Origin of the sequence: Sedimenticola sp. (genome assembly GCF_050289425.1) — a bacterium.
Lineage (GTDB): Bacteria > Pseudomonadota > Gammaproteobacteria > Chromatiales > Chromatiaceae > Sedimenticola.
The window spans coordinates 57,672-115,342 of record NZ_JBNKFS010000007.1 but is presented as its reverse complement, the minus strand read 5'-3'; the positions used below and the strand labels follow the sequence as shown (position 1 = coordinate 115,342).

At 54.5% G+C, this 57,671-nt stretch carries 52 protein-coding genes and 1 other RNA gene (2 of these 53 cut by a window edge); 21 read left to right on the top strand and 32 right to left on the bottom strand.

Annotated features, from left to right (window positions below; all coding sequences use genetic code 11):
- The 12 genes from recB to hrcA form a co-directional block, all read right to left on the bottom strand.
- A protein-coding gene (gene recB / locus ACQY5R_RS06885) for an exodeoxyribonuclease V subunit beta (protein ID WP_428606180.1) crosses the window boundary here: on the bottom strand, positions 1–2,645 show its 5' portion. It extends 949 nt beyond the left edge of the window; the window shows 2,645 of its 3,594 coding nt (coding positions 1–2,645); it begins with the start codon at positions 2,643–2,645; its stop codon lies beyond the left edge, outside the window.
- 1 nt (position 2,646) lies between these two features.
- The gene (recC, locus tag ACQY5R_RS06880; RefSeq protein ID WP_428606179.1) at positions 2,647–5,859 is read right to left on the bottom strand and encodes an exodeoxyribonuclease V subunit gamma; all 3,213 of its coding nucleotides are present in this window, start codon (positions 5,857–5,859) and stop codon (positions 2,647–2,649) included.
- A 161-nt stretch (positions 5,860–6,020) separates the two neighbouring features.
- Entirely contained in the window at positions 6,021–6,740 is a 720-nt protein-coding gene (gene pyrF, locus ACQY5R_RS06875; RefSeq protein WP_428606177.1) for an orotidine-5'-phosphate decarboxylase, read from the bottom strand.
- 54 nt (positions 6,741–6,794) lie between these two features.
- On the bottom strand, positions 6,795–7,958 hold the full coding sequence (gene lapB / locus ACQY5R_RS06870) for a lipopolysaccharide assembly protein LapB (RefSeq protein WP_428606175.1): 1,164 nt from the start codon (positions 7,956–7,958) through the stop codon (positions 6,795–6,797).
- 80 nt (positions 7,959–8,038) lie between these two features.
- Positions 8,039–8,326, bottom strand: a complete 288-nt coding sequence (locus ACQY5R_RS06865) for a LapA family protein (RefSeq protein WP_428606173.1) — start codon at positions 8,324–8,326, stop codon at positions 8,039–8,041.
- 352 nt (positions 8,327–8,678) lie between these two features.
- On the bottom strand, positions 8,679–9,833 hold the full coding sequence (locus tag ACQY5R_RS06860) for a flagellar hook-length control protein FliK (protein WP_428606172.1): 1,155 nt from the start codon (positions 9,831–9,833) through the stop codon (positions 8,679–8,681).
- A gap of 86 nt (positions 9,834–9,919) precedes the next feature.
- On the bottom strand, positions 9,920–10,162 hold the full coding sequence (locus tag ACQY5R_RS06855) for a hypothetical protein (protein WP_428606171.1): 243 nt from the start codon (positions 10,160–10,162) through the stop codon (positions 9,920–9,922).
- A gap of 448 nt (positions 10,163–10,610) precedes the next feature.
- A complete protein-coding gene (gene dapB, locus ACQY5R_RS06850) occupies positions 10,611–11,414 on the bottom strand; it encodes a 4-hydroxy-tetrahydrodipicolinate reductase (protein ID WP_428606169.1) in 804 nt (267 codons plus the stop codon).
- A 49-nt stretch (positions 11,415–11,463) separates the two neighbouring features.
- Positions 11,464–12,600, bottom strand: coding sequence for a molecular chaperone DnaJ (gene dnaJ, locus ACQY5R_RS06845; RefSeq protein WP_428606166.1), 1,137 nt, complete (start codon positions 12,598–12,600; stop codon positions 11,464–11,466).
- A gap of 120 nt (positions 12,601–12,720) precedes the next feature.
- The gene (dnaK, locus tag ACQY5R_RS06840; protein WP_428606163.1) at positions 12,721–14,658 is read right to left on the bottom strand and encodes a molecular chaperone DnaK; all 1,938 of its coding nucleotides are present in this window, start codon (positions 14,656–14,658) and stop codon (positions 12,721–12,723) included.
- A gap of 93 nt (positions 14,659–14,751) precedes the next feature.
- Positions 14,752–15,357 carry a nucleotide exchange factor GrpE gene (gene grpE, locus ACQY5R_RS06835; RefSeq protein WP_428606160.1) on the bottom strand — a complete coding sequence of 202 codons (606 nt, stop codon included), beginning with the start codon at positions 15,355–15,357 and terminating at the stop codon, positions 14,752–14,754.
- A 136-nt stretch (positions 15,358–15,493) separates the two neighbouring features.
- Positions 15,494–16,558 (bottom strand): heat-inducible transcriptional repressor HrcA, encoded by a 1,065-nt coding sequence (gene hrcA, locus ACQY5R_RS06830; protein WP_428606157.1) that lies wholly within the window; start codon positions 16,556–16,558, stop codon positions 15,494–15,496.
- Positions 16,559–16,786: 228 nt separating this feature from the next.
- Between hrcA and ACQY5R_RS06825 the strand changes: the two genes are divergently transcribed.
- The gene (locus ACQY5R_RS06825; protein WP_428606155.1) at positions 16,787–17,668 is read left to right on the top strand and encodes an NAD(+) kinase; all 882 of its coding nucleotides are present in this window, start codon (positions 16,787–16,789) and stop codon (positions 17,666–17,668) included.
- Positions 17,669–17,674: 6 nt separating this feature from the next.
- The gene (gene recN, locus ACQY5R_RS06820; RefSeq protein ID WP_428606152.1) at positions 17,675–19,360 is read left to right on the top strand and encodes a DNA repair protein RecN; all 1,686 of its coding nucleotides are present in this window, start codon (positions 17,675–17,677) and stop codon (positions 19,358–19,360) included.
- 11 nt (positions 19,361–19,371) lie between these two features.
- Here the strand turns inward: recN and fur are convergent, their stop codons facing one another.
- Entirely contained in the window at positions 19,372–19,800 is a 429-nt protein-coding gene (gene fur, locus ACQY5R_RS06815) for a ferric iron uptake transcriptional regulator (protein WP_428606149.1), read from the bottom strand.
- Positions 19,801–19,893: 93 nt separating this feature from the next.
- Here fur and ACQY5R_RS06810 point away from each other — a divergent pair, with 93 nt between their 5' ends.
- The gene (locus tag ACQY5R_RS06810) at positions 19,894–20,388 is read left to right on the top strand and encodes an outer membrane protein assembly factor BamE (protein ID WP_428606146.1); all 495 of its coding nucleotides are present in this window, start codon (positions 19,894–19,896) and stop codon (positions 20,386–20,388) included.
- Positions 20,389–20,435: 47 nt separating this feature from the next.
- Here the strand turns inward: ACQY5R_RS06810 and ACQY5R_RS06805 are convergent, their stop codons facing one another.
- The 3 genes from ACQY5R_RS06805 to ACQY5R_RS06795 are packed head-to-tail and all read right to left on the bottom strand — an operon-like array spanning position 20,436 to position 22,551.
- A complete protein-coding gene (locus ACQY5R_RS06805; RefSeq protein WP_428606144.1) occupies positions 20,436–20,762 on the bottom strand; it encodes an RnfH family protein in 327 nt (108 codons plus the stop codon).
- Positions 20,740–21,177: a type II toxin-antitoxin system RatA family toxin gene (locus ACQY5R_RS06800; RefSeq protein WP_428606142.1), complete on the bottom strand. Its 438-nt coding sequence runs from the start codon at positions 21,175–21,177 to the stop codon at positions 20,740–20,742. The genes ACQY5R_RS06805 and ACQY5R_RS06800 overlap by 23 nt, the downstream gene beginning before the upstream one ends.
- A complete protein-coding gene (locus tag ACQY5R_RS06795) occupies positions 21,178–22,551 on the bottom strand; it encodes a sodium-dependent transporter (RefSeq protein ID WP_428606140.1) in 1,374 nt (457 codons plus the stop codon).
- A gap of 200 nt (positions 22,552–22,751) precedes the next feature.
- Here ACQY5R_RS06795 and smpB point away from each other — a divergent pair, with 200 nt between their 5' ends.
- Complete coding sequence (gene smpB / locus ACQY5R_RS06790) at positions 22,752–23,234, top strand: SsrA-binding protein SmpB (protein WP_428606137.1); 483 nt, start codon at positions 22,752–22,754, stop codon at positions 23,232–23,234.
- Positions 23,235–23,336: 102 nt separating this feature from the next.
- Positions 23,337–23,713: a transfer-messenger RNA gene (gene ssrA, locus ACQY5R_RS06785) on the top strand.
- A 114-nt stretch (positions 23,714–23,827) separates the two neighbouring features.
- Here ssrA and ACQY5R_RS06780 read toward each other — a convergent pair.
- Positions 23,828–24,199 (bottom strand): hypothetical protein, encoded by a 372-nt coding sequence (locus ACQY5R_RS06780; RefSeq protein ID WP_428606135.1) that lies wholly within the window; start codon positions 24,197–24,199, stop codon positions 23,828–23,830.
- 430 nt (positions 24,200–24,629) lie between these two features.
- Here ACQY5R_RS06780 and ACQY5R_RS06775 point away from each other — a divergent pair, with 430 nt between their 5' ends.
- Together ACQY5R_RS06775 and ACQY5R_RS06770 are read left to right on the top strand one after the other, a co-directional pair.
- A complete protein-coding gene (locus ACQY5R_RS06775; RefSeq protein WP_428606132.1) occupies positions 24,630–26,108 on the top strand; it encodes a SulP family inorganic anion transporter in 1,479 nt (492 codons plus the stop codon).
- A gap of 15 nt (positions 26,109–26,123) precedes the next feature.
- Positions 26,124–26,966, top strand: a complete 843-nt coding sequence (locus ACQY5R_RS06770) for a universal stress protein (protein WP_428606130.1) — start codon at positions 26,124–26,126, stop codon at positions 26,964–26,966.
- 17 nt (positions 26,967–26,983) lie between these two features.
- Here the strand turns inward: ACQY5R_RS06770 and ACQY5R_RS06765 are convergent, their stop codons facing one another.
- Entirely contained in the window at positions 26,984–28,228 is a 1,245-nt protein-coding gene (locus ACQY5R_RS06765) for a MinD/ParA family protein (RefSeq protein WP_428606127.1), read from the bottom strand.
- A gap of 74 nt (positions 28,229–28,302) precedes the next feature.
- Here ACQY5R_RS06765 and ACQY5R_RS06760 point away from each other — a divergent pair, with 74 nt between their 5' ends.
- Both ACQY5R_RS06760 and ACQY5R_RS06755 read left to right on the top strand, forming a co-directional pair.
- Positions 28,303–30,429, top strand: coding sequence for an HDOD domain-containing protein (locus tag ACQY5R_RS06760; protein WP_428606125.1), 2,127 nt, complete (start codon positions 28,303–28,305; stop codon positions 30,427–30,429).
- A 15-nt stretch (positions 30,430–30,444) separates the two neighbouring features.
- Entirely contained in the window at positions 30,445–32,652 is a 2,208-nt protein-coding gene (locus tag ACQY5R_RS06755; RefSeq protein ID WP_428606122.1) for a putative bifunctional diguanylate cyclase/phosphodiesterase, read from the top strand.
- A gap of 32 nt (positions 32,653–32,684) precedes the next feature.
- Here the strand turns inward: ACQY5R_RS06755 and ACQY5R_RS06750 are convergent, their stop codons facing one another.
- On the bottom strand, positions 32,685–33,419 hold the full coding sequence (locus tag ACQY5R_RS06750; RefSeq protein WP_428606119.1) for a hypothetical protein: 735 nt from the start codon (positions 33,417–33,419) through the stop codon (positions 32,685–32,687).
- A gap of 222 nt (positions 33,420–33,641) precedes the next feature.
- Between ACQY5R_RS06750 and ACQY5R_RS06745 the strand changes: the two genes are divergently transcribed.
- The gene (locus ACQY5R_RS06745; protein WP_428606116.1) at positions 33,642–34,841 is read left to right on the top strand and encodes a YbfB/YjiJ family MFS transporter; all 1,200 of its coding nucleotides are present in this window, start codon (positions 33,642–33,644) and stop codon (positions 34,839–34,841) included.
- A gap of 214 nt (positions 34,842–35,055) precedes the next feature.
- Entirely contained in the window at positions 35,056–35,895 is an 840-nt protein-coding gene (locus tag ACQY5R_RS06740; RefSeq protein ID WP_428606113.1) for an HDOD domain-containing protein, read from the top strand.
- 41 nt (positions 35,896–35,936) lie between these two features.
- Here the strand turns inward: ACQY5R_RS06740 and ACQY5R_RS06735 are convergent, their stop codons facing one another.
- A complete protein-coding gene (locus ACQY5R_RS06735) occupies positions 35,937–38,009 on the bottom strand; it encodes a putative bifunctional diguanylate cyclase/phosphodiesterase (RefSeq protein WP_428606110.1) in 2,073 nt (690 codons plus the stop codon).
- Between the two features lie 343 nt (positions 38,010–38,352).
- Between ACQY5R_RS06735 and ACQY5R_RS06730 the strand changes: the two genes are divergently transcribed.
- From ACQY5R_RS06730 to ACQY5R_RS06710, 5 genes are all read left to right on the top strand, one after another.
- Positions 38,353–39,399: an AAA family ATPase gene (locus ACQY5R_RS06730; protein ID WP_428606107.1), complete on the top strand. Its 1,047-nt coding sequence runs from the start codon at positions 38,353–38,355 to the stop codon at positions 39,397–39,399.
- Between the two features lie 11 nt (positions 39,400–39,410).
- Positions 39,411–40,661 (top strand): vWA domain-containing protein, encoded by a 1,251-nt coding sequence (locus ACQY5R_RS06725; protein ID WP_428606104.1) that lies wholly within the window; start codon positions 39,411–39,413, stop codon positions 40,659–40,661.
- 9 nt (positions 40,662–40,670) lie between these two features.
- Complete coding sequence (locus tag ACQY5R_RS06720; protein ID WP_428606102.1) at positions 40,671–41,789, top strand: sulfur reduction protein DsrS; 1,119 nt, start codon at positions 40,671–40,673, stop codon at positions 41,787–41,789.
- A gap of 181 nt (positions 41,790–41,970) precedes the next feature.
- The gene (locus ACQY5R_RS06715; protein WP_428606099.1) at positions 41,971–42,324 is read left to right on the top strand and encodes a sulfur globule family protein; all 354 of its coding nucleotides are present in this window, start codon (positions 41,971–41,973) and stop codon (positions 42,322–42,324) included.
- 153 nt (positions 42,325–42,477) lie between these two features.
- Complete coding sequence (locus ACQY5R_RS06710; RefSeq protein WP_428606097.1) at positions 42,478–43,095, top strand: sulfur globule family protein; 618 nt, start codon at positions 42,478–42,480, stop codon at positions 43,093–43,095.
- A gap of 9 nt (positions 43,096–43,104) precedes the next feature.
- Here the strand turns inward: ACQY5R_RS06710 and ACQY5R_RS06705 are convergent, their stop codons facing one another.
- The 3 genes from ACQY5R_RS06705 to ACQY5R_RS06695 form a co-directional block, all read right to left on the bottom strand.
- On the bottom strand, positions 43,105–43,296 hold the full coding sequence (locus ACQY5R_RS06705; protein ID WP_428606095.1) for a hypothetical protein: 192 nt from the start codon (positions 43,294–43,296) through the stop codon (positions 43,105–43,107).
- Complete coding sequence (locus tag ACQY5R_RS06700; protein ID WP_428606093.1) at positions 43,293–43,922, bottom strand: hypothetical protein; 630 nt, start codon at positions 43,920–43,922, stop codon at positions 43,293–43,295. Before ACQY5R_RS06700 ends, ACQY5R_RS06705 begins: the two co-directional genes overlap by 4 nt.
- A 114-nt stretch (positions 43,923–44,036) precedes the next feature.
- Positions 44,037–44,354, bottom strand: coding sequence for a DUF1244 domain-containing protein (locus ACQY5R_RS06695; RefSeq protein ID WP_428606091.1), 318 nt, complete (start codon positions 44,352–44,354; stop codon positions 44,037–44,039).
- A 182-nt stretch (positions 44,355–44,536) separates the two neighbouring features.
- Between ACQY5R_RS06695 and ACQY5R_RS06690 the strand changes: the two genes are divergently transcribed.
- Positions 44,537–44,878, top strand: coding sequence for a hypothetical protein (locus ACQY5R_RS06690; protein WP_428606089.1), 342 nt, complete (start codon positions 44,537–44,539; stop codon positions 44,876–44,878).
- Here ACQY5R_RS06690 and ACQY5R_RS06685 read toward each other — a convergent pair.
- Together ACQY5R_RS06685 and ACQY5R_RS06680 are read right to left on the bottom strand one after the other, a co-directional pair.
- Positions 44,862–45,632 carry a phosphatase PAP2 family protein gene (locus tag ACQY5R_RS06685; protein WP_428606086.1) on the bottom strand — a complete coding sequence of 257 codons (771 nt, stop codon included), beginning with the start codon at positions 45,630–45,632 and terminating at the stop codon, positions 44,862–44,864. The two genes, ACQY5R_RS06690 and ACQY5R_RS06685, sit on opposite strands and share 17 nt — an antisense overlap.
- Complete coding sequence (locus tag ACQY5R_RS06680) at positions 45,632–47,551, bottom strand: LTA synthase family protein (protein ID WP_428606084.1); 1,920 nt, start codon at positions 47,549–47,551, stop codon at positions 45,632–45,634. Before ACQY5R_RS06680 ends, ACQY5R_RS06685 begins: the two co-directional genes overlap by 1 nt.
- A 130-nt stretch (positions 47,552–47,681) precedes the next feature.
- On the opposite strand from ACQY5R_RS06680, the gene ACQY5R_RS06675 reads away from it, so the two are divergent.
- Both ACQY5R_RS06675 and ACQY5R_RS06670 read left to right on the top strand, forming a co-directional pair.
- Positions 47,682–48,356 (top strand): response regulator, encoded by a 675-nt coding sequence (locus tag ACQY5R_RS06675; protein ID WP_428606081.1) that lies wholly within the window; start codon positions 47,682–47,684, stop codon positions 48,354–48,356.
- Positions 48,349–49,704, top strand: coding sequence for an ATP-binding protein (locus tag ACQY5R_RS06670; RefSeq protein ID WP_428606078.1), 1,356 nt, complete (start codon positions 48,349–48,351; stop codon positions 49,702–49,704). Before ACQY5R_RS06675 ends, ACQY5R_RS06670 begins: the two co-directional genes overlap by 8 nt.
- 62 nt (positions 49,705–49,766) lie before the next feature.
- Here ACQY5R_RS06670 and ACQY5R_RS06665 read toward each other — a convergent pair whose 3' ends face one another.
- Both ACQY5R_RS06665 and lysA read right to left on the bottom strand, forming a co-directional pair.
- Positions 49,767–51,716, bottom strand: coding sequence for a methyl-accepting chemotaxis protein (locus ACQY5R_RS06665; RefSeq protein ID WP_428606076.1), 1,950 nt, complete (start codon positions 51,714–51,716; stop codon positions 49,767–49,769).
- A gap of 196 nt (positions 51,717–51,912) precedes the next feature.
- Positions 51,913–53,166 (bottom strand): diaminopimelate decarboxylase, encoded by a 1,254-nt coding sequence (gene lysA / locus ACQY5R_RS06660; RefSeq protein WP_428606074.1) that lies wholly within the window; start codon positions 53,164–53,166, stop codon positions 51,913–51,915.
- A gap of 169 nt (positions 53,167–53,335) precedes the next feature.
- On the opposite strand from lysA, the gene ACQY5R_RS06655 reads away from it, so the two are divergent.
- The gene (locus tag ACQY5R_RS06655) at positions 53,336–53,752 is read left to right on the top strand and encodes an Lrp/AsnC family transcriptional regulator (protein ID WP_428606072.1); all 417 of its coding nucleotides are present in this window, start codon (positions 53,336–53,338) and stop codon (positions 53,750–53,752) included.
- Between the two features lie 156 nt (positions 53,753–53,908).
- Positions 53,909–54,163, top strand: coding sequence for a hypothetical protein (locus ACQY5R_RS06650; RefSeq protein ID WP_428606069.1), 255 nt, complete (start codon positions 53,909–53,911; stop codon positions 54,161–54,163).
- 249 nt (positions 54,164–54,412) lie between these two features.
- Here ACQY5R_RS06650 and ACQY5R_RS06645 read toward each other — a convergent pair whose 3' ends face one another.
- From ACQY5R_RS06645 to ACQY5R_RS06625, 5 genes are all read right to left on the bottom strand, one after another.
- A complete protein-coding gene (locus tag ACQY5R_RS06645; protein ID WP_428606066.1) occupies positions 54,413–55,051 on the bottom strand; it encodes a LysE family translocator in 639 nt (212 codons plus the stop codon).
- 101 nt (positions 55,052–55,152) lie between these two features.
- Complete coding sequence (locus ACQY5R_RS06640; protein WP_428606064.1) at positions 55,153–55,872, bottom strand: 16S rRNA (uracil(1498)-N(3))-methyltransferase; 720 nt, start codon at positions 55,870–55,872, stop codon at positions 55,153–55,155.
- Between the two features lie 3 nt (positions 55,873–55,875).
- The gene (locus ACQY5R_RS06635) at positions 55,876–56,655 is read right to left on the bottom strand and encodes an ABC transporter ATP-binding protein (RefSeq protein WP_428606062.1); all 780 of its coding nucleotides are present in this window, start codon (positions 56,653–56,655) and stop codon (positions 55,876–55,878) included.
- Positions 56,652–57,647 (bottom strand): FecCD family ABC transporter permease, encoded by a 996-nt coding sequence (locus tag ACQY5R_RS06630; RefSeq protein ID WP_428606059.1) that lies wholly within the window; start codon positions 57,645–57,647, stop codon positions 56,652–56,654. Before ACQY5R_RS06630 ends, ACQY5R_RS06635 begins: the two co-directional genes overlap by 4 nt.
- Positions 57,644–57,671: the end of an ABC transporter substrate-binding protein gene (locus ACQY5R_RS06625; protein WP_428606056.1), read on the bottom strand. It continues 797 nt past the right edge of the window; only the last 28 of its 825 coding nucleotides appear in the window; its start codon lies off the right edge, out of view; the stop codon is at positions 57,644–57,646. The genes ACQY5R_RS06630 and ACQY5R_RS06625 overlap by 4 nt, the downstream gene beginning before the upstream one ends.

The following is a 57,671-nucleotide window of genomic DNA, read 5'->3' as shown; positions in this document are numbered from 1 at the left end:
TGCATCGCCACCTCTTCCGCTGCCGTTTCACAGGGGGTAATACTGACCTCGCCGGACAACGCGGCGGACCACTGCTGCAGACGCGTGAGAATTTGCGCTTCATCCAACGAACGAAAATGGGCCGACAGCGCCTCGCTGGGGTGGTCGGATAGCGGTGGAGGTGGCGGATGCAACAGCCAGGCAAGGGGAGATTCCCCGGCGCCGTTGACATTGCCCCAGGTGATATAGCAGCGCTGTTGGGCCCGAGTCAGGGCCACGTAAAGCAGACGCATGCTCTCGGCCAGCATTTCGGTCTGGGATAACCGCCGGGCATGCGACCACTCGGTCGATCCGAGGTCCAGAACCGCCCTCTCCCGCTGAGCGGGGTCGTGAAACCGGCACGCCTCGCCGGCGCGGATAGCCCGCATCCCGCCATCCCAGACAAAGGGGTAAAAGACCACCGGATACTGCAATCCCTTGCTCTTGTGGATGGTAACGATCTGCACCAGATTGTCGTCGCTCTCCAGCCTCAGCTGACGCGTCTCATCCTCCGGCAGATCGCCCAGGCGTAACTGATCCAACCAGCCAATCAGGGACTCCAAACCGGCCCCGGTGTCACGCTCCTGTTGATGAATCAGCTCGCTCAGATGCAGGATATTGGTCATACGCCGTTCACCGTCAGGTAACGCCAACAACCGCTCTGTCACCCCATGCTCGCGCATCAGATGGCGGAACATGCGCATAAAGCCGTGGGACAACCAGAGTTGGCGGTAACCCTGGAACTGCTCCAGATAGCCGGCCAAGCGGGCCTCATCCTTGCCTAAACCGGCAATTTCGTCGCCGGAGACACCCAGCAGATCACTACCGAGGGCGGCGTAGACCAGCCCCTCCCGCTGCGGCTCCATCACCGCCCGCATCAACCACGCCAGTTCCGTCGCTTCACGGGTCTTGAACACATCCTGCTGGGCACGCTGGACGCTGTGAATACCCAGCCTGGACAAGGCATGGCGGATCAGCTCCCCTTGTCGATGGGTTCTTACCAGCACGGCGATATCCCCTCCAACCAGCGGACGCGAGTCGAGACGCACGCCCCCCGCCTGCCCCTGGCCGATCAGGCGGGCGATCTCCCGAACGGTCCAGTCAACCGCCAGTTGTGAAGCCTGCTCCTTACTCGGCTTGCCGGGGATAAAACCAATCCTGAAACAGGCCCCCTTTTCACCCGCCTCAGTAAGTTGCATCGGTAGGCGCTCGGCCGGGCGCGAGGGTTGAAAAGGTATCTGGGGAAACAGGAATCCCCCCTGGGGCTGATCGAACAAGTGATTGATCGTTTCGATCAAGGGTGGCACCGAACGCCAGTTCACATCCAGGGTATAACGTTTTGCGGCATCGGCGCTGGCCCGCAGATAGGCAAAGATATCGGCGCCGCGAAAACTGTAGATGGCCTGTTTCGGGTCGCCGACCAGAAACAGGATTCCGGGATGCTGTACAAACAGCCGGTGAAAAATCCCGTACTGGACCGGATCGGTATCCTGAAATTCGTCGATCAGAGCCGCACTATAGGTGTGGCGCACCTTCTCCACCAGCGCATCCCCGCGCTCCCCTTCCAGCGCCGACTGCAGGTTGAGCAGCAGATCGTCATAGGATTGAACACGCGTACGCTGCTTGCGAATCCGCAGCTGTTGATTGACGCTAGCGATCAATTCTCCAATCAGTGCGATACGGGCCTGTTCGTAACGCAGATCCAGCTGAGCCAGCGTCTCCAGCAGGGATTGGCAAACATCGAAGAAGCGGTGATCAGGAACGATACCCGACTTTTTCAGCGAATCCGCCAGTACCGAGCGGGAGAATTTTTCCAGTTCATTGAATCGCGGGCCGGGGACGGGCTGTAGGAAGAGATCCATGGCCAGCGCCCACTTTTCGATCGAGGCGGGACGATACTTGCTGCGATTGAGATCCGGACAATCCTTGAGCAGCGCAACAATCTCGGTTCGCTGTGATGACCAGAGTTGGCGTGCCGCCGTAAAGGCGCCGAGGAATTCGTTCTCCCGCTCCGCCAGATCGGCAGGTATAGCCTGTCCCCGCACCTCCAGATAGGGCTTATTGATCTGTCCGCGCAGACCCTGCGCCAGACTGTCCGGGTGGATGCCTTGATCGATCAGATAGCCGAGCAGACCGGGAGAGATATCCTGTATCCGCGCGCGCCAGAAATCATCCACCACCTCTTGCAGCAGGGGCCGCTCATCCAGCATCAGTTCTGTCTGAAATGGCATGCCGCTCTCAAAGGCATTTTCCGACAACAGCCGTTGACAAAAACCATGAATGGTAAAAATGGCGGCACGATCAAAACTGAGGATGGCGAGGGTCAAACGCTGCAAACGCAACGCAGCGGCTACCGGATCACACATCAGGGCGTCACGGAATTCATCTTGCCGGTCGCCCTCCACCGCACGCTTGAGGTCGACCAGGCGGGTACGGATACGCTGCCGCAATTCGGCCGTTGCCGCCTTGGTATAGGTGACGACCAGAATCTGCTCGACCGTCAGGCCCTGCTCCAGTATCAGGCGGATATAGAGGCCGGTGATGGTATAGGTCTTGCCCGTTCCGGCGCTGGCTTCGATCAGATTCATACCGCTTAGCGGTGTCTGAAACAGTGCGAGGCGCTGCATATCAGCTCACCTCCAGGACTGAGAGCAGTGGTGCAAAGACCCGCTCACTCAGGGATTCAAACTGTTCATCCAACACATCGGGATCGGGAAAAGCGAGCCGGTAGTAAGGGTTGTCATATTCGGCAAACCCCTGGTAGCCACCCAGCCACCGCTCACGGGCCCGTTTCAGGCAGTCGTCACGCGGTTTGCCCTCCCGCTGTGCGGTCGCATAACGGCGTGCGCTACGGACAAACAGCGGCAGTGGCTGCTGTAGCCCCTGCCAATAAAGCTCCATCAGCTCCGCCAATCGACTGCCGGCATCCTCCACCGGTTGCAGTGTCACCCATCCCTCGCCACTCAACCAACGGGTGACCGGCTCCACTCCTCCCCTGTCTGCCACATTTAACAGCAGATGCCTGATCCACAAGGACAACAGCTGGGTATCGGGTATTTTTTCCAGCGAGTAACCAATGAGGCCGACCGATGTGACGGATTCCAGGCGACCCATCAGACGCAGATTGCCGTGGGTAAAATCGATCGTCAGGGTTTGCGTCTCATCCGCTGGGTAGAGCGGTTGCAGCCGTTCTGCAAAACGTTGTGCCATCACTGCCAATTGTTCAAACCGGAGCGAACCGGCGGTACCGTGCGGCAGTTCACCACGAGCGCGTTCCACGGCCAGGCGTTGTGACGTGTCGCCGCCATTCATCGCGGCCGCGACCAAACGCTGGAACAGTCTGCTCCGTTGGAAATAGTCCAGCTCAAACGGGTCGCGACTCTCTATCGGCGCCTGATCGTAGGGGATGCCGATCCCCAATCGGGCCGACAACAGGTAGCGAACCGGGTTGTGGTAAAAACGGATCAGTTGTGACAACTCTATCTGCCGCCAGTGATCCTCGGGTTCCGTCAGCGGCTGCTGAATAAACCGCCCGGGGACGGAGTCCGGTCCCAACAGCGCCCTGGCCCCCCGGCAGTAGTGCTCTGCGTAGCTGATCAGCCCGGAATGTGCAGAGAAATAGCGCGGATTGAAGGCCTGCAGCGGATGCGGCACACAGAGTAGCGTGGAGGCAGGATGCCCCTCTTCCGTTTGGTAGTGATCATCCAGGTAGTCGATCACTTCACTCAGTAAAACCGAAGGGGGTTGGGGAGTGTTATCCCGGATATCCTGGGCAACATAGCTGAAATAGAGCTGATCACGGGCGGAGAGCAGTGTCTCCAGAAACAGGTAGCGGTCGTCCGCACGTCGCGACCGGTCTCCCAGCCGTCGATGAGTAGCGAGTAGATTGAAACCGACCGGACGTTTTTCCCGGGGGAAGCTACCGTCATTCATACCGATCATGGCGATCACTCTGAATGGCAGCGCCCGCATCGGCGTCAGGGCACAGAAGCTGACCCCTCCTCCGAGAAACCGGCCACCGGAGGGGGCGGCAAACTGATCCTGCAGCAGCGTGATCATCAACTCGCGCGAAATACTCCCGGCAAAACCGGCACTGGAAGCGGTCTCGGCGACACGGGCAATGCCGCTACGCAGTACCTGGACCAGCCGGGACTCCTCATCATCCGGAGCAAAAAAACGGTCGATCAATCGATTCAGCCGTGTCTCCCACACTGTCAACGAAGCGGCGGTCAAGAGAGTCGTTTCCAGATCAAACAGCGCTGTGACGAAACCGTACAGACCCGCCAGAATCTGCCCATCGCTCCCCTCAATATCGATGGCAGGAAGCAAATCCTGGAACAGTTGATCATCCCGGCCCGGTAGCGCGTAACCCAGCAGTAGGCGATCCAGTCCCTGTTGCCAGCTATTCTGCCCGGTCAGCGGCAACCCCAGTTCTCCACGCGACGCGGCATCACGTCCCCAGCGAATCGCCACCGTCTCCACCCAGTGACGGATACGCGGCAGATCGCCCGCGGTCAACCCGAAGCGGCGCTGCAGCAGCGGCTGTTCCAGTAGGGAGAGTATGTCGTTCACCGGGTAGCGTCCGCCCGGTTGGTTGAGCAGCTGCAGGAACAGCGAAACGATGGGGGTCTCGGCGATCCGGCTTCGATCGGACAGGGTGAAGGGTATATGAGTACGGCCGACCGACTCACCAAATACCGCCTCGATGTAGGGGGCATAGCTATCCATATCCGGCGTCATCACCAGGATATCGCTTGGCTGCAAGGTCGGGTCGGCGGCGAGGCGGGCTAGCAATTGATCATGCAACACCTCCACCTCCCGCATCGGACTGTGGCAGAGGTGGATCTGCAGCGAACGGTCTGCCGGATCAAAACTACGCCTGCCCGGTGCGTTCTCTTGATCGCAGGCATGCAGTATACCCCGCTGTATCTGCTGCAGCAGTTGCTCCCCATCCGGGTCGGCAAACAGCTCTGTTGCACCGGCATCGTAAGTTAACAGTGAGGAGAGAAAGTCACTCCCCTGCGCGCCCATGGAGGCCAGTAACGGATGACCCACATCCAGATACAGCGCCTGCTCAGCCGACTCGAGGGCACGCCTTTCCCGCTCGGCTTCGGAGACCAAATCCATCCAGTAGCCCTCTGTCGGATTTAACAGTAACAGGTGAATGTCGACCCAGCGGGCAGCTAAATGGAGGATTTGCAGATAACCGGGAGAGAGACTGTTCAGGGCAAACAGGCACACGCGCTCCGGCAATCGCTTCGGGTCAACCCGGGTAGCGTCAACGGATTGAGCCAAACGCTGCTGTAATGTCACCCAGTGGTCGGCAGACTGATCGGCCACCAGTTCACGCCACAGCGCCGCTTGCCAATAGTCTCCGGGGACCGCACTGCGCCCCTGCTGCCAGTTACCGATCCAGTCGGGACGGTAGACCAGATATTGATCAAAGCAGTTGGCCAGTTCCCCGGCAAGCTGAAAACGATTCAGCTCATCGTCACCATCAAGGTAGCGCTGTAACGGTTCGAACCCGCGGGTCGGCAGCGCTTTCCCCAGCCGTTCGAATAACCACCAATGCAGCAATTCCGGCTTAAAGCGATCGCTCTCCGGTACATCATCCAGCAGCCCACGCAGCAATTGCCAAATGAATCCGGCAGGCAGTGGAAAGCTCACATTGGCACAGATGGAGAGCCGCTCCGCCAACCGCAGCGCCAACCAGCGTCCCATTCCGGGATGCTGTACCACAATGGTCTCCGCCGCCAGTGGATCGGTAAGTGGATACGACAGGATACCGGCCAACTGATCGACCAACCGCTCCAATCTGTTGCTATGGTAAAGATGCAGCATGCGGGCGTCTTTTTACTATCCTTGGGACCCCTCAGGCTAACCGCTGATTATCAGGGGAGAAGCCGCACGGGGCCGGAAGTCTTCGGCTATCTGAGCGAATATTCACCAGCATGTTACCCCCGAACAGGCTCAATCCGGGAGCCTATCACCGTGGTGGCGTGTTAGGCGCCATTAAAACCGGCAATCTCCTGCTGGATACGATTGAGGCTCGCCTGGGGGTCGTCGGATGCGGTAATCGGCCTGCCAATCACCAACATATCGGCGCCATTTTGCAACGCGTCCAACGGGGTCATGACCCGTTTCTGATCATCCTGGGCGGCGCTGGCCGGACGCACGCCCGGCGTAACCAGGAGAAAATCCCGGTTGACCAGCGGTCGAACCTCCACGGCCTCGAGGGGTGAGCAAACGACCCCATCCAGTCCGCAGTCGGCAGTCAGGCGGGCTAGACGGATTACATTGTCGGCCGGCGCCCCGGCAAAACCAACCTCCGCAATATCTTTCTCACCCAGGCTGGTCAACACGGTTACGGCAATCAACAGCGGGCGATGAGATAAGGGTTCGAGACGTTCCCGTGCCGCTATCATCATCTTTCGTCCACCGGATGCATGTACATTCACCATCCAGACCCCCAGGTCCGCTGCCGCTTCGCAGGCCGCCGCCACCGTATTCGGGATGTCATGAAACTTCAGATCAAGAAACACATCAAAGCCTTTTCCCACCAGCTTCTCAACAAACGCTGGCCCAAGACGGGTAAACATCTCTTTACCCACCTTGAGCCGGCAGGAAGAGGGATCCAGGCCGGATACCAGGTCCAGTGCCGGCGCCGCGGCCGGGTAGTCAAGCGCGACGATAATGCGGGGATTCTTGGATACAGCGGTCATCTATTCTGCCTTATTGATTCTTGGTTCTGTTGGGGATTCAGGATAAGACAGAGCTTATACCTCATCCAATTCGTCACGTGGTTTGATACTGCTCCAGGCTTTACAGCTGGGACACTGCCAGTGCAAGGTCTTGGCTGTAAAACCACAGCTGATACACTGGTAGGCGGCGCGATTTTCGAGGATCTTATTGAGGATATGCTGCAATATCAGCAGACTCTCAAAGCCCTCGCTCATACCCTTTTTTAGTGAAAGAGTCACCATGCGATCCAGACCTTCCAGGTTGGGATGAGCATGGAGATAACCGGTTAAAAACTGGATCGCTGCCTCTTCGCCCTCATCTTCCTGAATAAAGTCGGTGAGTGCCAGGACACTGCTCACGGAGTGGTGTTTTTCATAGAGCTGGCGCAGATACCTGACCAATTCCGCCCGGTTTCCCATCTCCCGATAGCAATCGATAATCGCCGGCAAAACTTCTGAAATATAGGCCGGATCCTGTTTCTCCACCTGGCGCAGTATGCGGATGGCATTTTTTGCCGATCCGTCACTGGCTTCGATCTCACCCTGCAAGATTGTCGCCCTGACACAGCCCTCATCCGACAGTTGCGCTTTCTTGAGCAGTTGGGAAGCCTTGATCAGGTCTTTGCGGAATCGTGCCTCTTCAGCCAGCTCACAATAGTAGTGTGCGCACTCTTTGCGGCGTGACTTCCCGGTACGCTGCCCCAATCGCTTGGCAACCTGCAAACACTTGTCCCAATCCTTCTCCTGCTGATAGATGGTGAGCAGATTTTCCAGAGCCTGGGCCTGGAACATATTCATTTCGCCCAATTCGTTAAACAGGCTCTCGGCCCGGTCAAACAGACCGGCCTTCATATAGTCTTGACCCAGTTCCAACAGCGCCTGCGCACGTTGCTCCCGATTCAGCATCGGCCTGGCGATCAGGTTCTGGTGGATGCGGATGGCCCGATCGACCTCCCCGCGCCGCCTGAACAGATTACCGAGCGCCAGATGGGTTTCCACCGTATCGCTATCCACCTCAAGCATCTTGATAAAGACATCGATAGCTTTATCCGGTTGCTCATTTAGCAGATAGTTGAGACCGCTGAAATAACCTGGAGAGCGCTCGCTCACCGTCACCTCCTGGCGGGAGGTGTTTCGCTTGGCGGCCCACCATCCGGAGGCGGCCGCAACAGGCAGAAGTAACCAGAACAGTTCCATCATAGTGGCTTCAGCCGGTCACCTGTAATGAAGAAGGTATGCATGATAAATCGAACGGCAAGACTCCTTTCCGTGTCATCCTGTTAATTATCCTTAATGGGTATTGAACGCAGATTGTTCACCTCTTGGCGGGCCAGCCTTGCCTTGTGCCTAAGGCTCATGTTCTCCCGGCGCAACCGTAAAGAACCACTCAGTGTAGCCAGCACGCCCAGAATCGCTCCAACACCGACCGCGCCTACCAATATCACTGACAGAGGCAACTCCTGCACACCGAAATAGTAGTTGAGGCGTACAGTGTCGGCATTCATCACTGCAAAGGCAGCACCAATCATCATGATCAGTAGAATGAAAATCAGCTTTATGTATCGCACGGTCTCTTCTCTCCCTTCATCGGTAGGGTTTTGTTAGGGGGGTATAATAACCAAGAATCAGCGGGATACGTACCTGGAAATTGCCCACCCGGTGAATAATCGCGATACAGGTAATATCTCGGTAGCCATCCCTTTTTCCCATTACGTCGTCCACCGCACCAACAGGGTATCGACGGCAACAACCGAAACCAGGGCTAAGATATTGAAAAGTCAGGTCTGAACGGCATGTGCCGGAAGGAGGCATCCCAGCCCGAATGGAGCCATTTGCCAGGCAAATGGCAGCGTGAAAACGTCATATCAAGTCAATCGACCACAGCCGCGGGTATGGCACCCGACGGCTGTGCACGCGTGGCTAGGCATAATCATCAACCAACCCGGTTGATACCACGACACGGACTGACTCCATCTCCGAGAGCGTACTATCCGCCTCACCCCCATGCCAGCCACTGCCCGCAGACGACCCACCGCTGTCAGTTTGGCCAAACATATCTGCCGCACTTTTTTGTCCCCCGGTGTCCCGCTGCCCCACGTCGACATTGATCAATTGCATGTTGTTATCGGCAAACATTTCACGCAACCGGGGAATCGCCGACTCCAGTGCATCCTTGGCCGCCGCATTGTGTGCGACGAAACTGACACTGGTCTGATCATGCTGGAGAGAGACTTGAATATCGATAGGTCCCAGATGGCGGGGTGTAACCTGTAGGGAAGCCTGCTGCATCTGATTACCCACCATCCACATAATCCTGTTGCTAAGGACATTATCCCAACCCTTGTCACCAACCGGGATAGGGATGGAGAGCGGTGCCGCCCCTTCGGCACGCTGAGCTGACAACTGTTCAGCCCCCGCAAGCATCGTAGAAAACGGCGTGACCGTGACAGTTCCATTTCCCGGCGAAACATTTGCCGGCAACTCTCCGGCGGTCAATGCGGATTTATACAGACCCGCTTCGGCCGGCAGCTCGCCCTTTGCCAATAGCGAAACGGCTGGGTTATCCGTCGCCGGAATAAACGATCGTCCGGCAGTATCCGCCGAAGCGCCTCCCCCTTTCCCCTGATTTCCGGTCGCGTCCGTCGCAGCCCCTGCTGCCTGCCGCAGCAACATATTTTTCAAATCCGCGATAGTCAAAGCCACCCCGGCATTGGATTGTGACCCCAGGGTCGTACCAATTTCTTTTCCCTCTCCACCGGCTTCGATCTGCTGCAGCATCCACTTTAGCACTGAAGGATTCCCCAAGACCTCGGCAGCATCGGCAATATCTGCCGAAAGTGGCAAATCCTTGCCGCCGCTCAAGAGAGATTCCAGTTGCTTGAATTGGTCCGAAGGCAAGATATCTTTAAGCTGTGAAATAGCCTCCGGGTTCAACAGCTCGCTGGAAATTAATTCTTTAAAATCAATACCATCGGGACTCGCCTCACTGGTACCGGGCGAACCGGGACGACCTGTTGCCACCGTCGATGGCAGCACAGAGGAAATCAAATTGGCACCCGCTGACGCACTATTCATGCACCTCTCCCGGTCTTATGGCATGGACTGCTAAGAATAGAGCAGTAACTGTGCCAAACCGGGATTTGGCTTAGGGCACACGAGGACTACTCGAGGAAATCACGTGTCTCCGCCCGCCGCCACGCACCGGAGAGAACCCGCCACTCGCCCTCTTCGACGACCAACTCCAGCTCCAGTCGAATAAGGTCGGCGCGTAATGAGAGCAACTGTGAAGCGGCATCGACCGGCTCCCCCGCCACCGCGACAAACAGCGTCACCCGGGCACGCTCCTCTCCCGTCAACTCGATTGGACTCACCTGCATCAACAGATGGATGGATTGATGTGCCACAAAATATCCGGCCAGAAGACGCATGACTGCCTGTTTATCTTGACCGGCAGCATTGCTATAGATACTTGATAATAATGGCGAAACAGCAGAAATCGAGCGGGATTCAACGGCCGTCTCAGCGCGGTTCAGTAACTCCCGAATCTGTGCCTCTGGTGACATCTGGCGATCGCTACAGCCAGACAACAGCACAAGCCAGAGAGTCCCGAATAGGAGAAAACCTTTTAAGGGAGCCTTTATCATCCTTAATTAGTTGGGCAACGCCCCTCCATCGTACCGGGACCTAGATTTCGGTCGGACATAACCCCCGCCGAAACCATGTCGAGTCGCTATCTTGCCCCAATCCGGAAAACCGGTCGATGCCGGCTCCAGATCCTGGCGCCAGCCCAAATAAAGCTTTGACACCGTGGTGATTTCGCTGGTTCGAGCTCTTTGAATCGCCGCGAGTGGCTTAGCGCAGACCCAATACATCCTGCATATCAAAAAGGCCTTTATCACGCTGTATCAGCCAACCGGCACCACGCACAGCACCGTTGGCAAACGTCATGCGACTGGATGCTTTGTGGGTAATCTCAACCCGTTCACCCATGGCGGCAAACAGTACCGTATGATCACCTACCACGTCGCCGGCGCGAATGGTCTCAAAACCGATGGTCTTGCGGTCTCGCTCGCCGGTAATGCCTTCACGGCCGTACACCGCGCACGCTTTAAGATCACGGCCCAAGGCATCCGCCACCACCTCCCCCATCCGCAAGGCGGTACCGGAAGGCGCATCCACCTTGTGGCGATGATGGGCCTCGATCACCTCGATATCCACGTCATCACCCATCACCCGGGCAGCGAGATCGAGCAATTTAAAACAGAGATTGACGCCTACGCTCATATTGGGCGCCAGAATGAGGGCGATTTCCTCCGAGGCTGCCTGTAGCTCAGTTTTCTGGATTTCGGAAAATCCCGTGGTACCGATCACCATACGTTTTCCATGGCGACGACAGACCGCCAGGTGGCTGAGGGTCACTTGTGGGGCGGTAAAATCGATCACCACGTCAAAATCGTCCACCACCGCCTGCAAAGAATCCTGGATAGCGATACCGAGACGGCCTATACCCGCCAACTCGCCCGCATCGACGCCCACCAGCGAGCTACCGGGACGTTCGGTGGCGGCACCCAGCGTATAGCCTTCTGTTTCGGACACGGCCTGTATCAACGTCTTGCCCATACGTCCGGCGGCGCCCACCACTGCTATTCTGATCATCGCTGCTATTCCTGTTTGTGCTTTTTAATTGGAATTCCGCAAAGGAAGCTTAGAACCCCATACCCTCGAAAAACTTCTTCACACCGTCCATCCAGCCGGTGGAGTGGGGACTGTGTTTACTTCCCGCCCCCTTCATGCTTTCCTCGAGTTGACGAAGCAGCTCTTTCTGATGATCGGTGAGATTGACCGGCGTCTCGACCATCACCTTGCAGAGCAAGTCACCCACCGGACCGCCGCGAACCGGTTTAACCCCTTTGCCACGCATGCGAAACATCTTGCCCGATTGGGTACCGGCTGGAATCTTCAGTACCACTTTGCCGTCCAAAGTCGGCACTTCCAGTTCGCCACCCAGGGCGGCACTGACAAAACTGATGGGCACCTCACAGAACAGATGGTTCTCTTCACGGGTAAAGATCTCATGTGGCTTGACCGAGATCTGTACATACAGATCTCCGGCGGGGCCACCGCTCTCTCCCGCTTCACCTTCACCGGAGAGCCGGATACGGTCGCCACTGTCAACACCAGGCGGTACTTTAACCGAAAGGGTTTTATGCTCCTGGATGCGACCGGCACCATGACAGGCCGGACAAGGTGATTCGATAACCGACCCTTTGCCCCGACAGGTCGGACAAGTCTGCTGCACGGAGAAAAAGCCCTGCTGCATACGTACCTGGCCATGTCCGGCACAGGTGGTGCAGGTCTTGGGCTTGGTTCCTTTTTTGGCACCACTGCCGTTACAGGGGTTGCACTTCACCATAGTGGGAACACGGATCTTGACCGTTGTGCCGGCTACCGCGTCCTCCAGCGAGAGCTGCAGGTTATAGCGGAGATCGGCACCTCGATGCACACGCGAGCCGCCGCCACCGCGGCCGCCGAAGATATCCCCAAATACATCGCCAAAGATGTCACTGAAGTTACCGCCGGCACCGTGCCCATATCCCCCGCCCATGGAGTTATCCACGCCGGCATGCCCAAACTGGTCATAGGCGGCACGCTTTTGGGCGTCGGACAACACCTCATACGCCTCTTTCGCCTCTTTGAACCTTTTTTCGGAATCCGCTGACTGATCACCCGCATTACGATCCGGGTGATGCTTCATGGCGAGTCGCCGATAAGCCTTTTTGATATCGGCTTCACTGGCGTTCTTGCTGACACCTAAAACTTCGTAAAAGTCACGCTTCGACATATTCGATCTACTTTTGTAAACCGCCAAAGCGCGAGGGCATGCAGGGACCTTCCAGTCCCTCCATGCCAACGCGCCTCAGCTATCAATTATCAGACGGAGAATCCGTCACGCTCTATTCGGTTATTTGTCCTCTTTGACCTCTTCAAACTCAGCGTCAACGACATCGTCGTCCTTGCCGGCCGACTGGGCACCCGCCTCCGCAGACCCGGATGCCGCGGCGGCGGCCTCATCACCCCCCTTCTGGGCGTAGAGCCGCTCCGCCATCTTGGCTGAAGCCTCGGTCAGGGTCTTGGTCTTAGCTTCGATGGCCTCCTTGTCATCGCCCTTGATCGCCTCTTCCAGATCCTTGATTGCGGCTTCGATGGAATCTTTTTCACCGGCCTCAAGCTTATCTTCGCCCAGTTCTTCCATCGATTTCTTGATGGCGTGAATCATGTTATCGGCCTGGTTACGTGCCTGGACCAGTTCATTGAATTTGCGATCTTCCTCGGCGTGCGCCTCGGCATCCTTGATCATGCGATCGACTTCATCATCGCTCAGACCGGAAGAGGCCTTGATGATGATGGACTGCTCCTTGCCGGTCGCCTTGTCCTTGGCGGATACGTTGAGGATACCGTTGGCGTCGATATCGAAGCTCACTTCGATCTGTGGCATGCCCCGGGGTGCCGGTGGAATATCAGTCAGATCGAAACGCCCCAAAGATTTATTGGCGCTAGCCTGCTCCCGCTCGCCCTGCAACACATGTACGGTAACGGCTGTCTGGTTGTCGTCGGCTGTCGAGAATACCTGACTGGCGTTGGTCGGGATAGTGGTGTTCTTCTCGATCAGCTTGGTCATCACGCCACCCATGGTCTCGATACCCAGCGACAGCGGGGTGACGTCGAGCAACAGCACGTCCTTGACCTCGCCGCCGAGCACGCCGCCCTGAATGGCTGCGCCGATAGCAACAGCCTCATCCGGATTCACATCCCGACGCGGTGTTTTACCGAAAAACTCTTCTACCGTCGCCTGTACCTTGGGCATACGGGTCTGGCCGCCGACCAGGATCACTTCATCGATCTCAGAGGCACTCAACCCGGCATCATTCAACGCGGTACGACAGGGTGCGATCGTGCGACTGACCAGATCATCCACCAACGCTTCCAGCTTGGAACGGGTCAGTTTGATGTTCAAGTGCTTCGGTCCGCTGGCATCGGCAGTGATGTAGGGCAGATTGATATCGGTCTGCTGACCGCTGGAGAGTTCGATCTTGGCCTTTTCAGCACCCTCTTTCAGGCGCTGCAGCGCCAGTGGGTCGTTACGCAGATCGAAACCCTGCTCTTTCTTAAAGGTTTCCACCAGATAATCGATGATACGCAGGTCGAAATCTTCACCGCCCAGGAAGGTATCACCGTTAGTAGAGAGCACCTCAAACTGGTGCTCGCCATCGATTTCGGCAATTTCGATGATGGAGATATCGAAGGTACCGCCACCCAGGTCGAATACGGCCAGTTTTTGATCGCCACGTTTCTTGTCCATACCGTAGGCCAGTGCGGCGGCGGTCGGCTCGTTGATGATTCGTTTGACATCAAGGCCGGCAATACGACCGGCATCCTTGGTCGCTTGGCGTTGTGAATCGTTGAAATAGGCCGGCACGGTCACCACCGCCTCGGTCACCTCTTCGCCCAGGTAATCCTCGGCGGTCTTCTTCATCTTTTGCAGAATTTTGGCCGAGATTTCCGGAGCGGCCATCTTCTTGCCGTTTGCCTCAACCCAGGCGTCTCCGTTATCGGCCTTGACGATCTTGTAAGGAACCATCTCAATATCGCGCTGGACCACATCGTCCTCAAAGCGACGACCGATCAAACGCTTGATCGCAAACAGGGTGTTCTGGGGATTGGTCACCGCCTGTCTTTTTGCGGACTGGCCGACCAGCACCTCGCCTTCACTGTTGAAGGCCACGATGGAGGGGGTTGTGCGATCGCCTTCACTGTTCTCGATAACACGGGCGCCGTCGCCATCCATCACTGCCACGCAGGAGTTGGTTGTGCCCAGATCGATTCCGATGATCTTTCCCATTGTTTGATCTCTCCGGTTAACTGTCTGTTAAGTTAAAAAATGTTTGTTTTCTGGATGTTATTCCAGATGGGGATAACCCCTCAATTTTCAAGGTCAGGCCTGTTCATCCACCTGGCCGGGTTCGGCCTGAGAGACCATCACCATAGCCGGGCGCACCAGACGGCCGTTCAGGGTGTAGCCCTTCTGCACCACTACCACTACGGTATTTGGCGGCACATCGCTACGCGGTTGCATGCTCATCGCCTGATGCAATTCCGGGTCGAAAGGTTGACCCTCGGGGTTGATCTGGACCACATTGAATTTCTCCATCACATCGGAGAGCAGTTTCAGGGTAAGGGTCGTACCTTCACGCAGATGGTCAATCGTCGCATTCTCATCACTGGTGGCGGCCAACCCCATCTCCATGCTGTCGCGTACCGGCAGCAGCTCATTGACGAAGCGCTCCAGGGCATATTTGTGCGCATTTTCCAGCTCACGCTCCTGCCTTTTGCGCAGGTTATCCATCTGCGCCTGGGTACGCACCAGTTGATCCCAGTGCTCATCCGCCTTGGCACGGGCATCTTCCAGCAGCAAGGTCAACTCTTCAGGGGTCTGCGTCTCGGCTGCAGACGGCTCCTGGCTCGCCTCCACCTCAGCACCGCTCTCGGCAGTCTCATCAATCACCACCTGATCGCCGACCTGTTCCTGATCTTTGCTCATCCTGTTTCCTCTAACCTGTTGAAGTCTTCTAATAAACACAAACAGCTCGCCAAGATCGACGACCTGATTGAAAGGGGATCCTGATAATCCCCACAACTTGGGGATGGTTAAGTCTGTTTCAAGCCAATACGGCCAATTATTTCTCTTTTCTGCTCTGCATGGCGGTACTCAGCAGCTTGGCCGTGATATCTACAATAGGTATCACCCGGTCATAGGCCATGCGGGTCGGTCCCACCACACCCAGAACACCGGCCACCTTGCTATCCACCTGATAGGGCGCAGTAACCAGGCTGCATTGGTCCAGCGGTTTGTATCCCGACTCTTCTCCGATAAACAACTGCACACCCTCTGCCAACATGGAACCATCGAGCAGATGCAGAATTTCATTCTTCTCTGTAAAGGAATCAAACAGCTCACGCAGTTTGTTCATCTGGGAAAAGTCGTTGAAGTCCATCAGATTGGTTTGGCCGGCCATCACGTAGTCATCACCACCGATCTCCGGATCAATCACCTGCTCGGCCATCTCCAGGGCCTGTGCCATGATCTGATTCATATCTTTTCGAGCCTGCTCCATCTCCCGCACTAGACGCTGGTGCATATCTTCAATAGAGAGCCCCGAGTAATGCTGATTCAGCATATTGGCAAACTGGACTAACTGGGACGCCGTATAGGTCTTGCGGACCTCGATTACCCGGTTATGTACCTCACCCTCGGTTGTGACCAGGATGGTCAACAGCCGTTTACTGGAGAGCGGTAGAAATTCAATCTGCCTGAAAGTCAGCTGTTTACGCCGGGGAATCATCACCAAGCCGGCCATATGGGTGAGACGTGAGAGCAGTTTCGAGGCGGATTCGACCAAAATCTTGGGATCTGTGGATGAATAGAGCCCGGTCTCGAGCTGCTTTATTTTCCCCGCCTCCAGCGGCTTCAGTGTGACCAGGGTATCGACAAACATGCGGTACCCGGAGGCGGTCGGAATCCTGCCGGCCGAAGTATGGGGAGAGGAGACCAGACCCAGATCCTCAAGATCCGCCATGACATTGCGGATGGTGGCGGGACTCAGATCCAACCCGGAGTCGCGGGATAGGGTACGGGAACCTACCGGCTCGCCATCCTGGATATAACGTTCGATCAAGACTTTCAGCAAATGCTGGGCACGTTCGTTTACCGACAGCTCATTTGACACCTTTTTAATTGTCACATCCAACCTCTGTTATACCCACGCAACAAATTCCAAGATGCAGCCGATAACCATTTGTTAGCACTCCTATACCATGAGTGCTAAGCCTGGATTATCATTTTCAGGTCTGGCAGTGTCAAGGAAGGATCTGTCCCGGAGAAAGCATACGCAACCTGTTGGCTGGTTACTGACGCCATGATAAGTTTGATGTCTCACACCACTTGTCAGGATAAAAAGACGAAAACGCCCATGCCACAGACATTTCAAACGGTCGGACTGATCGGAAAACACGGGGATGTCTCGCCACGCGAGACCATACTCGAACTGGGGCGTTTTCTGCTGGAGCGGGGCCACCGGGTACTTCTGGAAGAGAGTACCGCCAACCGTACACCGAATCACAAGATGATTGCCGCTTCACTGGATGACCTGGGAGCCGAATCCGACCTGGCGATCGTCGTGGGTGGCGACGGCACACTACTGCATACCGCACGTAGCCTGGCCGATTACGACGTACCGCTGTTGGGTATCAACCTTGGACGCCTCGGCTTCCTGGCCGACATCTCCCCCCATGAGATGCTAACTACACTGGAACAGATCTTTTCCGGGGAATACCGGGAAGAGTCACGTTTCCTGCTCAATGCCGAGATCGATGGCGTACACCATACCGCCTTCAATGACGTGGTCGTGCACAAGTGGAATATCGCCCGCATGATCGAGTTCGAGACCTACATCGATGGCAGTTTCGTCAATGTCCAACGCTCGGACGGCATCATCGTTTCCACACCCACCGGCTCTACCGCCTACGCCCTATCGGGTGGCGGCCCGCTACTGCACACTGACCTCAATGCCACCCTGCTGGTACCGATCTGTCCGCACACCCTGAGTAACCGCCCGATTGTGGTGGACGGCGACAGCGAGATCGAAATCGTGGTCTGCGATCCGGCTGAAAATACCCATCTGCGCGTTACCTGCGACGGGCAAACCAGCCTGCCGTTGCAGGGAGACCGGGTCACCATACGCAAACACGACCACCCGGTGCGGCTTATTCACCCGGTAAACCACGATCACTTCTACATCTTGAGAACCAAACTCGGCTGGAGTGAGCACAATACCCTTGCAAAGGATAAGTAGTCCTCAATGCTGCAGCAGATAAATATCAAAGATTTGGCTATTGTCAGCACCCTGGAGATCGAACTGCGTCCCGGTATGACTGTCCTGACCGGAGAAACCGGTGCCGGCAAATCGATCCTGGTGGATGCATTGGGACTGGTGTTGGGCGACCGCGCCGATACCGGAATGATCCGCAATGAGTGTGAGCGGGCGGAGATCACCGCCATGTTTGACACCCAAGCGTTGCCCCACGTCAACCAATGGCTACAGGAAAACGCACTGGATACCGACGGCCAATGCATAATCCGTCGGGTACTGATGCGCAACGGCAACTCCCGTGCCTTCATCAATGGCTCCCCCGCCCCGCTTAAATCCTTGCAGGAGTTGGGCGAACAGCTGGTGGACATCCATGGCCAACACGCCCATCAATCCCTGCTGCGACGTCACCATCAGCGACAACTGCTGGATGAGTTCGCCGGCAACGGCGTGCTTTGCCGGGAAACGGCAGAACGGTTCCAGGCATGGCGGGAGGCTGAGCAGCAGTTGGCAACGCTGCAGACCAGCGCTGAAGAGCGGCATGCCCGAATCGATCTACTGCGCTACCAGATCAACGAACTCACCACCCTGAATCTGGCTGAAGGCGAGTGGGAGGCACTGCTCCAAGAGCAGGGTCTGTTAAGCAATGCTGACAATATCATTGAGCGCTGCAATACCACCCTCGGCTTCCTGGACGACGAAGAGGATGCCGCCCTCTCCCGTATCAATCGGGCTCACCAGACACTGCTTGACCTGGCCGAGATCGACTCGGGATTAAAGAACGCCTGTGAACTGCTGGATAGCGCCGCTATTCAGATCAGCGAAGCACTCTCTTCACTTCGGCACTATGCCGACAATTTGGAGCTCGATCCGGCCCGCCTGGCACATCTGGACCAAAGGATGCAGGAGATCCACGATCTGGCGCGAAAATATCGCTGCCAACCAGAAGAGATCACGCCACTGCTGGCACAGCTGCAACAGGAACTGGACCAGTTGGACAGTGCCGACAGCCACTTGGCGGAACTGCAGCAGCAGGTGGAAAATCTCTGGGCCGCTTACCTGAGCGGCGCCCTCGATCTGAGCCAATCACGCCGACTAGCCGCACAGCGGTTGGGGAAGCAGGTCTCACAGGGCATGCATACGCTCGGTATGCCAAATGGAGTGCTGGAAGTGAATGTGAGCCAAGCGGATACAGCCGGAGATGACAAACAGAACGCCTCCGCTCACGGCCTGGATCAGATAGAATTTCTCGTCAGCACCAACCCCGGGCACCCCCCAAAACCGCTTATCAAGGTGGCGTCCGGGGGGGAGTTGTCACGCATCAGTCTGGCAATCCAGGTAGCCACCGCCAGTTGTACCCAGGTGCCCACCCTGATCTTCGACGAAGTGGACGTGGGAATCGGCGGCGGGACCGCGGAAATTGTCGGCCGTTTGCTACGCCAGATCAGCGCCACCCAGCAGATACTCTGCGTCACCCACCTGCCTCAAGTAGCGTCACAGGGCCACCACCACTTGCGGGTTGAAAAAGGATCCGACGGAGAGGAGACCCACACCACCCTTGGCAGGTTGGAGGGGACCTCCCGGGTCAATGAAATCGCCCGCATGCTGGGTGGAGTAGAAATTACGGCACACACCCTGAACCACGCAAAAGAGATGGTGGAGCGAACGCAGGGATAACCTGAAATCAGCTACTTACTCTTCTTGCAATCGCAGTTTTTGTCCAGACATTTACCGTAGATCACCAGCTCATGCTCGCTGATCTGAAAGCCCAGTTCATCCGCGATCATTTGCTGGCGCTTTTCGATCGTCTCATCGACAAACTCCTTTACCCTGCCACAGGTCACACAGACGATGTGGTCATGGTGTTTGCCTTTGCTTAGCTCAAAAACCGAATAACCATCTTCAAAATGGTGCTTTTCTACCAATCCGGCCGCCTCAAACTGGGTGAGTACCCGATAGACGGTTGCCAACCCGATATCTTCATCAGCGGCCAGCAGCATCTTGTAGACATCTTCGGCGCTCACATGCCGTTCAGGGCTCTTCTCCAGCAGTTCAAGAATCTTCACCCGGGGCGCCGTCACCTTAAGACCCGCCTTTCTTATATCCTGATCTTCCAAAACAAGTTACCTCAGGTGTTTTCAAGCCGTGATTCAGGTATCATTCCGGCCATCTTCGAACTAGACAGTTCCATTACTAACCGGAAAGAGTGAATGCAAAAGCTTCTCATCTATTGGGTGTGCGGTGCAAGTCTACTGGCCAGCGGCTGCTCCACCGTCAAGGACGTGAGTGACGCTATCCCTAATGCGCTGAATCGCCTGCCACTGGTCCACCGCCCCGACGTTCAACAGGGCAACGTGGTCAATCAGGAAGCGATCAATAAACTCAAGCCGGGCATGTCGAAGAGCCAAGTCAGCTACCTGTTGGGAACACCGATGCTGGTGGACGTATTTCACCAGGACAGGTGGGATTATCTCTACAGGATGAAACCGGGTAACAAGGAGGCCAGCCAGGAACGGGTTGCCCTCTATTTCTCCGATGATCGACTGATCAGAATTGAAGGCGACTACCGCCCTCAGCCGACCGCCGAGATACCCGAAACCAAAGCCGAAGATGAGACCATTATCTCGGTACCGGACTATACCGGCGACCGCAAAGGCATTTTCACCCGCGCCTTGGAATCGGTGGGCATCAAATCGGACGAATAATCAGCACGGCAGTGGTTTGCGGGTTGCGCCGCACCGGCCCATCGGGCTTAGCTCTCGCCGCCGCCCTTCTTCAACTGCTTGCCTTCGGCGGCCCGTTTCTTACGGGCCTCTTTGGGATCAGCAATGAGTGGGCGGTAGATCTCCACCCTATCCCCCGGGTGCAACGGCGCATCGCCCTTGGCCGCCTTGCCAAATACACCGTATTTGGCACTGGCCGGATCAATCTCGGGAAACCGCTCCGCTATCCGAGAGCGCTCGACCACCTGTTGAACAGTCATCCCCGGCTCCGCGGTGACGGTCAAGATCACCTGCTCTTCCGGTTTCGCATAAGCGACTTCTATATCAAAGTGTTCACTTGGCACGGGATACCTCATCTGCCCTTTTGCAGAATGCATCGACTAATGTGTTGGCAATCTGACTAAAAACCGCGCCAAATGCCGAATTGATAAGCTTTCCTGAAAATTCGAAATCCAGCTCCAGTTCCACTTTACAAGCATCCTCCCGTAACGCGGTAAACCGCCATTCGCCATGCAGGCGCTTGAACGGACCCTGTTGCAGACTGATCACGATCCGCTCATAAGGAAACAGCCGGTTACAGGTAGAAAATGTCTGACTGATGCCGATTCGCGACACTTCAAGCTGGCCGCATAACTCATCCTCATCGCGGGAAAGCAATTTGGTGGATTTACACCAGGGCAAAAATTGAGGGTAAGACTCCACATCATTGATCAGCTCAAACATCTCGGCAGCCGAATGGGCTACCAGAGCACTCTTCTGGACGACTGGCAACTATAAAACTCCTATCACCTGCAAGAAAACCAACACCATGGCCGCAGGCACAACATAACGAATAACAAAATACCAAAGCTTGAATCCGACACCGGGCAGACCGCCGAGTTCATCCTCCACGGATTCCCGGACCATCACCCAACCGACAAACAATGCCATGAATAACCCACCCAGGGGCAATATGATACTCGAAGTGAGGATATCCAGCACATCAAACAGGCCATGCCGCTTGGGTACACCGATAAAGTTGAAACTGAATGACCAGTTACTGAACGAGAGGATAGTCACCACGCCCAGCAGCCAAGCGACTATACCGGTCCAGATCGAGGCACGGATCCGCTCAATCTCACGATTCTCTACCAGCCACGCCACCAGCGGCTCAATCAACGCTATCGCCGAAGTCCAGGCGGCAAACACCAACAATAAGAAGAAAAGACTCCCGAAGAATACTCCCCCCGGCATCTGTCCAAATGCGATCGGCAGAGTCTGGAACACCAAGCCCGGGCCATCACCTGCCGCCAGGTTATTGGCAAATACGACAGGAAAGACGGCCAATCCCGCCAGCAAAGCCACCAGCGTATCCAACACGGCCACCACTATCGACGCCTTGGCGATGGAGACACCGTTGGGCAGATAGGAGCCGTATGCCACCATAGCCCCCATACCCAGGCTCAAGGTAAAGAAGGCGTGTCCCATCGCCGTCCACACCGCCGCGGGGGTCAGCTTGCTGAAATCGCTGTGAAACAGATAGTCGACAGCCTGATCAAGATCCCCGTAGCGAGCAGCATGGACAACCAAAACCAGCAACAGAAAGAAAAGCATCGGGACCAGAATCTTTACCACTTTCTCCAGGCCGTTTCTGATCCCACGCGAAACGACCTTGATGGTCATCACCATAAAAATGGTATGCCATGCCAACAACCGCTCGGGGTCTGTCACCAACTGCGTAAAGATGCTGCTCGCCCCTTCAGCCGTTACCCGCACGAACACACCGGTCACCATACGCATCAGATACGCCAGGATCCAGCCGGCAATCACACTGTAGTAAGAAAGGATGACCAAACCGGCCAACATGCCGGCCCATCCCAGCAGGCGCCATTGGGTACTGGCTCCGGCCTCGATTGCCAATGTCTGCAGGCTGTTGACCGGGCTCTGCCGACCACGTCGACCGATAAGCACTTCTGCCATCATGATCGGGATTGTTATCAACCCGATACAGAGCAGGTATACCAGGACAAACGCTCCACCGCCGTTTTCGCCGGTCAGATAGGGGAATTTCCAAATATTTCCCAGCCCCACAGCCGCGCCGGTCGCCGCCAGAATAAACATTAGACGCGATGACCACTGACCATGTATGGAAATACGCTTGGACAAGGAGTGAATCCTCCGCACGTTCGTTGACTGACCGACTGCCTGCTCACACCCTGTCCCGGGACAAGGAGTCGGCATTTTCTGCGAATTCCCCGATCAGCACAAGTTCACCCCGTTCCAGCCGGATCCCCAAGTACGGTGGAAGCACCCTTGCGTAACTTCGGGCTAGCCTACGCCCCACCCTGTCACATACAATTCGCCGCATGGCGAAAAAATCGAAAAAACAGTCGGGTCAGGGGAGTGCCACTATTGCCCTGAACAAGAAGGCACGACACGAGTACTTCATTGAAGAGCGCTACGAAGCCGGCGTCTCACTACAAGGGTGGGAAGTCAAAAGTCTGCGTGAGGGCCGGGTACAACTCACCGACAGCTATGTATTTATCAGAAATGGCGAAGCGTCGCTGATCGGCACCAACATCACCCCGCTGCTCAGCGCTTCAACCCATATCAAGCCGGAGCCGATGCGTTCCCGCAAACTGCTGCTGCACCGGCAAGAGCTGGACAAACTGATCGGTATGGTAGAGCGCAAGGGTTACACCCTGGTACCCATCGCCCTGTACTGGAAGAAGGGCAAGGTCAAACTGGAAGTAGGCCTGGCCAAGGGCAAACAACTGCACGACAAGCGGGAAACCGAAAAGAACCGGGACTGGGATCGGGATAAACAGCGCATCCTCAAAGCCCACTAAGGTAACGTGCAGACTGGCGCTCCATTGAAATCCCCCGCTTCACCCCAATATCACAGGACAAGGAACCAACAGAGCCTGTATACTGTCTGTTGGGTTTACCCAGGGGGCGACATGGCTTCGACGTGGGTGATGAAACCTGAGGTGCATGCCGAGGATACAGACAGCCTCGTAAATAAGTCTGTAACACTATAGTTGCCAACGACGACAACTACGCTCTCGCCGCTTAATAACCGGTAGAAGCCGTCTGACTGGAGCCGTGCTTGTGCGTCCAGAGTCCTTCGGGACATTTCAGGCGTCATAGCTCACAAGATCGCGATAATGTACGTCCGGGACGGCATCGCTAAAACTTAACCGGAATCGCCGTCTACACGCCCTGTTTGCCGGGCAGTGGCCGGTTAAACATAATCGGCAAAACTAAGCATGTAGAGCCAAAGGCGGAGTGCTTGCGGACGCGGGTTCGATTCCCGCCGCCTCCACCAAACCAAAAGGGTCGCCAAACGGCGACCCTTTTCTACTTTCAAAGTAGCCGCCACGAGACTCCGCCCGACCACACTCTAAGTGAAGACCAGGCAATTATACGGCACCCGCCTTCCCTATATGTCGGTACGACAGAAAGAAGGTTCACCCGGCTTGATCATCAACGGCGCCGTAAGTGGCGCCCCATTGGTCTGACAGACATTGACATCCACGCGAAAACCACCGGGATGTACCACACCGCCCGGTTGCATACTTTTGCAGGTAAAACCGGTGGCGCAATCGGGCCAGCTACCTGCGCCCGGATTGTAATGCTCAATCGGAGAGTTGCAACAGCACCCGGCGCCACTGCAATTGGGAATCGTTGCCGTGGTGGTGGGCCGCGTATGAAAACAGCCGCTCAAGGCGATCATCATCAAGGCTCCTGCGCCCCACTGCAATCCGCGTCTACCGCTAAATCCACTCTCCGTGCGATCACTTTCTGCAAGCATCTTCCTTCCTCCTTTTAGTCGACATCCTGCTTATTTTGGCCGGTACGCACTTCGTCACTACCAGCCGCTGGTTCTGTTGACGGAAAAGACAGGTTATCGATAACTATAGCGCTTATTGACAGACAGGTTCATTCCATACGCGTATCCCCGCATGCACCTCCCCCGGAACTGTGGTAGCATCGCGCCCCTTCAGTTACCCAGAGCCATCTGCAGGATCACAAATCAGTTCGCGAATACGGGACCATTCCGTCAACCTCGCCCTTCGTCGTAGGGTACGTTGCCCCCCACCAGTTGATTTTAAAACCCGCTGATACGCCCACTTAATGGCGACATAGCGTCGTCTTAAGCGCTTTGATTTGCGCCATGGATTAGACATAAGCAACAGGTGCCGCTCACCGAATTCAGTTATTCGCAGTTTTGGAAGTTCTTTATGGTTGTATCGCTTAGAAACAGTTGGTTCAGTAACATTCGTGGCGACCTGCTGGCCGGCCTGGTGGTGGCCCTGGCCCTGATCCCGGAAGCCATCGCTTTCTCTATCATCGCGGGTGTCGACCCCAAAGTTGGGCTGTATGCCTCCTTCTGTATCGCCGTGGTGATCGCTTTTGTCGGTGGCCGACCCGGCATGATCTCCGCCGCCACAGGCGCCATGGCCCTACTGATGGTGACACTGGTCAGAGAACACGGTTTAGAATACCTGCTGGCTGCCACCCTGTTGACTGGAATGCTACAGATCGGCGCCGGCTATCTACGGTTGGGCTCGTTGATGCGTTTTGTCTCGCGTTCGGTGGTGACCGGCTTTGTCAACGCCCTGGCGATCCTTATCTTCATGGCCCAACTGCCGGAGTTGACCGATGTCTCCTGGCACGTCTACGCCATGACGGCCGGAGGACTCATCATCATCTACCTATTCCCCTATCTCACACGCGCCATCCCTTCACCGCTGGTCACGATCGTTTTGTTGACGGCCGTCGCCATCGGGCTGGACTTGGACATCCGCACCGTGGGCGACATGGGCGAATTGCCCGATACCCTGCCGGTCTTTTTGTGGCCGACTGTCCCCCTCAATCTCGAGACCCTGGGTATCATCTTCCCCTACTCCCTCTCCCTGGCCGTGGTTGGCCTGTTGGAATCACTGATGACCGCTACCATCATCGATGACCTGACCGATACCGGTAGCGACAAGAACCGGGAGTGCAAAGGTCAAGGAGTGGCCAATATTGCCGCGGGGTTGCTTGGTGGAATGGCCGGTTGTGCCATGATCGGCCAGTCGGTGATCAACGTAAAATCGGGTGGCCGTTCAAGGCTCTCAACCTTGACCGCTGGAGCGGTCCTGCTGCTGTTGGTGATATTCCTGGGCGACTGGGTGGCACGCATTCCGATGGCGGCACTGGTGGCAGTCATGATCATGGTCTCGATCGGTACCTTCAGTTGGGAATCACTGCGCAATCTGAAGAAACATCCGCTGAGCACCAATATCGTCATGACCTGCACCGTATTGGTGGTGGTGATCACCCACAACTTGGCCTATGGCGTATTCGTCGGAGTTTTGTTGGCAGCCCTGTTCTTTGCCAACAAAGTCGCCCGATTCAAGCATGTGCGGACTGACCTAAGCCAAGACGGGACACAACGTACCTATCGGGTGGTCGGCCAGGTATTCTTCGCCTCAGCCGAAAAGTTCGTGGAATTTTTCGACTTCAAGGAAGTGGTGGATAAAGTGGTTATCGATCTGTATCAGGCACACTTCTGGGATATCACAGCGGTAGCGGCACTGGACAAAGTGGTACTTAAGTTCCGTCGAGAGGGAACAGCCGTGGAACTAATCGGGCTCAATGAGGCGAGCGCCACGGTGGTGGACCGTTTCGCCGTGCATGACCACGCGGCCGCCGTCGAAAAACTGTTGAGCCACTGAGTAAGGAGCAGAACCATGACCCAAGTGATCGCCTGTATCGATGGCACAGATGTCTCCCCGGCGGTTTGTGATTATGCCGCCTGGGCCAGTCTGCGCCTCACTGCGCCACTAGAATTTCTCCACGTTCTGGACAAGTCGGAGTATCCGACGGAAAGCAATCTGAGTGGCAATATCGGCCTGGGCAGTCGGGAATCTCTGTTGGACGAGCTGGCCGCTCTGGATGAGCAACGCGGAAAACTGGCCCTGGAGCAGGGAAAACTGATGCTGGATGCGGCCAGACAACGCGCTATCTCTCAAGGTATCGAAAATCCCGGTAGCAGACAGCGCCACGGTAACCTGGTGGAGACGCTCACCGAGATGGAGAGAGATATTCGCTTACTGGTACTGGGTAAACACGGATCCCATTTGAGTCAACACATCGGCAGCCGCCTGGAGAACGTAGTACGCACGCTGCATCGCCCAATCCTTATTACCACTGCCCGGTTCAAAACCCCGGAACGGTTCATGCTCGCTTTCGATGGCAGCGCCACTACCCGAAAAGGCGTGGAGATGATTGCCAGCAGTCCGCTGCTGCGCGACCTTCCCGGTCACCTGGTCATGGTCGCCACCGACTCCGCCGCGAACCGCGAGCAACTCAGCGGGTCACAGGCAACCCTCAAGCAGGCGGGTTTCGATATAACGACCGCCCTCGTCGAGGGAGACGTTGAATCGGTACTCTGCGACTACCGTTCCCGTCATGCCATTGACCTTTTAATCATGGGTGCCTACGGCCATTCGGTGATCCGCCGTTTTCTGGTGGGTAGCACCACTACCAGCTTGATCCGCAACGCTTCGGTGCCGATCCTGCTGCTCCGGTAGCAGAGAAGGCTGTCGCCCTACCCACTCTCAATCCGGGCCAGGAGGTCAGCGAACTGAACAGCAGCATAATAGGGGCTCTCAGCCAGCGGCCCTTCAAAATGCTGCCGTGAAGGCTTGACTGGCTCTATCCGGGCAGGCGATGGCGTCACCTTAGATTCACCGACAGCGGCGGCCACCGAAAGGGCTGGTTCGGTCTCGGGCAGCAGGTCCTTCTCGTCCGCCTGGTGAGTCACCGTCCATTCGGACACAGCGCGACGAATAAATGCGCTGGCCTCATCTTTATCCAGGTCCCGTAACCGGTCCAGTACCTGCTGCTGCCAATCTACATTCTGTGCTGTCGAGTCGACACTTGCCTCTTCCACTCCTTCCGGTGACAGCTCGATACCGAAGGGTTGGTTCATCTCCCGTAGATAGTCACTGAAGCTCTCGGCATCGCTTCGTTGGTTCTGCAGCAAGCGGATCAACCGTTCCGAAATCACCCGAATGCAACGACTAGCCAGGCACTCCGGTTTCGTCAGCATCACCGGCTGCTGCTTCCTCACCGAGGCCGGCACATGCTGATCCTGCAGCACATATCCGAGATACCCGACCTGTAGTTGCAGATACTGTTCCACGGCCTGCTTAAAGCGTTTGAAGGCGGAACGCGCGGCGTGCAGATCGGAGGCCATGTTGACCACGACATAGACCAGGCCACTCAAGCCATACCGCCTGGCCACCTTCAGGAATGAAAAAGCATCTGTTAGTGAAGTGGGTTCCGGCGTAATGACCAACACCGGACACGCCGCAGCCAGGAAGAAACTCAGCTGACCGGAACCGACTCCAGCCGCGGAATCCACCAGGATTACGTCGCTTTGCCTTTCGATATCCCGCAATCCATCAAGCAGGCGGGTCTGTTGGCTGGGCTCCAGTTCAAGAAAATCGGCCATTCCACTGGCGGCGGGGACGATCTGCAGCCGTTCAGACACCGGCAACAGAATCTCGTTCAGACGCTTTTCCCCTCTGACACATTCGTGCAGGGTATATTGTGGGGTTATACCAAACAGGATGTTGATATTGGCCAGATTGGTATCCGCGTCAAACAGGCAGACCTGTTGATTCATCTGGCCTAGCGCGACGCCTAGATTGGCGGAGAGGGTGCTTTTTCCGACCCCACCTTTACCGCTCGCAATGACAACCATTCTGTTAATCGCGTCACAGTTTCGGCGTTTTTTCCCCTCTGTTTCGCCAAAGGTGTCGTCGATGGTTGCTTTTGTCGTTCTCATTTGTCCAAATATTGTACAGAATTCCTTTCTATCTCATTGACTTATAGCTAATAATTGGTGCAGGATGTCATCATATGAACGAGGCACCACTTGTCAGCATTGAAAAACTCAACCTGGGCAGACTCCCCTCTGTCCCACAGGTATTGCTCAGATTAATCGAAGCCTGCCATCAAGTCGACGTCAGTTTTCAAGATCTGGCGGAAATCATTAAGCAGGATGTCGGCCTAACCGCCAAGATTACTGCCGTTTGCAACTCCCCCGCCTATGCCCAGTGGAATGATGACCGGGACTTCAACCGTCTGCTGGTGGTGCTGGGACTGAACAATATTAAGACCATTGCCATCAACGCGGCAGTACACCAGTTCTTTTCGCAGTTTAATGTTAAGGCTGGACAAGGCCTGGGCGCCATCTGGTACAAATCACTCTGGTGTGCCCACGCCGCTCGATCCCTGGCCACACTGACCGGTTATGAATTCCCGGACGAAGCTTATCTGGCGGGTCTGTTACACAAGTTGGGGCAACTGGTATTCCTCAACAAACAGCCGGAAAGCTACGGCGAAGAGTTGCTTAAACCTCACTCCGATATCGAATTGATCAAATTCGAACGTGAGTTGTTCGGCGCGGCCTATCATGAAGTCAGTGCACTGATGGTACGGGAGTGGGATCTGCAATCTTTTCTCAGTGACGCCCTACTCTATCAAAACGAACCCGCCGATCGGCTGCTGGAAGCGCCACGTCTGGTCCGATTGACCAATTTCACCCATAAGCTGAGTGACCCCGGCTTTGATATCAACACCCTGTATACCGAAGCAGACATGCTTTTTGGGCTGACGCCATCCGTTGTCGACAACCTGAAGCAAGATATCGAACAGCAGGTTGAAAAAGCTGCCGACGGACTGGGGATACGGCTTGAGAAAGGTCCTTCCGGGCACATTGAGGTCCAGGTAGAAACGGAAGAAGTGCGGCTGGAACTGGCACGCCGGGTGCGTGAATTCGCTCTGCTCGGTGGTGTAAATCTGGATCCTGGTAGTGAAAAGGATCTGCAGGAGTTCCTAAAGTCAGTGCTATCCGAATTGAATATTCTGTTTGGTATGGACCGCAGCATTCTGTTTCTTGCCGACAGCGATAACAAACAGCTACAGGGCGTGGTTGGCCATGCTGTCAATAACACACGTATAGCCGAATTCAACATACCGATAATCGAGGGCCGCAGTTTGATTGCCCAGGCACTGATCGAAGGAACGGTCCAGGGTCCGTATAAACCACTCGACGCCAATCCGGCTTCATTAATCGATCAGCAACTCTGCCGCACACTGGAGCGAAGTAGCATTCTTTGTGTTCCACTGATCACGGGAACCAACCGGATCGGCGTCATCGTGGCAGGGTTGCATGACGCGGATCAGGAACATCAGACGCACAATTTGAGCTTTCTACCTGTGTTTGCTGGTATCGCTGCTCAGAGCATCCATACCCAGCGCGATAGGGAGAGTAAAACCGAGGAGTTACTCGAGAACACACGCCAGTGGCACCAGCGCGAAGCCCGTAGCATTGTTCATGAGATCAATAATCCGCTGGGTATTATCAATAACTACCTACACGTGCTCTCTGCCAAATTCAGTGAAGACTCCTCACTGTCCGATCATCTAAAAATCATTAAAGAAGAGATCCAGCGGGTCGGTGATATCGCGTTGCGATTACGTGATATCGGAGACCCGCAGCATATCGCCTGCTACTCTGTAGATATCAACGAAGTAATCCGTGATTTGATGGAGATCTTTCAGGCCTCTTACTTCAAATCCCACGGCATTACCGAACATGTAGAGCTGGAGAAAAAGCTGCCCGCGATCCAGGTCAGCCGGGCAAGCTTGAAACAGATAATCACCAATTTGGTAAAAAATGCCGTCGAGGCCATGACCGACGGGGGCGATTTGTGGATTCAAACTCGCGACCATATCAACATCGGCGGGCGTGAATACATCGAGTTGAGTATCGCAGACAATGGACCCGGCATTCCGGCCGAGGTCATGGGTAAGCTTTTTACCCCGCAGAAAAGTACAAAAGGCAACAACCACTCAGGTTTAGGATTGACCATTGTAAACAACCTCATTGATGAGCTGAAAGGGAGTATTAGCTGTAGAGGTCGCTCGGGAGGTGGAACCGAATTTCTCATCCATCTTCCTCGTCACTTAGGGGACGAATAATTAGGGGAAGGCACAATGATGAAGTCCACGGAGTCCTGGTTGGGGAGCGATTTTTTGCCCCAGCTGCCCGGCAACAAGGATAGAACGGCCAAACCAGTCAAAACCGAAGCAGCCAGAATCCTGGTTGTGGATGATGAAGTGCGCATGCGTGAAAGCGTACGTGACCTTCTGCAGGCCTATGGACACTCAAGCATCGTCGCCGCCAATGGTCACATTGCGCTGGATATCTTGCGCGAAAAATCGATTGAGCTGATTCTTCTCGACCTGAATATGCCGGAAATATCCGGTATGGAATTTCTTGATCTGCTAAAAGAGGAATTCCCGGATATCGATGTGGTTATCGTCAGTGGCGAAGCCACTTTCACCAACGCCACCGAAGCCCTGCGGCACGGCGTCAGCGATTTTCTTCGTAAACCCTATAACCCGGTTGAACTCCTCGGGATTATCGAAAATGTCCTAAAAAAGCGCCATCTGGAACGCGAATTCAAACAGGTACATCAACGTCTCGAAGCATCAGAATACCGATATCGGTTTATTGTCGACAACTCTCCCGACATTATCTACATGCTCGACGAAGCGGGTTACTTCTGTTTTGTTAATGATCGAATCAGTCAGCTACTTGATTACAAAAAAGACGATCTGATTGGACACCACTACTCCGAAGTGGTCCATGAAGAAGATCTGGAAAAGGCCAAATACGCCTTTGCTGAACGCCGTACCGGTGATCGGGCCAGTCGCAATGTGGAGTTCAGATTGCGTTGTAAGGACAACACGCAACCTAGCCGTTATTTTGAAACCCGCTCGGTTTCTATTGAGTTGAATTCCATGGGAATCTACCGCGAAGCCGGCAGCAGTGAAAAATGCTATGTCGGAACCTATGGCGTGGCTCGGGATATCAGCGAGCGCAAGCGAGCGGAAGAGATTATCAATTTCCAGCTCTATCATGACCTATTGACTCAACTTCCCAACCGGGCACTACTGCGCGATCGTCTCGGGCTGGCTATCTCCCAGGCTAAACGAAGCGGCAATCAATTGGCGCTGATGTATCTGGACATGGACCGATTCAAGGTGATCAACGACTCCCTTGGGCACGTGGCCGGCGACCAGCTGTTGCAGACCGTGGCTAACCGGCTGAGAAATTGCCTCAGAGACAGTGACACGCTTGCCCGAGTAGGCGGCGACGAATTCAATCTACTGGTTCCGGAAGTGACGGGTCGTGTCGATGCCATCCGCTTGGTGGAGAAAGTGCTTGCCAACCTGAAGGCCCCTATTTTTATTGATGGCGTGGAAGTATTCGTCAGCTTCAGCATCGGTATTGCACTGTTTCCCGATGATGGTGAAACCATGGATGCCTTGATCAAGCATGCCGATATCGCCATGTACCACGTAAAACGACACGGCAAGGATGGCTACGAATTTTTCTCAAACAACATGAAAGGTACGGCAGATCAACACCTTTCCCTGGATGCAGGATTGCGCCGAGCGATCGATGAAGAGCAGTTGCAGGTCTATTTCCAACCGCAAATCAATCTTCAATCCGGCATGGTTTCCGGCATGGAAGCGCTGCTGCGCTGGAAACATCCGGAAGCCGGCAACATCAGCCCCACCGAGTTTATCCCTGTCGCCGAGGAGAACGGCCTTATCAACGAAATCGGCTTATGGGTTCTGGATGCCGGCTGTGCAGAACTTAGCAAATGGCGTAAAGCTGGCCACAACCAGTTAAAGCTGGCGGTCAATGTCTCTTCAAAACAGTTGGCACAAAGCGATTTTGAACATCAGGTGTTCAATATACTCACCAAGCATGGTATTCCTGGTTCTGCTCTGGAACTGGAAATCACCGAGAATGTACTGATTCAGGATATGGACCAAGTCGTCAATAAATTACGCCAGCTGCATGCCGACGGCATCTGTATCGCTGTCGATGATTTTGGCATCGGCTACTCTTCGCTTGGTTATTTGCAATCGTTACCACTGAGCACTCTCAAGATCGATCGCTCTTTTGTTAGTGGCATACGCGCCACCAGCAGCCGCAATTCGATAGTGACGGCCATTATCGCCATGGCCAAAGAACTGGGGCTGGATATTATTGCAGAAGGTGTAGAAACGGAGATTCAACATCAGCAGTTGAAGCGGCTGGGTTGTCCCAATGCTCAGGGCTTCCTGTTTGGTCGCCCGATGCCTAAAGAGCAGGTCGGTCTATTTCTTAAAAAAGGTTATCTGTAACACCCTGTAACTCTAGCCTTTCAGCGCGGGTACTAATGCAAACGGCTCTCCGAACCCCATAAGCCACTGTATTTCTCCATGACTTGACGAACCTCGTCAGGATAACCCACGATATCCATCTGCTGCATACCCTCTTGAAAAAAACCTCTTGCATCCTGTGGGATGTTACTGACCAACTGCCCAAATACCTCTTCCATCAAAGCGGTATTATGTGTACGGGTCGCAACGATACCCCAATTGAGGTTGAGAATCCGCCAAGGATCCACCAACCCTCCGATTTGGCTTGTCTGTCTTACCCGGTTTGAAACAACCGATTGCACCTTTGCCATGGCTTCACAAAGCACAACAAGAAGCGCCGGATCGTCTATCTGATTGGCAAGTCCGGAAAAGGCATTGACAATCAATTCCAGGCATTCGATGTAACCCTGATGCTGTGCGATCCAGAATGCCACCGGCAATGACAGACGCTGCAATTGGAGCACGCTATCAGACATACCCTGCGCTGCCGCCGCAGCCGATATCTGATCCAGCAGTTGCAGGCTCTGATTACCGACGCGGGTAACCTCAGACGCAACCGCCACGTCGCCCTTCCCCGTTTCAGCATCCAGACGTTCCATATGGTCAACAGATTCCATGAATTGGGAGATTGCCTGCAATATCCGGATATCCGGCTCACGACGAGTCTCCTGTAAACGAGAATCTAGCGCCGCTACCGCCTTGGTTATCGCTTGCCGATACTCGCTCGGGTCAAATGCCGAAAAATTCATAGGTGCTCTCGCTGATACCGTGTTCTGTCTCCAGTATATGCCGCTCATGGCACGCCGTTTATATTTTGCAAAACTGTGGGGTCATGGAGTAAGCGGTTAATAATTGGACAACTAAAATAACAATTTTCAAATGGTTTATCACGAAACTATTTTCTCAATATGAGGAGGCAGAATAACACGGGATAGGTATACTAACCGGATCGCTAATATCCGGGTAAATTGATGTCCAGGCCACCTTCCCACATTAAAGTTCTGTTTGCCGGCATCATGAGTCTCATCCTCACTCTGGGCATTGCAAGATTTTCCTATACCCCGCTACTGCCGATCATGCAGGCTCAAACCTACCTGGGGGACGCGAGCGGCGGCTGGTTAGCCACTTTCAACTATATCGGCTATATGTGTGGCGCGTTGATTGCCGCCTCCATCAGTGATCTCAAATTAAAGGATACGTTATATCGTATCGGTCTGGTTCTGGCTTTGGTCACCACGGCGGGCATGGCCTTTGGCGAAAGCCTTTGGTTGTGGGGAATCATGCGTTTCTTTGCCGGACTGAGCAGCGCTGCTGGATTGCTGATCGGTTCGGGGCTTATTCTGAACTGGCTGATTCGGCACAATCATCGGATGGAACTGGGCCTCCATTTCAGCGGTGTCGGACTCGGTATTGTATTAAGTGCTATTGCGGTTGACTTGATGGCGACATACCTCAGTTGGGATCAGCAATGGCTGGCACTGACCGGAACCGGGCTACTGTTGTTTCTACCTGCCTGGGGATGGTTACCTAGGCCGGACAGTAGCCCATTTACTGCCAATGGTGAAAGGATGGAGGACAGACCGCCACAACGTAGCTGGATCATCCTGTTGTTCAGCAGTTATTTCTGCGCCGGGTTCGGCTATGTCATTTGCGCCACATTTCTGGTAGTCATCGTGGAAGCGGAGCCAAGACTACAAGGGTATGGTGAATTGGCTTGGCTGGTAGTCGGCATCGCCGCCGCACCGGCCTGCTTTATTTGGGATAGGATCGCTAGAAAAACCGGTGAACTGAAGGCACTGGCATTAGCCTTCGGCCTGCAGATTGCGGGAATTATATTACCCACCCTGGCTGATACCAGTCTGGCCGTGGTCATGTTCAGCGCCGCCCTCTATGGCGGCACCTTTATCGGCATTGTCAGCCTGATGCTGACAATGATGGGTAAATTTTATCCCACCAAACCGGCTAAGCCCATGGGCAGACTGACCCTCAGCTATGGCGTGTCACAGATCGCCGCTCCGGCCCTCGCCGGCACCTTGGCAGAAACCTATGGAACCTACAACGGCTCGCTTTATCTGGCCGCTGCCATTATGGCCATCGGCCTGTTACTGGTGATTATATTGGCCTACCGGGAACAACCGTCTTCGCAACCCGAGTATCAACGCGCCGGCTAATCCAATCCAGCACAAAGGGGTAGGCGTAAAATTTCATATAAAACACCGGTGTCGACTAAGTTGTTGGAAAACGCTAGATCATCCGTTCCCGTCTGCCACACTCACACTTCATTCATCCACTTGCTGACCTGGATCAGAACAAGTTTAAACCTGACTTAACAGCACACCGCCAGCACGCTAGCATGCTCCGACAACCTGGTTGGAGTAAGCAAAAATGATCGATTTAGACCCCTCCGTTGCAGCGATATTAACCCAGGGTTTTCATATACCGCCGAAACCGGAAACACTAATCCGGTTAAAGGATATCAGCCATAGTGAAGACCCCAGCCTCACCGACGTCGCCCGCGTAGTCGCATCGGATGTAGGTCTCTCATCAGCCATACTCAAAACGGTCAATTCACCTTTTTACGGCTTAGCCCGAAGCATTTCGAATATTCAACAAGCCGTGTCACTGCTGGGAATGGAGAGTGTCAACAGCCTGGCCACCTCGGTGGAGCTGAAACGTGCACTCACCGGGGATGCCTGCATCTCCCTGGAACGGTTTTGGGATAACGCCACCGATGTGGCCAATTCGATGGTCTACATCGGCAACCGACTCGAGGGTAACTTCTCTCCGGAAACGTTGTATACAGCCGGACTTTTCCATGACTGCGGAATTCCGGCGATGGCGATTAGGTTTGGCAGCTATCGACAAACCTTGATTGATGCCAACGACAGTATGGAACAGAACCTCACTGATATCGAAGATGAAAAATATGACACCAACCATTCGATTGTCGGATACTTCATCGCCAACTCATGGCACCTACCGAAAACGCTCTGTGAACTGATTCTCCAACATCACGAACACGACTTCCTCGACCACATAACGGGTAAGAGTGATCAGCTTGTTTACGCGATTCTCAAAATGGCGGAAAACATCGTCGACCGGACCCGACGCTTCCGCGAAGCCCAGGGTTGGCAAAAGATACAAAACCGAGTGCTGAGCACTATCGGGATCAGTGTGCTGGAATACAGCGATATTGAAGAAGATCTGAGTGAACTTTTGAAATAGAAACTTTGACGTAAACGATTGAGCTTAACAGACATCACCCCCTAACAGGAGAGTTGATACGGCTTGTCGCCGCCGGATAGCAGCAGCTCGAATTGATCTGCCGGTATCGGTTTACTGAACAGATAACCCTGCACTTTCTGACATGCTAACTGCTTCAGAAACATCAATTGTTGTTGATTCTCCACGCCTTCCGCCACCACGTCCAGCTCCATAGCCTTGGCCATAGAGATGATTGCCCGGACAATGGCTCGGCTGTTTCGATCCGTTAATACGTCATTGATAAAGGCTCGATCAATCTTCAGGGTATTAACCGGGAATCGCTGCAGATAACTGAGTGAAGAGTAACCGGTACCGAAATCATCAATCGCCAGGTTCAATCCGGCATCACGCAACTGGTTCAGTTGGTTAAGCGTACGCTCGATACGACCCATCACCATACTCTCGGTGATCTCCAGAGTCAGACAGTGCGGCGGAAGCCGGGTGCTGTCCAGAATCAACTGAATCTGGTCGCTCAACTCATTGGAGTTAAATTGCCGCCCGGAAAGATTGACGGCCAAAGACAGCTCCTGGGAATACTCCTCCATCCACGTTTTTACCTGGCTGCATGCCTGCTGCAATATATGATTGCCCAACGTGGTGATAAAACCGGTCTCCTCCGCCAGCGGAATAAAATCATCCGGCATGATCAATCCCCGATCGGGATGGTGCCAACGGGCCAACGCTTCCATACCGACCAATTGACCTGACTGCAAATCATAGATGGGCTGAAAATAGGGCACGAATTGGCCTTGACTCAATCCCGCATTCATCTCATTCTCAAGCAGTAACCGCCGTTTGCTCTCCCGGTTCATTTCTTCAAGGAAAAAGTGGAAACCATCACCACCCTCACTCTTTGCATGGTACATCGCCATGTCGGCATAACGTGTCAAGTCGTCCACCGTTTCAGCATCCCGGGGATAGAGACTGATGCCGATACTCATATGTGGAGTGATCTCATGCTGATGAATCCAGACCGGCTGAATGACGGTGGCCAATATTTTGGATGCAATATCAGCCGCCATATGCTCATCCTCCAGATCGGAAAGGATAACGGTAAACTCGTCCCCCCCCATACGGGCTACCGTGTCAATTGATCGTACCGTGCTTTTTATGCGCTTTCCTACCTCGACCAAGAGTATGTCGCCGCTGGAATGGCCGAGCGAATCGTTGATGTTTTTAAATCGGTCAAGGTCGATAAACAGCAACGCCAGCTTATTTTCGTGCCGTCGACAACTTTTCAGGTCCTGCATCAACCGTTGATGGAAAAGCGCCCGATTCGGTAAGCCGGTCAGCGGATCATTGAATGCCAGCTCTTCCAACTGCTCCTCGGTCCGTTTCTGGTGAGTGATATCGGAGAATAGCCCGGTGTAATAGCAGGGCTTGCCGGCCGCATCGTAAATTGTATTCAGGCGGAGGTAGATAGGAAACACTTCGCCATTTTTTCTTCTGTCCCAGATCTCTCCTTGCCACTTACCGGATTCATGCAGGGTATTCCATATCGATTTATAAAAAGCGTTATCATGTCTTCCCGACTTTGTGAAACCGGCATTTCTACCCAATACCTCTTCGCGCCGATATCCGAGCAGTTCACAATAGGCCGGATTAACTTCGATAATGCGTAGATCCATATCCGTGACAATAATTCCTTCACTGGTGGATTCCGTCACATATTTTGCCAACCGTAGTTTCTCTTCCGCCTTCTTGCGTTGAGTGATATCACGCCACACCACATGCAACAGCGTTTTGCTGCCGGCGGAAATGGCCGTGAGTAAAACTTCTACGGGAAAATCGGTGCCGTCAACCTTTCGGTGAATCCACTCAAACCGGTGTGATCCCTGCTCGATAGCAATACGGATCATCTCATTTGCCTTATCGAAAGAGGGTAAGCCATCCGGCTGGTGTGGCGGCGATAGCTGGGATGGGTGAGTCGCAAAAAGGTCTGCCCGATTGGTATAACCCAACATGTGCAGGGTGGCCGCATTGCAATCGACAAACTTTCCGTCGTCGATAATTAGCATGGCGTCGGCCGAATGCTCAAACAGCGCCCGATATTGATCCTGAACTCGTTCCATCATATTGGCATTCAGTTAAATGGTCCTTCCCGATCCCACAACCCCAAATCGTTCCTGCTATTCGGCGATCCATCCTAGCGTTTGTCTCCGCTTACTTGAACCGGATAGAGACGTATGGAAATAGTTTTTTGTCCTGGCACATCATTGAAACATTTCTAGGATACATGCTAAAAGCTATCGGCCACCCAGACCGGTACTTTATGTTGAATATCCAACCTTGGACGCCTCCCACATAAACTCGGCAATTGTTACCATCACTATCTCTTATTGTTTGCTTTTCCCAGTTATATGGTAGGTTATTATTTCCGGAACATGACCCGAATCACTGTATTATCAAAGGAGTACCATGCGACCAGCCGCCATTTCAACCATTCTGGACCGTGAATATCTGAGTACCGAAGCGGGTCATCACACCCCTGTCATGCTTTGGGGCCCCCCCGGGGTCGGCAAGTCCCAACTGGTTAGCCAGGTAGGCCAGCGCCACCAGGTACCGGTGATAGACATTCGCCTATCCCAGATGGAGCCCAGTGACCTGCGGGGAATTCCATTCCGTAGCGGTGAACGGGTCGAATGGGCCGAACCAGCGCTGTTGCCGCATTTGGATACCCATGGCGCGCAAGGCATTCTGTTCCTTGATGAGATCACCTCCGCCCCGCCCAGTGTATCTGCCGCCGCCTATCAACTGATTCTTGACCGCCGTCTGGGGGAATATCGGATTCCGGATGGGTGGGCGATTTTTGCAGCCGGCAACCGTCAGGGTGATCGGGGCGTCACCTATGCCATGCCCTCCCCCCTTGCCAATCGGTTTACCCATTTTGAAGTAGATACCCATTTGGATGACTGGGTCGCTTGGGCTTATGACAAGGGTATCGATGAGCGGGTCATCGCTTTTCTACGGTTCCGGCCTGAACGCCTGTTCGAGTTTGATCCCGCCCATAATCCCGTGGCCTTCCCCACCCCACGTTCCTGGGAATTTGCCCATCGCGGTCTACAGAAGTTTGGGACCTTGCCTGAACTACTGAGCGATACCCTGCAAGCCTGTGTCGGTCCGGCCGCCGGGATCGAACTGGCCGCCTTTGTTAATAACCTGGATAAATTACCGGACATCGATGCGATTCTTAAAGGGGACAGCAGTTTGGTCCCCGGTGAAATCGATCTGCAATACGCGGTCGCCTCCGCCTTGGTGGCGCGCGCAGTCAAGGCTCGTAGCCAAGACAATGCACGAACGGTATACGGACGAATCCTGGAGTATGCCGGGCAGTTCCCCCAACGGGAGATGGGCATCATGTTGGTTTCCGATATGCACCGATCCATCGGCCAGGAACTGTTTAACATACCGGAGTTCGCGCCTTGGGCTGAGGCGGTGGCCGATGTGATGCTTTACGATCTCTGACACAACCGACCATGAGCGAGATCGAAACCAAACTTAGCGCCGCCCGGACACGTCTTATTCTGGATAAGCCGTTTCTCGGTGCCCTGGTACTGCGTCTGCCCATGCTCGAAGCCGACCCCGCCTGGTGTCACACGACAGCCACCGATGCACGCGCATTCTACTACAATGCCGAATTCATCGATGCCCTGACGCTCGAGCAGACCCAATTTGTGCTGGCCCATGAGGCGTTGCATTGTGCGCTCTCTCATTTCGCCAGAAGATTGCACCGGGATAAATACCGTTGGGATATCGCCTGTGATCTGGCCATCAACCCCATGCTGATTGAGGAGCAGTTGGAACCCTGCCCGGGTGCCCTGCATCTGGTTGAGTTTGAGGGCATGACCGCCGAGGAGATCTACCCCTGCATCGATGAAAGCGATCAGATGAATACGCATGATCAGCATATTTATGATCAGGGCGATAACCATTCAGGCGGCACACCTAGTGGCGGCGGAGACCAACCAAACGAACAGACGGCACCGGAAAACAGCGAGACACCCCCAGCACCGCCCACCCCGTCCAAACCGGCGACCCAATCTAAGACTGAACCGGTAGCAAAGGGCGCCAATCAACCCGCACCGCTGTCGCCAAGCGAGCAAGAGAAACTGGCTATCCAGTGGACCCAGAGTCTGGCCGGTGCCTATCAACAGGCTATCCAGGCCGGTAAGCTGGGTGGCGAACTGGAGCGCATGATCGGCCATCTGCTGCAGCCGCGTATCCCCTGGCGTAGGCTGCTGGCCAAATACATGACGGCCACCGCCCGGGAAGATTACAACTGGTCCCGGCCATCAAGACGAGAAGGCGACGCCATACTGCCCAGTTTACGCAGCAATGAGCTCAAGGTAGTGATCGGTTTGGATACCAGCGGCTCAATCAGTGATGAAGAGATGCGCCAGTTTGTTTCGGAGATCAACGCAATCAAAGGACAGGCCAACGCCCGCATCACACTCCTCGCCTGCGATGCCGTTTTGGCCGACGATGGCCCCTGGATAGTGGAACCCTGGGAACAATTGCAACTTCCCCGGGAGTTCAAAGGCGGCGGCGATACCGATTTCAGACCGGTTTTCGAGTGGGTGGAACGACACGATTCCGCCTGTGACCTACTGATCTACTTTACCGACGCCCAGGGGGACTTCCCGAACCAGGAACCGGCCATGCCGGTGATCTGGCTGATCAAGGGCAAAGCGGACACTCCCTGGGGCCAGCGAATCCAACTCAACTGAATCGGATAAATGGAACTGACCAACGAAGATCTCCTGCGTCTAAATGTACTGGCCGTCAATGCCGACGCCATACGCATCAATGAAAACAGTATGGCGGTACATGGGATCAAGGGAGACAAAGAACTGAAGGTCACGCTGCATCCTCAGGGTAATCCGGATCGCTATCTACGCCACGTACGGGAACTGCTGGCCAGTATCGGACTCAACTCGCCCGGTGGTTATCCAGTCTACATTCAACGCTGGACACGTATGGGTCAGGTTGACACGGTACGCCTATCGAGCCTGTTGAAACTGGCCGAACCGGAAGCCGTCATGGCGGTAGTCTGTTCGCCAGGACTGACGACGGACTTGGCGCGCCTAGCCTGGTGGTGCGAACCGCAGGCCGAGTATGCCCGACGGATGTTGGAGCAACCGACGGTGGCAGCCGATCCTCTCGGATCGGAGCTCGCCGCGTTCCTGGTTGAGCACCTCCCTTTCGAAAGCGAGCCCCAACAGATGTTGGAAACCGTCCGCTTGGTCCTTCAACCGGGACTGATAGACGAGTCGCTCAAGCAACGCCTGTGGATTCGGGGCCGCTCATCCAAGAGCTACCGGGTAGGTTTCCTGCAAACCATACCGGATGAACTGCCGGATCCATTACCTGCCCGACCAGAGTTGAGCGCATCACAGGCCATCCTGGGGGCCTTGATACGCCAAGGAAACCCCTATGCCCGACTCGTCGAAAAGTTATTGGACAGTCCCGGTCAAACCTTTGCCAACACAGTCATAGACGCCCTGACACGCCCGGCCAATCAAGATGTTGTCAGCGCCTTGTTCAAGGCGGTGGGCGATTACTTTTCCCCCATCCGCACCCACACCACCGAGATACGGCAAATCAGTGAAATTGATGCCGTGGTCGACGCACTGACCACCACCGAACAAGGCAATCTTCACCAGCTACTGCACGCGCTCCCGGAGTTGCAGGTCGAGATACGCGCCATGCTGTTTCTCGCTCATCTGGATGATGCCGTTTTGACCCCCATCCTCAGCCTGACGGACGCTGTGGGATCGGTCATGCGTAAGAAACTCCAGCCAGTGTCAGAACCACTGATTCAAAATATGAACTGTTTATTGGGAAAGCATCGTTAAATAGATGCCAGCAAATAGTTCAACTCATACTAACCATATGATTTAAATGGATTAAGTAAATTTTATTAAATAGTTGTTTACTATTTTAGTAATTTCTTATATTCTGACAATCAGTTAAGGCGAGCTGTAGCGCTTTACAGAACAAAATATTAATTTTCGAAGGTTTTCAGGAGAGATACCCATGAACAAATTTGCAAAGATTGCTGCTGTTGTCGCCATGTTATCCGCTTCCGCTACGGCTTCTGCCTGGTGGGGTGGTGGTCCCTGGAATGGTATGGGTGATGGAATGGGAGACGGCACCGGTGATTTCAATATGAACTTCAGCGGCCGCAGCAATGCCTACACCCGTGGTAACGGCTACGGTTATGGCAATCCTTACTATGGTGGTTACGGTGCACCTTACGGCTACGGCGCACCTTACGGTTATGGCGCTCCCGCTTACGGCGCACCTTACGGCTACGGCGCCCCTCAGGGCTATGGTGCGCCTTACGGTTATCCGGCACCGGTCGCTCCGCAGGCACCGGCCGCTCAATAATCGATCATTAAAGGACACTGACAGCGCACAAGGATGTGCTAAAGCTAAAAGATCCGCTAAAACTGTGCAGAGATTCAGTTTCCCCGAGTCCGAAGGAGTGGGCTCAGGGAAAATGATCCATCCCGCTCTGCCCCACTCGTTAAGGTTAAATCAATGAAAATATCCCAATTGATTGTTGCCATTGCCCTGACCACAACCGGTATGACTGCTAGTGCCTGGTGGGGCGGCGGTCCCTGGAATGGAAATGGATTCGGTAACGGCGACGGTTCCGGCGATTTCAACATGAGCTTCCGCGGTCGTAGCAATGTATACGGCAACGGCAATGGCTACGGTTATAACGCCCCCTACTACGGATATGGCTATCCTTACGGTGCCGGAGCCTACCCCTATCCGTACGCTCCGACCACGCCACCGCAAGCCAATATCAGCGAAGAGCAGCAAAAAGCGATGCAGGCTCAGCAGCAGGTCATGCGCGAAGCAATGGAAGCCCAACGCCAACAGTTCCAGCCGTCTGCAATCGGCCAACCTCCTTACGCCTACCCCATGGCTCCTTTCGGTTCAAAAAATCCGGAAGCCAATGCGGCGCAGCGTGAAGAGATGATTAAGCAGATGGAAGCGCAACGCGCCGAGATGCAAAAGTTGCGTGAAGAGCGCCGGGCTGAAATGCAGACACAGATGGAGTCCCGTCGCGCTGAAATGCAAAAGCAGATGGAAGCCCAGCATGAAGCGATGCATCAGGCGATGCAGGAACGACGCGCCAAACAGCAGTAGGTTTCTAAATTAGAAACAGATGGCTTTGCGCTCCCGCACATCCTTGTGCTTCGCTGCATAAGCCAATCCGTGGCAAATGCGCTCCCGCACATCCTTGTGCTTCGCTGCATAAGCCAATCCGTGGCAAATGCGCTCCCGCACATCCCTGTGCTTCGCTGCGTAAGTCCATCCTTGGACAAAAAAGCCCGTGATGACAATCACGGGCTTTTTTTGCGCTCCATCGGACTATCCGACTCCTGCCACTGCTTACGCAGATCGTCCAATTCCTTTTTGTAGGCTTCCGCATCGCCATAATCGAAAAACCTATCAACCCGGTGATGGGGGTCAGGAGTACGCCGTGCATTTTTTATCGGACACCAATACTGCTCCGTACGGGCACTGATTTCCCGACAATACTCCACTACGCCATTGCCGTAGCTGCAGTAAATACAATTAAACTTTTCAATGGCATTCAAATAAGAAAGTTGCAGGCGGTCCATCCGCATGTAGTCCGACCGTCGTACCCGCGGTATTTCGTATATACGGAAGCAGATATGCTGATAAAGGGTGATCATTACATCAAGAAATACCAGCGGCACAATGACACTGTAGATGATGGGCGCTGAGAGTAGGTGTCCGATCCTGGCCCCACGTACATAGCGCCATAACCCGATACGTTGCTGTCGTTGTAAAGCCTTGAAACCCTGTTCGAATCGTACCCTACCCTGTTCAAGGGTGTAGTGAAACTGTCGCCTTTTCTCTTGCAGCAGCTGATCAATTTCAACTTCCAGTTCGGCCTGCAATTTTTGCAAACGCCCCAGGATCTCTTCCAGCGTCGGTTTTGTCATCGCCCTTCCTTCAGGAATCGTGACCACAGCACGCTTGGCAGTATGACACAGATACCGATGGGGTGATATTTAACTCGGACACCTCCGCTAGTTCGGGAACCGAACTCAATCCATTCAGACGTGTCCGCTGATCTTTGCGTGCAAAGGCTTAGTCTCGTTAAATCGCTCCATCTGTTCCTGGCTAGCCTCCTTTTGATATCGATTTTTCCACTCATCGTAGGACATGCCATAAATTGCTTCCAGCGACTCGTCCTTGGTCAAAGCGATGCCCTGCGCATCGGCCGCCGCCTTGTACCATTTTGAAAGGCAATTTCGACAGAATCCCGCCAGGTTCATGATGTCGATATTCTGCACATCGGTCCTCTCACGAAGATGCCCGACTAGTCCACGAAAAGCCGCCGCTTCCAGTTTAATCCTATCCAACTCATCCATACGCACCTCCGTTAATTATCTATGTGATGGACCTAATTTAACCCTTTGTACCAAATCAAACAAAAGGGAAACCACAAGGTTATTCCACACTAAAACAGCTGGTCATAGCGTTCAGGTAGCATTCAGGCGACGGGCGGTAACCTGTCAACGTACAGGAGTAATGACCACAGAGGAGATTCAAAATGAAACTGTTATCCAAAGCCCTGATTATCGCATCCCTCTCCCTTGCAGCCCTGACACAGGCCCAGGCTGGCCCCCGCCATCAAGGGAACAACGGCACATCGGCGCCAGGCATCGAGCAGCAGCAGGTGGCGTGGAACGGGTATGATGACGGGCACCTCTACTATCGTGGCAACAGCGGAAAACAACGCCACCATCACGGTAACCGCTCTTGGCGTCACCGAACTCATGATCGTTACTGGGTGCGCAAGCATTACTGGAAACGCCATGACCGGCCGAGCTACCGATACAGTTACCAATACGATCATCGGCCCTCTTCCGGGACCATTATTTTTCGTTGGTAATCACCGTGGCGGATAATCGGGAGGATTCCCACTCCCGATTATCCGCCGGAGCAAAGATATCCCGGGTTACGTGCTTTTTTCTAAGGAAGGCATACCAATACCAACCCAGGCTGTTAAACCAGCAGATAGCGACTGTCCACAGATCATGGGATATGAAGTGGGCGCCGCGAAGCTGCTGGGTAATGCCGAGTACCAGGCCCAGCACCACACCAATCATCAATCCGTAGTACTTCCAGGCGGGTCGTAACACAGAGAAAAAAAAGTAGAGTGCAACGAAAGTATAACCGGCGCTGGCATGTGCAGCCGGGAAACACCTTCCGTATTTGTAATCACCCGGGTGCGGCTCAAACAATCTGATGTACGGGTGCTCACCACCAAAGCGCAGCAGATCCCAGGGACAGTCGACATGGGTAATCTCTTTGCCGATACCGACTAGAAGACCCGATAAGGGCATAACCAACGCCAGATACCAGAGTGCCCGCCGGTAAGGTTGCAGACGCTTGATAAATTGACTGAGGATAGCGACTCCAAACAGCATCACTGCCACAATCTTTATCAATTCCTTGGCGTCGTTATGCAGGACTTCCGCGAAAAGATAACTGTGCCGTAATATCCACCCTGCCCCACCTGCCTGATAGATCATATCAGCCAGGTAGAGATCAATTGGACTAAACTCCAGCAAAGTCGCCAACAGGACGAACAACAGCAACGGAATCACCAAATGGTTACGCATGTAGCTGTTGTAGGATGGCATCAGTTGTACTTCCAGGCATTGAGATGCTGCGAGAAAATATAACTGGCCCCCTGATAATAGGCGATATCCCGCTCTATATCCGCATCAGTAGCCACCACTTCGGTTTCCACCGGATCGGGTGCATCGGGATTCACTTGCTTGGTCATCCGCTGTTTAGGACTGAGAATGGAGAGTCGATTCTCGGCATACAGACCCAGCTTCTGATAATTGCCGATCAGCGCACGCTCCTCCTCCGGCTGCATGGCAAGAATATTTTTACCGAAAAACGCCGAATCGTAATCCATGTTCAACAAGGCTAACAGAGTGGGCGCCACATCGATCTGACTCGAAAGGGTGTTCACCTTTTGCGCCGCGACATGCGCCGGACTGTAGATTAGCAGCGGAATATGATACTTGCTCACCGGTAAGGCGACTTTCCCGGCGCTACCCGAGGTGTGATCAGCAATAATCACAAACAGCGTATCCTTGAACCAGGGTTTCCTTTTGGCCTTGTCTATCATGTCGCCAATCGCCCAGTCGGTATATTTGACCGCGCCGGGCCGCCCACTACCGGAAGGAATATCGATGCGGTCATCGGGATAGGTGTAGGGCCGGTGATTGGTAGTGGTCATGAGGTGGAAAAAGAATGGCTTGTTCGCCTGGTAAGCGGTGTCCGCCGCCTTAATGGCCTGGGTATACAAGTCGTCGTCCGCCATACCCCAGGCATTGGTAAAGCGCATCTCCTCATCCGGGGTACTGGACTGGTCGATGATACCGTAGCCGTTTCCGGCAAAAAAGGTATTCATATTCTCGAAATAACCACGACCACCGTAGATAAATTCGACATCATACCCTTTCTGTTTCAAGACATTGCCCAGCGACCACAAGTTCGTTTCATGCCCGACACGCTTTACAATGGAGCGACCGGGAGTCGGCGGTATTGACAGTGTAACCGCTTCCAACCCACGAGTGGTACGCGTCCCGGTGGCATATAAGCGGGTAAACAGCATTGACTGATCCGCCAAACGGTCCAGATTTGGTGTCAGATGATCAGCGTTACCGAATGTGCCCAGAAAATCGGCGCTGAGACTCTCAACCATTACCAGAAAAATATTCAAGTGTCGCTCGCTTCCCGGGTTGTCGATATGGCGGCGAATATCAAAACTGGGGGCGGCCTCCCTTCCATCGGAAATCTCTTTCTGCAGAAGCGAAGCGGCCTTTGAATCAGGCAGCGTCTTATAAAATTTATAGTAATCCAGTTCATTGTTTTTAAAGGCGGCAATAAACTGATATGGGCCGTTACTGGCCAATTCATTTTGATAACTGTTGGTGGAGAGCTCGCGCAGATCCTGGTTGACCAGCAAAAAGCTCAACAGCGGCAGCAATAGTAGACCCGCGGCATAGGCTAAACGCTGCCGAAAAGGCTCCCGTACGCTCAATGCGAGCTTCACTTTTGCCCGGGACAACCAATAGACGAACAGGGTAACGACAAAGATAACGCCGAGATAGAGGGGCAATGGGTAGGATTCGCGGATGTTATCCGTCACTTCCCGACGATAGACCAGATAATCCACCGAGATAAAATTGAACCGGACACTGAACTCATCCCAGAACAGCAGTTCCGCCGCCAGGATAAAACCCAGACCATAAAGGGTGGCAAAAATGGCTAAGCGCACAAAACCCCTGTTCAAACGGGTCTGCCAGATTCGCTCAGGCACCAGCAGCAGGTATAGCGTGACCGGTATCAAGGCATAGCTGTAAAATGCCAGGTCATAGATCAACCCCAGAAAATAAGTCTTTATAAATGCTATGATCGACAGGTCGGCCTCGGGGAAGGCCATTACTACCAACAGCGTCCGGGTTACCAAGAAATACGCCAGAGCGATAAGCAGAACATATCCAATTAACGAATAACGGCTATTAGCGAATCGTGACTGCATCCAAATCTTTCCCATGGCAAAATCGTGAACCTATCCGGGCAAAACTACTTGAGAAAGCTTAAGGAAAACTTAAGCCTGCCGTCGCCTAATGCCGGTCCTTACGAAGTGGAGAGAGTGAAGGAAGAGAGCCATGCGGGTACTACTGGTTGAAGATGATCCATTACTGGGCGATGGGCTCAGCGTCGGCCTGGAACAGATGGGCTATACCGTTGACTGGATAAGCGACGGCAATCAGGCGGAAGTCGCCCTACAGGATAAGACACTGGATCTAGTGGTTCTGGACATTTCACTTCCCGGACAAGATGGATTGACCCTGCTGCGTAAGATACGCCACCAGGGAAATGCCATCCCCGTTCTCCTATTGACCGCACGGGATGGACTCGATGATCGAATAAAGGGATTGGATTCTGGTGCCGACGATTACCTGCCCAAGCCATTTGACCTGGAAGAGCTGGCCGCTCGTCTACGCGCCATCTCCAGGCGCCGCGTCGGCCGTAGCACGCCACTACTCAGACATGGCGACATCACCCTCGATCCAGCCGGACGCACAGTACTGCTCAATAACCAGCCGATCTCTTGTACCGCCCGGGAATATGCCATCCTGGAGGCGTTGCTGATGAATAGCGGTCAAGTACTGTCGAGGCAACGATTGGAAGAGGCGTTGTACGGCTGGGATGACGGGGTGGAGAGCAATGCCATCGAGGTCTATATCCACCACCTGCGAAAAAAACTGGGTAAAGCGACCATTCAGACCGTTCGTGGCGTCGGCTACAAAATCCCAAAACGGGTAGATGCCGATGACTAAACCCGTCTCTATCCGTAAACGCCTGTTATTGAGTCTGATCGGCCTGATTGGTATCACATGGCTGGGTATTTTCATTCTGGTCAACCGGGATGCAACCCATGAACTGGAGGAGATCTATGACGCCAGCCTGGCCCAGAATGCACGAATCCTGTTCGGCCTTCTACAACAAGAGATTAAAGAGGGTGAAGTTGAGTTGATACGGAATATCGAGCTGAACGATAAATTCCTGCATGACTATGAACTGAATATCGCTTTCTCGGCCAATATGGGGAAACTCATTATTCAGTCCAAAGATTCCCCGGACTTTCTCACGACACTACCCGAAGGCTTTAGCGACTACACGTTCAACGGAAAAAAATGGCGGGTGTTTACCCTGAAAGACGATCAGACCGGCCTGATCATCCATACGGCACAAAAACTCGAGGCGCGGGAAGAGCTGGTCTCCTACCTGATTAAAGATACGCTGGCGGTCATTATGTTTATCCTGCCGCTGCTCGGTCTGTTTATTTGGCTGGGTATCAGCCGCAGTCTCAAACCACTCAAACAATTGGTCAATGAAGCGGCTGGCATGGACCCTCACTCGCTCCGTCCGTTCAATACCGATGACGCACCGGCGGAAGTTTCACCGCTGATCAATGCACTCAATCAGTTGTTGGAGAGACTGAACCGGACCATAGAGAATGAGCGCCGTTTTACCGCCGATGCGGCTCACGAGCTTCGCACTCCACTAGCCGGACTCAAAGTGCAACTGCAGGTCGCCCTCAGGGCGGTCGATGATCAGCAAAAGGCCAAGGCCATGAATAAGGCGCTGGAGGGAATCGATCGTACTACCCACTTAGTCAATCAGTTGCTGACTCTGGCACGAGCCGACCGGGAGAGCGCATCAACCCTGTCATTTGTGTCAGTTGATCTTGTCGGGCTCGCCAGAGACGTGATTGCCAGCCTGCAAGAGGAGGCTGATAAACGCCAAATCAGTCTAAGCCTGGATTCAGGCCAGCCTCATTACCGGGTGAATGGCGAAACCACCATGTTACAGATCATGCTGAGGAATTTACTGGAAAATGCCATTAAATACGCACCGACACCCGGCCAAGCCGGTATCCGTCTATCTGGCGAAGCCGGTCGGGTCAGGCTGGATATCTGGGATTCGGGCAGTGGGATTGCCAAACATACGCTCGAGTTGATGTTCCAACGTTTCCGGCGCGGTGAACAAACCGATGCCAATGGGAGTGGCCTGGGTCTATCCATCGTGAAGAGAATTGCTGAAATACATGAAGCGGAGATTGAGGTGAACCACACCACGAACGGGAGCGGATTTCGCGTCAGCCTCCTGTTCCAACTCGTCTAATAAAAACCAGGAGGAACGGCTATTGCCCGGCTATCTGGGCAATAGCCGCGAGTGAATCCCTATCAGGCTGCGTTGATCTCCACTTCAAGCCTATCGATCAACTTAACGATCTGTTTGGAGAGCGGCTCCACCCGGGTATAGAGCACCTGGGCATCGGCAGCTCTCCCGGCCTCTTTCGCCTCCACAATCTGCTTGATTGTCTGGTGTAGCTCCTGGTGGGGAGCTTCAATCTGCTTCATGACCGGTAATTGGCCATAGTTTTTCAAACCTTCGGTGTAATACCACTTTCCAAAGATGCAATCATGATGTGAAACCGCCTCTTGTTTTGTCAGCATACCTTCTCCATCAAGATAGGCCCGTAGACGCCCTTTCCAGGCCAGATGTGCGGCCTTGGCCACGGAAAGATCCAAACCGGCTTTGGTATGGAACCGTGACATAACCTGATTCAATTGCTGAATCTCTTCACTGATGCGGGCATTGGAATCGACGGTTTGTCGGGCAGCCCGACGTGTGTTTTCCGCCACCTCGGCGATACTGACGATGGAGCGATCCACCTCGGCGGTTACGTGACTCTGCTCCTCGATGGCCGTGGCAATCTGCGTGCTCATATCACGGATCGTGGTGACCATATCGACAATCTTTTCCAGCGCGACACCCGCCTCCTCGGTCTGCTCTACGCTTTGTTGGGCAATCTCGCGGCTCTTGCCGATCGCCTTGACGGAAGCGGCCGCCTGATTCTGTAACCGCTCGATAATGTCACGTATTTTACCGGTAGACTCCTGGGTACGCTGCGCCAGGGTACGCACCTCATCGGCCACCACCGCAAAACCGCGCCCCTGATCGCCGGCACGGGCCGCCTCAATGGCGGCATTCAATGCCAACAGGTTGGTCTGCTCGGCAATACTGGTGATCACCTCCAGAACCTGGCCCACCTCCTGGGTATCGCTTTCCAGCACGTTGATAGTGGATGAGGCCTCTTCCACCTGTTTGGCCATGTTTTGAATACCGGTGCGGGTATGGTTGACGATAGTCTGGCCGGTTCGCGCCTCTTGATCGGCTTGTGAGGCGGCTTCCGCTGCTTGGCTGGTATTACGAGCCACCTCTTGTACAGTAACGCTGATCTCGTTGATGGCGGTGGCTACCTGGGTAATCTCCTGCTGCTGCTGAATCACACCCCGGTCGGTCTGGTCAAGCGTCTCGGTTGCCTGAGCGGTGGCGGAACTGACCTGATCGGTAACCTGACTCACACCTTTGATCATCTTGCCCACCTGCTGCAGCATATTGTTGTAGGCGCTGTAGGCTTGTCCGATCTCGTTCTCTTTATCCAGGCATTCAATCGGTTTGGAGAAATCACCTTTACTGACTTCACCCAAGTGGGTACGCAATTGATCAATCTCCTTCATTAGCACCGTCATGCCAAATACCCGCCCCAGAATCACCAGCAATAGGATGATAGAGGTCATGACAAAGGCGATCGTCTGCTGCAGCGCCACCGATTCGTTGGCCGCCGTTGCCATCATACCAACGGCTTTGTTCATCTCCTTCAGAACCTGGACAGACTGCTTCTGGATCGCCGCCAGACCGGTCTTGTCCGGACTGGCCGCGTACTGGGTGATCACTTGCTTGTAACCACTCCAGAGTTGTTCAACCGACTTGAGCTGTTTGAGGATTAGCGGATCCTTTACCGGTAAAATATTTTGTGCCGCATCGCCCTCGAACAGTGCCCGGTGCGATGACTCAAACAGCTTGATGGTCTTATCCATCACCTCACGGCTTTCCGCCTGTTGCGCCACCAACATCGCCTCTTTCGCCAATCGCTGACTGAGCATGCGTTGTCTTCCGGCTACATCGATCGAGTTGGAGTTGACACCCAAGCTCAGATAAATGGTGATCACAGAGACCAGGGCACAGAGAAAAATCAGCACGTAAGAGAACAGAAACTGACTGTTGATCGAGCGGATACCTATCCTGGATAGCATCCAGCGGATAATGCCGGTTATGGATTCGCGCATGAGTAGACCCCTGACTATTTGTAAATTTCCATTTCTACCGCCCGGGCGGCATAACCAAAAACCCATACTGGTGTTGCGGAAATTACTTCGGAATTGCTCTATGTAATGGCAACAAAGGCGTTGTCTGATGTATCGACAAAACGCCCCAATCCTTTAGTAGTAATAGGCAATATGACAAAGATCAGAAACCGCCTGTTTACCCATCCATTTCATAAGCCATCAGATCACTTTGTGGAATACGTCGCCTGATCAAGCGATACCGGTTCTGGCTCACCATCACCTCCGGAATCATATCCCGGCTATTGTAGGCGGATGCCATCACCGCCCCATACGCGCCAACCTGTAGCAGTGCCACCCGTTCACCGGCTTGGATGGCCGGTAAATCTGTCCGCTGCAGAAACCGGTCGCTCGTTTCACAGATCGGACCCACTACGCCACAGGTTTCCACTGGTCTGCCGCTTTCCACAAGCGGCATCACTCGATGCTCGGCTTGGTACAGGGCGGGACGTATCAGATCGTTCATACCGGCATCCAGTATCAACAACGGTAACGGCTCGACCTCTTTGCGATAGACCACTTCACTCACCAGCACCCCCGCGCCCCCCACCAGGGAACGCCCCGGCTCGATCGCGATCTTGACATTCAACTCCTGCAGTTCCTGGTGGAAGGTGTCGGCAACCCGATGATAGTCCAGATAACGACCCTCGCCATAATCAATGCCAAATCCGCCCCCCAGGTCCAGATGGGTAATAACATAGCCTTTCTGCCGTAAATCGTTCAGCAGATTTCGTAGTCGGCGACAAGCTTTTCGATATGGCGCCACATCCACGATCTGCGAGCCGAGATGGATGGCCAGACCGTGTAGAGCCAGGGCTTCACTCTGGACAATCAGATCCAGTGCCGTCTCAAGCTGCTCCAGCGGAACACCGAATTTGCTCCCCTTGATCGCCGTGGTGATATGCCGATGAGTGGCGGCATCCACTTCTGGGTTGACCCGGACTGAAACACCTGCAGTACAACCCTGTTGCCGACAAAGATCGGCCAATTGTTGCAATTCCGGAAGTGATTCCACATTGAACTGAAAAATACCGGCCTGCAATGCCGCCAGCAGCTCGGACCGCCGCTTCCCCACGCCGGAAAAGATAATGCGGGATGGTTGTATTCCCGCCGCCAGCGCCCGCTGCAACTCCCCGACTGAAACGATATCCGCACCAAGACCCGCATCGGCCATTAAGCGCAGCACGGACAAGTTACTGTTGGCTTTTACCGCATAGTGGATGGAAGCACCCAGCTTCTGAAAGGCAGATTGGCAATCCGCAATTTGTGCGGTAATCGCCGCGGACGAATAGCAATAAAAAGGGGTTTCCACCCGTTCGGCGATAGCATTCAGAGATACGCCATCCATAAAGAGCTGCCCATCGCGATAGTAGAGGCTGTTTTCGTTGTGCATCGACTTACTCCTGAAAGATTGAAAAGTTGTGTCGATACTACTGGTCTCCACACCCTGGCGGCAGCCGTAAATAGCGGGTTTTGGCCTGTGATTCGTCGCTTTAAACCGTGGAATTAACGGTTTAAGGGAGTACTGGACGGAGAAGCCGAAAAGTCGTGATAATCCGGGGGTGGATAAATTCGATCAACAAATCATCACTCGACTGAAACGGAATGCCCGGGAATCACTGGCCGCCATCGGGCGTGACATTGGCCTCTCCCGCAGTGCCGTGGCTGAGCGCATACAGCGGCTTGAAGAACGCGGCATTATCCGGGGTTACACACTGCAGTTAGGTGAGGCGGGCCAACGCGCGGTACAGGCGTATTTCCAGCTCAGCTTTTCCCCCTTCAAACTGGATAAGCTATTGCCTACCCTCCAAGCGATTCCGGAACTCCATTTCGGCCACGCCTTGAGCGGCGAAGTGGACCTGATTCTGTTTGCCGAAACCGATTCCATGGAACGCATCAATCAGATCCGCCGGCAACTGGAACAGTTACCCGACCTGAAACGGTTACTCACCTGCCCGGTGCTGCAATCCGTCACCTGAAATGCGTCAATACCAGGGGGACTGTTCCTCAGCATACTGGCGCGCCGACCCGACAACAACGATCCATCATCCCTATCCGGGGATTAGTAGCGCTGATTGTTCATCGATAACCGCCCGGGTTAAGCTGGAGCGGTCACTAATCAATACGGCCATGCTATGGATTTCCCCAGGACCCACGGTGCCGACCCGGAAAGTTCGGTAGTTGAAAAACACTATGCGGTCGTTTACGTACCCGGGAAAAAGCGTGCTCGGTTTCCAGAAAACTGCGTCGAGATCGTGGCTTCTCATGGCGACGCCCTGGAACAGGCTAATCTGCAGGAGCAGCGCTATCCCGCGCTGGTTTATGGTCCCTCCCGCTCCTCAGAGGGATTCCGCCTGTTCTATCTGATCGAGTGGCTTGAAGAGGTTTAACGGCTAGCCCGGATAATTCACGAAGGATTCGGGATTCAGGGCGATTGCGCCTAAGCAGTTTGTTCGATTGCCCGTAAAAGCATAGCCGTAGCTATGGTTTAAGGGGGATCGGGCAAAATGCAACGGCGCAGTCGTTCTGAAACCGAATAGGACAAACCGTACTTTTGTAAAAAAGTAAAATATTGGCATAGCAGGTTGATCTTTAATGCTTTACTTACAAAGACCGTCCGTCTTTGTGAAATAGCCGGGCTAGGAATCAAATCCGAGCCGCACACCGAAAAAGACCATAATCGAACCGGTCAGGCTGTCAAAATAGCGGCCGACTCTAGGACGGGATAACCAAACGGCAGCCCTCCCCACCATCAGCACCAGTACCAGTTGCCAGATATTGGCAATCAGGAAGTGCAGCCCGGCAAGAAACAGCGACTTGAGCAATGCCGGATCGGTCGGCTGTATGAACTGGGGCAGAAATGCCATATAGAAAACGACCGTTTTAGGATTCAGGACATTGGAGAGGAAGCCTTCGCGTAAGGAGGTCCACGCCGAAACCTGACGATGCTTGATGTTACCCGCCTCCAGCTTTAAACCGCTTTGACCGCGAAAGGCACTATACAAACTCTTACCGCCGAGCCAGATCAAATAGCCGGCTCCAGCCAGCTTCAGCAGCGAGAACGCCCAGGCCGATTGCATGAGAATGAATGAGATGCCGCCGGCAGAGACCGCTGCATGCACAAACAGGCCCAGGCAGATCGCAAAGCTGGTCAGCACGCCATCCCTAAAACCACCGCGCACGGTATTCCTGATTACCAGTAGGGTATCGACTCCCGGTGACACCGTCAGCAGCGTGATGGCGATCAGATAGGCCCAGAGATAATGATCAAAAAACATATATTACTTAATATTCAATAAGTTAAATAATAACAACCGCAACCATTACGGTATGGTCAACGCCGTTCACTATAACCCAGTTTTGCTAATAATCCTGCATTTCATGCACTGAACAGGCGCCCTACCAGAAGCGGCAGCACCGTCTCCACCCGATAGATACGCTCGCCCAAATCCAACGGCAGACAGCCGGCCGCCAATAACTTTTCGACCTCATAGGGAATGAAACCACCTTCCGGACCAACGCATATCAGTGCCGGTCGCACCAGCGGCTGTGAGAAATCGTCGGCCGTCGCGCTGTAGGGATGGGCCACTAAGCCCAATCTGTCACGCAATAAGTGGGGCAACTCGTCCTCGACAAAGGGTTTGAAGCGCTTTCTGATCTGCACCTGCGGCAACAGCGTGTCTTTCGCCTGCTCCAGGCCCGCAATCAGCGTTCGATGGATCTCCGTTTCATCCAACAGCGGGGAGTGCCAGTAACTCTTTTCCACCCGAAAGCTATGAATCAGGTAGAGCTGTTTGATACCAAGTTCCGAAATCATACGCAGACAGCGCCGAAGCATCTTGGGCCGAGGCAGGGCAAGCACCAGGGTCAAAGGTAGTGGGTCTGGGGCGGGTGCATGCAACGCCAATCGTAGCGTCGCCTGTTGCCGATCCAGTATCTCGATCTCCGCCACGCCCATTTTTCCATTGAGCACGCCGACTTTGAGTGTATCCCCCGGGCTGGCCCGGTGCACATCGAGGATATGCTGCAGACGCTGATCCCTGATGATGGCCAAATCGGGTTGTACCAAGTCCTCGTTTTCGAGCAGCAGCAAATTCATTGCTTACAGATTTCGCTCCCAAGGCAGTTTCAGTGTTTCGGTAATCGAAGTACAACGGCTGTTCAACCGCACGCCAAAAGCGTGTGCCATATTCGCCTCGGTCAATACTGTCTCCGGAACGCCTTCGGCCAGGGTTTTACCGGCCACCAACAGCATCAATCGATGGCAGTAGTGAGCTGCGAGGCGCAGATCGTGTAGCACCACTACCACCGCTCCACCCTTTTGACAGTAGCACTGTAACAGCGACATCACCTCAATCTGGTGTGCCAGATCCAACGCCGCAACCGGCTCATCCGCCAACAGCACATCCGGTTCTGCAACCAGGGCCCTGGCCAGCAGCACGCGGGAGCGCTCACCACCGGAGAGGGTATTGAACTGCCGCGTCCGAAAAGCCGTGAGGTCGGTTTCAGCCATTGTCTGCTCGATCAGCACTTCATCCGTCGGCCCCGGCTGTTGCCAATCGGAGAGATGGGGCAAACGGCCCAGCGCCACCAGGCGTTCGACACTCATCGGCCAATGTGCCGTGCCGCTCTGCGCCAGATAAGAGAGGCGCTTGGCCCTTTCACGGGGAGCCTGCTTAAGATAATCCGTGCCTTCCCAAAAGAGGTTTCCGGACAGGGGTGGCAACAACCCCGCCAAGAGGCGTAGCAGCGTGGTCTTACCGGCACCGTTGGGGCCAATCAACCCCAGCATCTCACCCGCCTGCAGATTGAAGTCGACCCCCTTCAAGATGGTCACGCCACCCAGCGATACGGCCAGATTATTGCCGTGCAGTCTGTTCATATCTGGTAACGCCGACTCTTGATAATGAGGTAGAGGAAAAACGGCGCTCCCACCAGCGAGGTCAAGACACCCACCTTGATGTCCGTTCCGACCGGAAACAGCCGGGTGACGATATCCGCCGCCAGCAACAGCGCTGAGCCACCCAGGGCGCTGCTCAACAACAGACGTGACGGTTGGAATCCTACCAGCGGACGTAACAAGTGGGGCACGACCAGACCGACAAAACCGATCGATCCGGTGATAGAGACCGCCGACCCCACCGATAGGGCTACCGCCAGAAAAATGCGCCAACGCAACCGGGATAGCGAAATACCCATGGTGCTGGCAGTCTCCTCCCCCAGGGTCAACGCATCCAGGGATCGGCCGGTCCCCAGCAACAGCAGCCAACCCAGCAGCACGCCGGGTAGCAGGGTCCAAAAATCGGTCATGCTGTGATTGGCGATAGAGCCCATCATCCAGAGCACAATCTCCCTCACCGCATAGGGGCTGGGAGCCAGATTCAGTAACAGCGAAATCATCGCCAAAGAGAGGGCATTAACGGCGACACCCGCTAAAATCAGTGTCAGGGTGCCGGCCTCCCGACCCGCCATCAAGTAGACCAGGAATGTGGCAATCAGCGCCCCGGCCACCCCACCCATAGGGACGGCCAGCGGCAACACGGTACCCAAACCAAAATAGAGCATGCCCACGGCACCCAACGCCGCGCCACTGGCACTGCCAATCAAACCGGGACTGGCTAATGGATTGCGTAACAGCCCCTGCATGGCCGCTCCGGCCAGGCCCAGGGTAGCCCCGGCAAACAGCGCGATGAGGGCCCGCGGCAGGCGAATTTCACTAAAGATCAAACCAATCACCGTTGGCGTATCCAACAGACTCTCGCGCGCCGCCTGCAGAACCGGCAAGGGGTTGGAACCGACAAATAGCGAAACGCCGAAAAGCAGGCAGACTGAGAGCCCCAGAAGCGTGACCAGTGACACCTGATGCTGTCTCATTGCGGCAGGCTCCGATGCAGGATC

What these genes read in the sequence shown, in the direction of transcription:
- recC (WP_428606179.1), bottom strand. Translation starts at nt 5,859, where the DNA reads ATGCTGCATCTTTACCATAGCAACAGATTGGAGCGGTTGGTCGATCAG.
- pyrF (WP_428606177.1), bottom strand. Translation starts at nt 6,740, where the DNA reads ATGACCGCTGTATCCAAGAATCCCCGCATTATCGTCGCGCTTGACTAC.
- lapB (WP_428606175.1), bottom strand. Translation starts at nt 7,958, where the DNA reads ATGATGGAACTGTTCTGGTTACTTCTGCCTGTTGCGGCCGCCTCCGGA.
- ACQY5R_RS06860 (WP_428606172.1), bottom strand. Translation starts at nt 9,833, where the DNA reads ATGAATAGTGCGTCAGCGGGTGCCAATTTGATTTCCTCTGTGCTGCCA.
- dapB (WP_428606169.1), bottom strand. Translation starts at nt 11,414, where the DNA reads ATGATCAGAATAGCAGTGGTGGGCGCCGCCGGACGTATGGGCAAGACG.
- dnaJ (WP_428606166.1), bottom strand. Translation starts at nt 12,600, where the DNA reads ATGTCGAAGCGTGACTTTTACGAAGTTTTAGGTGTCAGCAAGAACGCC.
- dnaK (WP_428606163.1), bottom strand. Translation starts at nt 14,658, where the DNA reads ATGGGAAAGATCATCGGAATCGATCTGGGCACAACCAACTCCTGCGTG.
- grpE (WP_428606160.1), bottom strand. Translation starts at nt 15,357, where the DNA reads ATGAGCAAAGATCAGGAACAGGTCGGCGATCAGGTGGTGATTGATGAG.
- ACQY5R_RS06825 (WP_428606155.1), top strand. Translation starts at nt 16,787, where the DNA reads ATGCCACAGACATTTCAAACGGTCGGACTGATCGGAAAACACGGGGAT.
- recN (WP_428606152.1), top strand. Translation starts at nt 17,675, where the DNA reads ATGCTGCAGCAGATAAATATCAAAGATTTGGCTATTGTCAGCACCCTG.
- ACQY5R_RS06810 (WP_428606146.1), top strand. Translation starts at nt 19,894, where the DNA reads ATGCAAAAGCTTCTCATCTATTGGGTGTGCGGTGCAAGTCTACTGGCC.
- ACQY5R_RS06805 (WP_428606144.1), bottom strand. Translation starts at nt 20,762, where the DNA reads ATGAGGTATCCCGTGCCAAGTGAACACTTTGATATAGAAGTCGCTTAT.
- smpB (WP_428606137.1), top strand. Translation starts at nt 22,752, where the DNA reads ATGGCGAAAAAATCGAAAAAACAGTCGGGTCAGGGGAGTGCCACTATT.
- ACQY5R_RS06780 (WP_428606135.1), bottom strand. Translation starts at nt 24,199, where the DNA reads ATGCTTGCAGAAAGTGATCGCACGGAGAGTGGATTTAGCGGTAGACGC.
- ACQY5R_RS06775 (WP_428606132.1), top strand. Translation starts at nt 24,630, where the DNA reads ATGGTTGTATCGCTTAGAAACAGTTGGTTCAGTAACATTCGTGGCGAC.
- ACQY5R_RS06770 (WP_428606130.1), top strand. Translation starts at nt 26,124, where the DNA reads ATGACCCAAGTGATCGCCTGTATCGATGGCACAGATGTCTCCCCGGCG.
- ACQY5R_RS06765 (WP_428606127.1), bottom strand. Translation starts at nt 28,228, where the DNA reads ATGAGAACGACAAAAGCAACCATCGACGACACCTTTGGCGAAACAGAG.
- ACQY5R_RS06760 (WP_428606125.1), top strand. Translation starts at nt 28,303, where the DNA reads ATGAACGAGGCACCACTTGTCAGCATTGAAAAACTCAACCTGGGCAGA.
- ACQY5R_RS06755 (WP_428606122.1), top strand. Translation starts at nt 30,445, where the DNA reads ATGATGAAGTCCACGGAGTCCTGGTTGGGGAGCGATTTTTTGCCCCAG.
- ACQY5R_RS06750 (WP_428606119.1), bottom strand. Translation starts at nt 33,419, where the DNA reads ATGAATTTTTCGGCATTTGACCCGAGCGAGTATCGGCAAGCGATAACC.
- ACQY5R_RS06745 (WP_428606116.1), top strand. Translation starts at nt 33,642, where the DNA reads ATGTCCAGGCCACCTTCCCACATTAAAGTTCTGTTTGCCGGCATCATG.
- ACQY5R_RS06740 (WP_428606113.1), top strand. Translation starts at nt 35,056, where the DNA reads ATGATCGATTTAGACCCCTCCGTTGCAGCGATATTAACCCAGGGTTTT.
- ACQY5R_RS06735 (WP_428606110.1), bottom strand. Translation starts at nt 38,009, where the DNA reads ATGATGGAACGAGTTCAGGATCAATATCGGGCGCTGTTTGAGCATTCG.
- ACQY5R_RS06730 (WP_428606107.1), top strand. Translation starts at nt 38,353, where the DNA reads ATGCGACCAGCCGCCATTTCAACCATTCTGGACCGTGAATATCTGAGT.
- ACQY5R_RS06725 (WP_428606104.1), top strand. Translation starts at nt 39,411, where the DNA reads ATGAGCGAGATCGAAACCAAACTTAGCGCCGCCCGGACACGTCTTATT.
- ACQY5R_RS06720 (WP_428606102.1), top strand. Translation starts at nt 40,671, where the DNA reads ATGGAACTGACCAACGAAGATCTCCTGCGTCTAAATGTACTGGCCGTC.
- ACQY5R_RS06715 (WP_428606099.1), top strand. Translation starts at nt 41,971, where the DNA reads ATGAACAAATTTGCAAAGATTGCTGCTGTTGTCGCCATGTTATCCGCT.
- ACQY5R_RS06710 (WP_428606097.1), top strand. Translation starts at nt 42,478, where the DNA reads ATGAAAATATCCCAATTGATTGTTGCCATTGCCCTGACCACAACCGGT.
- ACQY5R_RS06700 (WP_428606093.1), bottom strand. Translation starts at nt 43,922, where the DNA reads ATGACAAAACCGACGCTGGAAGAGATCCTGGGGCGTTTGCAAAAATTG.
- ACQY5R_RS06695 (WP_428606091.1), bottom strand. Translation starts at nt 44,354, where the DNA reads ATGGATGAGTTGGATAGGATTAAACTGGAAGCGGCGGCTTTTCGTGGA.
- ACQY5R_RS06690 (WP_428606089.1), top strand. Translation starts at nt 44,537, where the DNA reads ATGAAACTGTTATCCAAAGCCCTGATTATCGCATCCCTCTCCCTTGCA.
- ACQY5R_RS06685 (WP_428606086.1), bottom strand. Translation starts at nt 45,632, where the DNA reads ATGCCATCCTACAACAGCTACATGCGTAACCATTTGGTGATTCCGTTG.
- ACQY5R_RS06680 (WP_428606084.1), bottom strand. Translation starts at nt 47,551, where the DNA reads ATGCAGTCACGATTCGCTAATAGCCGTTATTCGTTAATTGGATATGTT.
- ACQY5R_RS06675 (WP_428606081.1), top strand. Translation starts at nt 47,682, where the DNA reads ATGCGGGTACTACTGGTTGAAGATGATCCATTACTGGGCGATGGGCTC.
- ACQY5R_RS06670 (WP_428606078.1), top strand. Translation starts at nt 48,349, where the DNA reads ATGACTAAACCCGTCTCTATCCGTAAACGCCTGTTATTGAGTCTGATC.
- ACQY5R_RS06665 (WP_428606076.1), bottom strand. Translation starts at nt 51,716, where the DNA reads ATGCGCGAATCCATAACCGGCATTATCCGCTGGATGCTATCCAGGATA.
- lysA (WP_428606074.1), bottom strand. Translation starts at nt 53,166, where the DNA reads ATGCACAACGAAAACAGCCTCTACTATCGCGATGGGCAGCTCTTTATG.
- ACQY5R_RS06650 (WP_428606069.1), top strand. Translation starts at nt 53,909, where the DNA reads ATGGATTTCCCCAGGACCCACGGTGCCGACCCGGAAAGTTCGGTAGTT.
- ACQY5R_RS06645 (WP_428606066.1), bottom strand. Translation starts at nt 55,051, where the DNA reads ATGTTTTTTGATCATTATCTCTGGGCCTATCTGATCGCCATCACGCTG.
- ACQY5R_RS06640 (WP_428606064.1), bottom strand. Translation starts at nt 55,872, where the DNA reads ATGAATTTGCTGCTGCTCGAAAACGAGGACTTGGTACAACCCGATTTG.
- ACQY5R_RS06635 (WP_428606062.1), bottom strand. Translation starts at nt 56,655, where the DNA reads ATGAACAGACTGCACGGCAATAATCTGGCCGTATCGCTGGGTGGCGTG.
- ACQY5R_RS06630 (WP_428606059.1), bottom strand. Translation starts at nt 57,647, where the DNA reads ATGAGACAGCATCAGGTGTCACTGGTCACGCTTCTGGGGCTCTCAGTC.